The organism is Collinsella sp. AF11-11 (assembly GCF_003465485.1).
Classification (GTDB): domain Bacteria; phylum Actinomycetota; class Coriobacteriia; order Coriobacteriales; family Coriobacteriaceae; genus Collinsella.
In genome coordinates this window covers 1-57,671 of the sequence record NZ_QSAS01000010.1, presented here as the reverse complement: position 1 = coordinate 57,671, position 57,671 = coordinate 1, and the positions used below count along the sequence as shown (strand labels likewise).

At 60.5% G+C, this 57,671-nt stretch carries 50 protein-coding genes and 6 tRNA genes (1 of these 56 running past the window's edge); 51 read left to right on the top strand and 5 right to left on the bottom strand.

The features are described from left to right. Together DWV58_RS07200 and glmM are read left to right on the top strand one after the other, a co-directional pair. Nucleotides 1-1,489 carry the 3' portion of a DUF4012 domain-containing protein gene (locus DWV58_RS07200; RefSeq protein WP_117776661.1) on the top strand. Its footprint begins 842 nt before the window's first position, so the window shows 1,489 of its 2,331 coding nt (coding positions 843-2,331); its start codon lies beyond the left edge, outside the window; the stop codon is at nt 1,487-1,489. Nucleotides 1,490-1,492: 3 nt separating this feature from the next. Next, nucleotides 1,493-2,824, top strand: a complete 1,332-nt coding sequence (glmM, locus tag DWV58_RS07195; protein ID WP_117776660.1) for a phosphoglucosamine mutase — start codon at nt 1,493-1,495, stop codon at nt 2,822-2,824. Between the two features lie 98 nt (nt 2,825-2,922). On the opposite strand, the gene DWV58_RS07190 is transcribed toward glmM, so the two are convergent. Beyond that, on the bottom strand, nt 2,923-4,497 hold the full coding sequence (locus DWV58_RS07190; RefSeq protein ID WP_117776659.1) for a carboxypeptidase M32: 1,575 nt from the start codon (nt 4,495-4,497) through the stop codon (nt 2,923-2,925). Between the two features lie 504 nt (nt 4,498-5,001). On the opposite strand from DWV58_RS07190, the gene pheS reads away from it, so the two are divergent. From pheS to DWV58_RS07160, 6 genes are all read left to right on the top strand, one after another. Beyond that, entirely contained in the window at nt 5,002-6,078 is a 1,077-nt protein-coding gene (gene pheS / locus DWV58_RS07185; RefSeq protein ID WP_055250566.1) for a phenylalanine--tRNA ligase subunit alpha, read from the top strand. A gap of 180 nt (nt 6,079-6,258) precedes the next feature. Beyond that, a complete protein-coding gene (gene pheT / locus DWV58_RS07180) occupies nt 6,259-8,712 on the top strand; it encodes a phenylalanine--tRNA ligase subunit beta (RefSeq protein ID WP_117776658.1) in 2,454 nt (817 codons plus the stop codon). A gap of 247 nt (nt 8,713-8,959) precedes the next feature. Then, nucleotides 8,960-10,045 carry a cobalt transporter CbiM gene (cbiM, locus tag DWV58_RS07175; protein ID WP_117776657.1) on the top strand — a complete coding sequence of 362 codons (1,086 nt, stop codon included), beginning with the start codon at nt 8,960-8,962 and terminating at the stop codon, nt 10,043-10,045. Then, complete coding sequence (locus DWV58_RS07170; protein ID WP_117637396.1) at nt 10,023-10,859, top strand: energy-coupling factor transporter transmembrane protein EcfT; 837 nt, start codon at nt 10,023-10,025, stop codon at nt 10,857-10,859. Before cbiM ends, DWV58_RS07170 begins: the two co-directional genes overlap by 23 nt. Nucleotides 10,860-10,903: 44 nt before the next feature. Further along, nucleotides 10,904-11,674 (top strand): energy-coupling factor ABC transporter ATP-binding protein, encoded by a 771-nt coding sequence (locus DWV58_RS07165; RefSeq protein WP_147345869.1) that lies wholly within the window; start codon nt 10,904-10,906, stop codon nt 11,672-11,674. Between the two features lie 79 nt (nt 11,675-11,753). Beyond that, the gene (locus DWV58_RS07160; protein WP_117776655.1) at nt 11,754-12,602 is read left to right on the top strand and encodes a hypothetical protein; all 849 of its coding nucleotides are present in this window, start codon (nt 11,754-11,756) and stop codon (nt 12,600-12,602) included. Here DWV58_RS07160 and DWV58_RS07155 read toward each other — a convergent pair. Then, entirely contained in the window at nt 12,599-13,672 is a 1,074-nt protein-coding gene (locus DWV58_RS07155) for a hypothetical protein (RefSeq protein WP_147345868.1), read from the bottom strand. The genes DWV58_RS07160 and DWV58_RS07155 overlap by 4 nt on opposite strands. A 421-nt stretch (nt 13,673-14,093) precedes the next feature. Next, nucleotides 14,094-15,554, bottom strand: a complete 1,461-nt coding sequence (gene pyk / locus DWV58_RS07150) for a pyruvate kinase (protein WP_117634311.1) — start codon at nt 15,552-15,554, stop codon at nt 14,094-14,096. Between the two features lie 74 nt (nt 15,555-15,628). Between pyk and DWV58_RS09870 the strand changes: the two genes are divergently transcribed. The 26 genes from DWV58_RS09870 (at nt 15,629) to proC (ending at nt 39,041) form a co-directional block, all read left to right on the top strand. Further along, nucleotides 15,629-15,856 carry a hypothetical protein gene (locus tag DWV58_RS09870; RefSeq protein WP_147344707.1) on the top strand — a complete coding sequence of 76 codons (228 nt, stop codon included), beginning with the start codon at nt 15,629-15,631 and terminating at the stop codon, nt 15,854-15,856. A gap of 140 nt (nt 15,857-15,996) precedes the next feature. Continuing rightward, a complete protein-coding gene (locus DWV58_RS07145) occupies nt 15,997-18,678 on the top strand; it encodes a cation-translocating P-type ATPase (RefSeq protein ID WP_117776653.1) in 2,682 nt (893 codons plus the stop codon). A gap of 480 nt (nt 18,679-19,158) precedes the next feature. Continuing rightward, the gene (gene rsgA, locus DWV58_RS07140; RefSeq protein WP_199411487.1) at nt 19,159-20,112 is read left to right on the top strand and encodes a ribosome small subunit-dependent GTPase A; all 954 of its coding nucleotides are present in this window, start codon (nt 19,159-19,161) and stop codon (nt 20,110-20,112) included. Nucleotides 20,113-20,364: 252 nt separating this feature from the next. Continuing rightward, nucleotides 20,365-21,024: a Flp pilus assembly protein CpaB gene (gene cpaB / locus DWV58_RS07135; protein ID WP_233503148.1), complete on the top strand. Its 660-nt coding sequence runs from the start codon at nt 20,365-20,367 to the stop codon at nt 21,022-21,024. Beyond that, nucleotides 21,024-22,673 (top strand): P-loop NTPase, encoded by a 1,650-nt coding sequence (locus DWV58_RS07130; protein ID WP_117776652.1) that lies wholly within the window; start codon nt 21,024-21,026, stop codon nt 22,671-22,673. The genes cpaB and DWV58_RS07130 overlap by 1 nt, the downstream gene beginning before the upstream one ends. Beyond that, a complete protein-coding gene (locus DWV58_RS07125) occupies nt 22,670-23,998 on the top strand; it encodes a CpaF family protein (protein WP_006235095.1) in 1,329 nt (442 codons plus the stop codon). Before DWV58_RS07130 ends, DWV58_RS07125 begins: the two co-directional genes overlap by 4 nt. After that, nucleotides 23,971-24,897 carry a type II secretion system F family protein gene (locus DWV58_RS07120; protein WP_117776651.1) on the top strand — a complete coding sequence of 309 codons (927 nt, stop codon included), beginning with the start codon at nt 23,971-23,973 and terminating at the stop codon, nt 24,895-24,897. Before DWV58_RS07125 ends, DWV58_RS07120 begins: the two co-directional genes overlap by 28 nt. Then, nucleotides 24,894-25,535 (top strand): type II secretion system F family protein, encoded by a 642-nt coding sequence (locus tag DWV58_RS07115; RefSeq protein ID WP_055250542.1) that lies wholly within the window; start codon nt 24,894-24,896, stop codon nt 25,533-25,535. Before DWV58_RS07120 ends, DWV58_RS07115 begins: the two co-directional genes overlap by 4 nt. A gap of 10 nt (nt 25,536-25,545) precedes the next feature. Then, a complete protein-coding gene (locus DWV58_RS07110) occupies nt 25,546-25,779 on the top strand; it encodes a hypothetical protein (RefSeq protein ID WP_117734713.1) in 234 nt (77 codons plus the stop codon). Next, entirely contained in the window at nt 25,743-26,306 is a 564-nt protein-coding gene (locus tag DWV58_RS07105) for a hypothetical protein (RefSeq protein ID WP_158564541.1), read from the top strand. The genes DWV58_RS07110 and DWV58_RS07105 overlap by 37 nt, the downstream gene beginning before the upstream one ends. 1 nt (nt 26,307) lies before the next feature. Continuing rightward, nucleotides 26,308-26,526, top strand: coding sequence for a hypothetical protein (locus DWV58_RS07100; RefSeq protein ID WP_117563704.1), 219 nt, complete (start codon nt 26,308-26,310; stop codon nt 26,524-26,526). Then, nucleotides 26,462-26,998, top strand: a complete 537-nt coding sequence (locus DWV58_RS07095) for a TadE/TadG family type IV pilus assembly protein (RefSeq protein ID WP_117563703.1) — start codon at nt 26,462-26,464, stop codon at nt 26,996-26,998. Before DWV58_RS07100 ends, DWV58_RS07095 begins: the two co-directional genes overlap by 65 nt. A 64-nt stretch (nt 26,999-27,062) precedes the next feature. Next, entirely contained in the window at nt 27,063-29,123 is a 2,061-nt protein-coding gene (locus DWV58_RS07090) for a hypothetical protein (RefSeq protein WP_117776649.1), read from the top strand. Beyond that, nucleotides 29,123-29,599 carry a TadE/TadG family type IV pilus assembly protein gene (locus DWV58_RS07085; RefSeq protein WP_117655490.1) on the top strand — a complete coding sequence of 159 codons (477 nt, stop codon included), beginning with the start codon at nt 29,123-29,125 and terminating at the stop codon, nt 29,597-29,599. Before DWV58_RS07090 ends, DWV58_RS07085 begins: the two co-directional genes overlap by 1 nt. Further along, complete coding sequence (locus tag DWV58_RS07080; RefSeq protein WP_117655491.1) at nt 29,575-29,955, top strand: DUF192 domain-containing protein; 381 nt, start codon at nt 29,575-29,577, stop codon at nt 29,953-29,955. The genes DWV58_RS07085 and DWV58_RS07080 overlap by 25 nt, the downstream gene beginning before the upstream one ends. Nucleotides 29,956-30,276: 321 nt before the next feature. After that, a complete protein-coding gene (locus DWV58_RS07070) occupies nt 30,277-30,564 on the top strand; it encodes a ribbon-helix-helix domain-containing protein (protein ID WP_199586032.1) in 288 nt (95 codons plus the stop codon). A 123-nt stretch (nt 30,565-30,687) separates the two neighbouring features. Continuing rightward, a tRNA-Phe gene (locus tag DWV58_RS07065) sits at nt 30,688-30,760 on the top strand. A 296-nt stretch (nt 30,761-31,056) separates the two neighbouring features. Further along, nucleotides 31,057-32,118: a glycoside hydrolase family 5 protein gene (locus DWV58_RS07060; protein ID WP_055309641.1), complete on the top strand. Its 1,062-nt coding sequence runs from the start codon at nt 31,057-31,059 to the stop codon at nt 32,116-32,118. A gap of 6 nt (nt 32,119-32,124) precedes the next feature. Further along, on the top strand, nt 32,125-33,003 hold the full coding sequence (gene rsmI, locus DWV58_RS07055; protein WP_055250527.1) for a 16S rRNA (cytidine(1402)-2'-O)-methyltransferase: 879 nt from the start codon (nt 32,125-32,127) through the stop codon (nt 33,001-33,003). A 69-nt stretch (nt 33,004-33,072) separates the two neighbouring features. Beyond that, on the top strand, nt 33,073-34,674 hold the full coding sequence (metG, locus tag DWV58_RS07050; protein WP_117640791.1) for a methionine--tRNA ligase: 1,602 nt from the start codon (nt 33,073-33,075) through the stop codon (nt 34,672-34,674). 110 nt (nt 34,675-34,784) lie between these two features. Beyond that, entirely contained in the window at nt 34,785-35,645 is an 861-nt protein-coding gene (gene rsmA / locus DWV58_RS07045; protein ID WP_117776647.1) for a 16S rRNA (adenine(1518)-N(6)/adenine(1519)-N(6))-dimethyltransferase RsmA, read from the top strand. Next, complete coding sequence (locus DWV58_RS07040) at nt 35,635-36,552, top strand: TatD family hydrolase (RefSeq protein WP_117776646.1); 918 nt, start codon at nt 35,635-35,637, stop codon at nt 36,550-36,552. Before rsmA ends, DWV58_RS07040 begins: the two co-directional genes overlap by 11 nt. 43 nt (nt 36,553-36,595) lie before the next feature. Then, nucleotides 36,596-36,682: transfer RNA gene (locus tag DWV58_RS07035), tRNA-Leu, on the top strand. Between the two features lie 99 nt (nt 36,683-36,781). Continuing rightward, nucleotides 36,782-37,720 carry an SPFH domain-containing protein gene (locus tag DWV58_RS07030; protein ID WP_055250521.1) on the top strand — a complete coding sequence of 313 codons (939 nt, stop codon included), beginning with the start codon at nt 36,782-36,784 and terminating at the stop codon, nt 37,718-37,720. 6 nt (nt 37,721-37,726) lie between these two features. Beyond that, on the top strand, nt 37,727-38,197 hold the full coding sequence (gene rlmH / locus DWV58_RS07025) for a 23S rRNA (pseudouridine(1915)-N(3))-methyltransferase RlmH (protein ID WP_117637379.1): 471 nt from the start codon (nt 37,727-37,729) through the stop codon (nt 38,195-38,197). Nucleotides 38,198-38,270: 73 nt separating this feature from the next. Next, complete coding sequence (gene proC / locus DWV58_RS07020) at nt 38,271-39,041, top strand: pyrroline-5-carboxylate reductase (protein WP_117776645.1); 771 nt, start codon at nt 38,271-38,273, stop codon at nt 39,039-39,041. Between the two features lie 158 nt (nt 39,042-39,199). On the opposite strand, the gene DWV58_RS09945 is transcribed toward proC, so the two are convergent. Beyond that, a complete protein-coding gene (locus tag DWV58_RS09945; protein WP_199586030.1) occupies nt 39,200-39,373 on the bottom strand; it encodes a DUF6724 family protein in 174 nt (57 codons plus the stop codon). 111 nt (nt 39,374-39,484) lie between these two features. On the opposite strand from DWV58_RS09945, the gene serS reads away from it, so the two are divergent. The 7 genes from serS to DWV58_RS06985 all read left to right on the top strand — a co-directional run bounded on the left by serS (nt 39,485) and on the right by DWV58_RS06985 (nt 45,322). Next, the gene (serS, locus tag DWV58_RS07015; protein ID WP_055285929.1) at nt 39,485-40,768 is read left to right on the top strand and encodes a serine--tRNA ligase; all 1,284 of its coding nucleotides are present in this window, start codon (nt 39,485-39,487) and stop codon (nt 40,766-40,768) included. 173 nt (nt 40,769-40,941) lie between these two features. Then, entirely contained in the window at nt 40,942-41,319 is a 378-nt protein-coding gene (locus tag DWV58_RS07010) for a hypothetical protein (protein WP_117645937.1), read from the top strand. Nucleotides 41,320-41,396: 77 nt separating this feature from the next. Further along, nucleotides 41,397-41,473, top strand: a tRNA-Arg gene (locus DWV58_RS07005). Between the two features lie 355 nt (nt 41,474-41,828). Beyond that, nucleotides 41,829-41,905, top strand: a tRNA-Arg gene (locus DWV58_RS07000). Between the two features lie 348 nt (nt 41,906-42,253). After that, nucleotides 42,254-42,330 (top strand) — tRNA-Arg (locus DWV58_RS06995). A 367-nt stretch (nt 42,331-42,697) separates the two neighbouring features. Beyond that, complete coding sequence (locus tag DWV58_RS06990; RefSeq protein WP_117776644.1) at nt 42,698-45,139, top strand: lipopolysaccharide assembly protein LapB; 2,442 nt, start codon at nt 42,698-42,700, stop codon at nt 45,137-45,139. A gap of 92 nt (nt 45,140-45,231) precedes the next feature. Then, a tRNA-Ser gene (locus DWV58_RS06985) sits at nt 45,232-45,322 on the top strand. Between the two features lie 321 nt (nt 45,323-45,643). Here DWV58_RS06985 and DWV58_RS06980 read toward each other — a convergent pair. Next, nucleotides 45,644-46,984 (bottom strand): D-alanyl-D-alanine carboxypeptidase family protein, encoded by a 1,341-nt coding sequence (locus DWV58_RS06980; protein ID WP_158564540.1) that lies wholly within the window; start codon nt 46,982-46,984, stop codon nt 45,644-45,646. Nucleotides 46,985-47,181: 197 nt separating this feature from the next. Between DWV58_RS06980 and DWV58_RS06975 the strand changes: the two genes are divergently transcribed. The 10 genes from DWV58_RS06975 to htpG all read left to right on the top strand — a co-directional run bounded on the left by DWV58_RS06975 (nt 47,182) and on the right by htpG (nt 57,368). Then, nucleotides 47,182-47,877 carry a response regulator transcription factor gene (locus tag DWV58_RS06975; RefSeq protein ID WP_117628978.1) on the top strand — a complete coding sequence of 232 codons (696 nt, stop codon included), beginning with the start codon at nt 47,182-47,184 and terminating at the stop codon, nt 47,875-47,877. Nucleotides 47,878-47,902: 25 nt separating this feature from the next. Further along, on the top strand, nt 47,903-49,141 hold the full coding sequence (locus tag DWV58_RS06970; protein WP_117776642.1) for a sensor histidine kinase KdpD: 1,239 nt from the start codon (nt 47,903-47,905) through the stop codon (nt 49,139-49,141). Between the two features lie 103 nt (nt 49,142-49,244). Then, complete coding sequence (gene pstB, locus DWV58_RS06965) at nt 49,245-50,120, top strand: phosphate ABC transporter ATP-binding protein PstB (RefSeq protein ID WP_192934545.1); 876 nt, start codon at nt 49,245-49,247, stop codon at nt 50,118-50,120. A gap of 64 nt (nt 50,121-50,184) precedes the next feature. Further along, nucleotides 50,185-50,913, top strand: a complete 729-nt coding sequence (locus DWV58_RS06960; RefSeq protein ID WP_089572665.1) for a response regulator transcription factor — start codon at nt 50,185-50,187, stop codon at nt 50,911-50,913. 3 nt (nt 50,914-50,916) lie between these two features. Continuing rightward, entirely contained in the window at nt 50,917-52,341 is a 1,425-nt protein-coding gene (locus DWV58_RS06955; protein ID WP_117776641.1) for a cell wall metabolism sensor histidine kinase WalK, read from the top strand. A 195-nt stretch (nt 52,342-52,536) separates the two neighbouring features. After that, nucleotides 52,537-53,193 (top strand): YveK family protein, encoded by a 657-nt coding sequence (locus tag DWV58_RS06950; protein ID WP_055250503.1) that lies wholly within the window; start codon nt 52,537-52,539, stop codon nt 53,191-53,193. Nucleotides 53,194-53,195: 2 nt separating this feature from the next. Next, nucleotides 53,196-53,933, top strand: coding sequence for a CpsD/CapB family tyrosine-protein kinase (locus DWV58_RS06945; RefSeq protein WP_117776640.1), 738 nt, complete (start codon nt 53,196-53,198; stop codon nt 53,931-53,933). A 17-nt stretch (nt 53,934-53,950) separates the two neighbouring features. Next, complete coding sequence (locus DWV58_RS06940) at nt 53,951-54,601, top strand: tyrosine-protein phosphatase (protein ID WP_117776639.1); 651 nt, start codon at nt 53,951-53,953, stop codon at nt 54,599-54,601. Nucleotides 54,602-54,640: 39 nt separating this feature from the next. Next, nucleotides 54,641-55,141, top strand: a complete 501-nt coding sequence (locus DWV58_RS06935) for a GNAT family N-acetyltransferase (RefSeq protein WP_117776638.1) — start codon at nt 54,641-54,643, stop codon at nt 55,139-55,141. A gap of 202 nt (nt 55,142-55,343) precedes the next feature. Further along, complete coding sequence (gene htpG, locus DWV58_RS06930; RefSeq protein WP_117776637.1) at nt 55,344-57,368, top strand: molecular chaperone HtpG; 2,025 nt, start codon at nt 55,344-55,346, stop codon at nt 57,366-57,368. Nucleotides 57,369-57,671 lie beyond the last annotated feature (303 nt).

Sequence of the window (57,671 nt, the reverse complement as noted above, 5' to 3'; positions counted from 1 at the left end):
CATCAATGCTGCACGCACCATGATCGACGCCCTGTCCGATGTCTCGAGCAATGCGCTGGTTCCCATGGCCGATAACCTTTCGCAGGCCACGCCCGGCAAGTTGTTCCAGGATGGGACTATCAACGTGTCCGCGCTGCAGGCGGTCGCCGATTCGCTCTCCGATAGCTCGAAGGTGTTCAAGAGCGCCAACGAGAAGATCCAGGGCATTGGCGATACTCATATTTCCCAGGTGACCGAGCTGGTCGATAAGGCCAAGGACGGCTTTGCCACCCTCAACGGCGCGGTTGACGCGGCGGAGAAGGTCGCCCCCGTCCTTCCGCAGATGCTCGGCGCCAACGGCCAGACGCGTCATTATCTTGTGCTCGCGATGAGCAATGTCGAGATCCGCGCCTGTGGCGGTTTTCCCGGTTCTCGCGGCGTGATGTCGGTGACTGATGGTAAGCTCGAACTGGGCGATTTTGTCAAAGTCGACATGATGAAAGAGCCTTTGAGCCCGCTTCCCATCACCGATGAAGAAGCAAACTTGTTCACGACCGGATGGGGCCTGACCGGATTCAACACGCTCGGATACACGATGGGTGACGTTACGATGACGCCCGATTATCCGCGTGCGGCTCAGCTTGCCAGCGATATGCAGAAGGCCATTGTCGGAGATGACATCGACGGCGTATTTGCAGTCGATCCGGTATTTTTGCAGTATATGCTCGGCATTGTAGGCGGCACACAGCTTCCTGACGGTACCGTCGTTGATGGAAGCAACGCTGCAAAGGTGCTGCTGCACGATATTTATTGGAATTACCCGGTAGAGGAACAGGACGCCATTTTTGCGGCGGTTGCCGGATCGGCTTTTAACAAGATCGTGGACGAACTGGGCTCCAGCGATATTGCTAAGATTGCTGGAGCCATCGAAAAGGGTGCTTCCGAGGGTCGCATCCTCATGTATTCGAGAAACGATGACGAGGAAAAGGCCGCGAAGGCCCTTGGAATATCGGGCGCCCTCCAAGCCGATACGTCGGAGGCTCCGATCTTGGGCGTCTATGTGAACAACTACAGTTATTCAAAGATGGATTGGTTCCTCGATAAGCGAGTCACCATCGATTCTTCGGTTGAAAATGCCGATGGCTCGACGACGTATCGAGTGACCACCTCGCTCAAGAACACGATGACCCCCCAGGAGAAGGCCGAGATGCCTGGTTATTTCCAGGGCCATAACGGCATTAGCCAGGATATTGATGATGAGGTACTGAGGCTTTATCTCTATGCTCCTGCGGGAGGCAGCATTTCGGACATTAAGACTTCGGGCTCCGGTTCTATCGAGATGAACGAAGCGACGCACGATGGCTTGAAGGTTGCATGGGGCGGTGTCCACATGCTTCTTGGACAAGACATAAAGGTTGAGTACACGGTCACGACTTCGAAGGACTCTGGGCACAAGGAGCTTAAGGTTCGTACCACGCCGACCGCTCAAACGTTCGAACAGGATAAGTAAGATATGAAGTACTTTGGCACCGACGGCTTTCGCGGTGAGGCCAACGTTGGGCTGACGGTAGAGCACGCTTATAAGATTGGCCGTTTTGTGGGCTGGTATTACGGCGCCAACCGCGAGCGCAAGGCGCGCGTCATCGTGGGCAAGGACACCCGTCGCTCGAGCTATATGTTCGAGGCGGCGCTGGTGAGTGGCTTGGTCGCGAGCGGTGCGGACGCCTATATGCTGCACGTGATCCCCACGCCGGGCGTAGCGCATCAGACCGTGGAAGGCTGCTTCGATTGCGGCATCATGATCAGCGCGAGCCACAACCCGTTTTGCGATAACGGCATTAAGCTCGTCAATAGCGACGGTTTTAAGATGGACGAGGACGTACTGGAGCTCATCGAGGACTACGTCGATGGCAAGAGCGAGGTGCCGCTGGCCACGGGCAACCACATCGGCGCCACGGTGGACTACATGCAGGGCCGCAACCGCTACATTGCCTCGCTCATCGCCAGCGCGAACTTTTCGCTGCAGGGCGTCAAGATCGGCATCGACTGCGCCAACGGCTCGGCGTCCTCGGTGGCCAAGCCGGTGTTCGACGCGCTGGGCGCCGACGTGCGCGTGATCAATGCCGCGCCCGATGGTTTTAACATCAACGTCGACTGCGGCTCCACGCATATGGAGCGTCTGCAGCGCCACGTGGTGGAGCAGGGCCTGGACGTGGGCTTTGCCTATGACGGCGATGCCGACCGCTGCCTGGCCGTGGACGAGCGCGGGCGCGTGGTCGATGGCGACCAGATCCTGTACGTGTGCGGCGTGTACCTGAACAAGCACGGTCGCCTTTCGGGCGGTACCGTGGTTCCGACGATTGCCAGCAACTTTGGCCTGATCAAGTCGTTGGAGCTTGCCGGCCTAAGTGCCGTGACCAGCGGTGTGGGCGACCGTCACGTGTATGCCAAGATGCGCGAGGGCGGTTACAGCCTAGGCGGCGAGCAGACGGGCCATACGATCTTTGGCGATATCGAGCGCACGGGCGACGGGATTATGACCTCGCTGCGCGTGATGGAAGTGATTCGTGCCGAGCGCGAGACGCTCTCGCAGCTCACGGCTCCGTGCAAGCTGCTGCCGCAGGCGCAGGTGGCCGTGCGCGTGGCGGACAAGGACGCCGCGCTCGAGAACATGGGCGTGCAGAACGCCATCGCCGAGGCCGAGGCTGCGCTGGCAGGCGAGGGCCGCGTGCTCGTACGCAAGAGTGGAACCGAGTCGGTGATCCGCGTTTTGGCCGAAGCCCCCGACCAAGCCGCCGCCGACGCCGCCATGAAGCGCATCGCAAGTGCTTTGGAAGCTCTGTAAGGCAGCCATTGGGGACGTTCTTAAACGACTAGGTGAAAAAGGGGCGCCGCGGGATAGATCCTGCGGCGCCCCCTTTGCGTTAACGTGCTGGTAGGGCTTTACAGCTCGTACAGGGTGGTGAACTTGTCCTGCAGGTAGCTGCAGTAGTAGCGGGCATCAAAGTCCATGCCGCAGGCGCCCTTGATGAGCTCCGGCGCGTCCTTGGCGCGGCCCCACTGCCAAATGTGCTCGCCCAGCCAGGCGCGGACGGGCGCTAGGTCGCCGCTCGCGCAGGCACCGTTAAGGTCCACGCCGTCGCGGCACATGGCCGGCACAAACATGGCATCGTAGGTGCTGCCCAGCGCATACGTGGGGAAGTAGCCAAACGAGCCGCCGCTCCAGTGCGTATCCTGCAGGCAGCCGCGCGTGTCGTCGGGAACGGAAACGCCCAGGTACTCGTCCATAAAGCGATTCCAAAGCGCGGGGATATCCTTGGCCGTGGCCTCGCCGGCAAACAGCATGCGCTCAATCTCGTAGCGCGCCATAATGTGCAGCGGATAGGTGAGCTCGTCTGCCTCGGTGCGGATCAGCGACGGCTGTGCGATGTTCACAGCATGGTAGAGCGTATCCTCGTCCACGCTGCCATAGACCTCGGGCGCGTGACGGCGCAGCACCTCAAGCAGCGGGCCCATAAAGGCGCGGCTGCGGCCCACGGTGTTCTCGAAAAAGCGGCTCTGGCTCTCGTGGATGCCCATGGAGGTTCCTCCCTCAAGACAGGTGCGCGCGTAAGCGGGGTTCACGCCCAGCTCGTACATGGTGTGCCCCGCCTCGTGGATGATGCTGTAGACGTTGGAGATGCAGTCGTCCTCGTAGATGTGCGTCGCGATGCGCGCATCACCCACGGCAAAGCCCTCGCTAAACGGATGCTCGGTAAAGGCAAGCGTGGTGTCGTCCAGGTCCAGGCCGACAAGCTTCATAAGGTCGAAGCTCATGGCACGCTGGGCGGCCTCTGGCACGTGGGCGTGCAAAAAGTCGGCAGCCGGCTGCTGGCCGCGCTCGCCGATGGCGTGCACGAGCGGCACGACCGTCGCCTTGACCTCATCGCAAAACGCGTCGAAGCTCTTGGCGGAAAGGCCGCGCTCGTACTGGTCGAGCCAAACATCGTATGGGTCGCGCTTGGGGTCCATGAGCTCGGCCTGATGCTTAAGTTGGGCGACGATTCTATCCACATAGGGCTCAAAGCTCGCCCAGTCATTGGCCGTCTTGGCCTTGTGCCACACGGCGTCGGCCTCGCAGGTGAGCCTGGTCCAGGCCTCGGCTTCCTCGGTGGGGATGACGCTTGCCTCGCGCTGGTCGCGGCCGAGTACGCGAATCTCGTTGAGCAGCTGCGGGTCGTCGATCTTGCCGCCCGCGACGGTCTCTCGTGCCAGCGAGCGCACAAGTTCGACAGACTTTTTGCTGGTCAGCAGCTTGTGATGCTCGCCAGCAAGGGTGCCCATAGCATCGGCGCGGGCCGCGGCGCCGTTGGCGGGAGCAATGGTCGCGCCGTCAAACTCGGCAATCTTGAGCAGGTACTCGCGAGTCCACAGCTTGCCCTCGAGCTTACGGAATTTTTTGACAGCCTTATCGACCTTCATGCCTTTGGGCGTCTTATCCGCTGCGGGCTTGGCCATCTTATCCTTGTTCTTTCCCATACCTATATCCTTGATCTCGCAGACCGGACGCCACGGGTGGGCGTACGGCCAGTTTGCACAGCTACCTACCTTGTACCCAGTGCGAACAAAACGGAACGCGGCGATATGCTCGCAGAATGTGTTATCCTATAGCCCAATGCGTTGACGGAGAGGGTTTTGCCCGCCGCGTCGCCGGCAAGAGAGGGAAGGTCATGGGCTGCAAGCCTTCCTGCGGTGGCAAGGGCCAAGCGTTCACTCCCGAGCAGCGACCTCAACGGGCGCGCGGCTAGCGGCGGCGAAGCCCCAGTAGGGAAGCCGTGAGCCTCGCGATAAGGGGTGCAGAGTGGGCACGGCGGGCCAGACATCCGCTGGGTCAAACAAGGTGGTACCGCGGAATTCAACCGTCCTTGGGCAATGCACATGCCCGAGGACGGTTTTTTGTTACCGAACCGGGCCGCGCATCCGCAGCATCGGGCGGCGTCAGCCGTCCCGGAGCGCGGATGCGCGAGAGACGAAAGGGAAGACATGAGTCTGATTGATGATCTGGTCAAACTCGAGGAAGAGGCCAAGGAGCTCGTCGCAGGCGCCGACGACGCAGCCAAGCTCGAGGCTGCGCGCGTTGAGCTGCTCGGCCGCAAGGGCCGCATCACCGGCCTGATGCGCATGATGGGCAAGCTCGCCCCCGAGGATCGTCCCGTGATGGGCAAGCGAGCCAACGAGATGCGCCAGCTGATTGAGGGCATGCTCGACGAGCGCAACACCGAGATGAAGGCCGCCGCCCTCAAGCGCGCACTGGAGCACGACGCCGTCGACATCACGCTGCCGGGCATCCGTCCGCAGATCGGCCACCAGCACCTGATCAAGCAGATTATCGAGGAGGCCGAGGACATCTTCTGCGGCATCGGCTACACCGTCGAGTCCGGCCCCATGGTCGACACCTCCTACTACAACTTCACCGCGCTCAACGCCCCCATGGATCACCCGAGCCGCTCGGCCCGCGATACCTTCTACGTGGTCGACAACAACCCCGGCAGCGTCGCGCACCCCGAGGCTCACGCCCACGGCGAGTCCGACGTGCTGCTGCGCACCCAGACTTCGGGCGTGCAGATCCACACTATGGAGTCGCAGAAGCCGCCCATCTACATGATCTGCCCGGGCACCGTCTACCGTCCCGACACGGCCGACGCCTGCCACCTGCCGCAGTTCAACCAGATCGAGGGCCTGGTCGTCGACGAGGGTATCACCTTTGGCGACCTGAAGGGCACGCTCGACTACTTTGTTAAGTGCATGTTTGGCGAGGATCGCAAGACGCGTTACCGCCCGCACTTCTTCCCCTTCACCGAGCCCAGCTGCGAGGTGGACGTGAGCTGCCACGTGTGCGGCGGCAAGGGCTGCAACTTCTGCAAGCACAGCGGCTGGATCGAGATCCTGGGCTGCGGCATGGTCGACCCCAACGTCCTGATCAACTGTGGCATCGATCCCGAGAAGTACACCGGCTTCGCCTTTGGTATTGGCGCCGAGCGCGTCGCGGCCCTGCGCTACGACCTGCCGGACCTCAGAACGCTCATGACGGGCGATATGCGCTTCCTGAACCAATTTTAAGTCGACCTGTCCCGGCGGCTTCCCGAGCCACCGCACCTTGCCTTTCAATCGTCGGTTGCGTACCTAAGTACGCGGCCCTCCTCTTTCAAGGCAATCTGCGGCACCTCGGAAACCCGTCTCCGTAGCTGGAGTTTTCCGACTGTTTATTGCAGGCGTTACAGATGAAAGGAGACCAGTTAGATGCGCGTTTCTTACGACTGGCTCAAGACCATGATCGATATTCCGGAGGATCCCAAGACTCTTTCGGACGAATATATCCGTACCGGCACCGAGGTCGAGGCGATCGACACCGTGGGCGAGTCCTTCGACCACGTGGTGACTGCCAAGGTACTCACCAAGACCCCGCACCCCGATAGCGACCACATGTATGTGTGCTCGGTCGACGTGGGCGACAAGAACCTCGACGCTGATGGCAACCCCGCTCCGCTGCAGATCGTCTGCGGCGCGCAGAACTTCGAGGCCGGCGACCACATCGTCACGGCCATGATCGGCGCAGTTCTGCCCGGCGACGTCAAGATCAAGAAGAGCAAGCTTCGCGGCGTCGTGTCCATGGGCATGAACTGCTCCGCACGCGAGCTCGGCCTGGGCGGCGACCACTCTGGCATTATGATCCTGCCCGAGGATACGCCCTGCGGCATGCCGTTTGCCGAGTATGTGGGCTCGAGTGATACTGTGCTCGACTGCGAGATCACGCCCAACCGCCCCGACTGCCTGTCCATGATCGGCATGGCCCGCGAGACCGGCGCCATTTTCGATCGCGATTTCCACGTTGAGCTGCCCGCCATCAAGGCGGAGACTGGCCGCGCGACCGACGACGAGCTTTCCGTCGAGATTGCCGACGAGGGCCTGTGCGACCGCTATGTCGTCCGCATCGTGCGCAACGTGAAGGTCGGCCCGTCGCCCGACTGGATGGTCAAGCGCCTTAACGCCCTGGGCGTGCGTCCGCACAACAACATCGTCGACATCACCAACTACGTGATGATGCTCACCGGTCAGCCGCTGCACGCCTTTGACCTGGACACCTTTGCCGAGCGCGATGGCAGGCGCCGCGTGGTGGTTCGCGCCGCCCAGCAGGATGAGAAGTTCACGACGCTCGATGGCGAGGAGCGCACGCTCGACGCCGGAATGGGCCTCATCACCGACGGCGAGCGCCCCGTGGCGCTGGCCGGCGTTATGGGCGGCATGGATTCCGAGATCGAGGACGACACCGTCGACGTGATGGTCGAGAGCGCCTGCTTTAACGCCGGTCGCACCTCGCATACCAGCCGCGACCTGTCGCTGATCTCCGATGCTTCCATTCGCTTTGAGCGCCAGGTCGACGAGACCGGCTGCGTGGACGTCGCCAACGTCACGTGCGCACTCATCGAGGAGATTGCCGGCGGCGAGGTTGCTCCCGGCTATGTCGACGTTTTTCCCGCGCCCAAGACCATCGACAGCATTAAGCTGCGCTTGGCCCGCGTGCACGCCATCTGCGGTGCCGACATCGAGCCCGACTTTATCGAGCGTTCGCTCACCCGTCTGGGCTGCACCGTCGAGCGCGACGGCGAGGACTTTATGGTCACTCCGCCGAGCTTCCGCCCCGACCTGCCGCGCGAGATCGATCTGATCGAGGAGGTCCTGCGTCTGTGGGGCATGGGCCGCGTGACGGCGACCATCCCGGCTGCCAAGAACCACATCGGCGGCCTGACCCGCGAGCAGAAGCTCACCCGCAAGGTCGGCGAGATCCTGCGCGCCTGCGGCCTCAACGAGACCACGACTTTTGGCTTTGCCGCCCCGGGCGACCTGGAGAAGATCGGCATGTCCACCGAGGGCCGCGGTTGCCCCGTGGTGCTCGTGAACCCGCTGGTAGCCGAGCAGACCGAGATGCGTCGTTCGCTGCTGCCGGGCCTGCTGCAGTCCGTGGCCTATAACGAGGCCCACGGCACGCCCAACGTGCACCTGTACGAGGTCGGCAGCCTGTTCCACGGCCGTGAGAACGCCAGCCTGCCCAAGGAGACCAAGTCCGTGGCGGCCGTGCTCTCGGGCCAGTGGAGCGAGCAGTCCTGGAACATGAAGTACCGCAAGCTACGCTTCTTCTTTGGCAAGGGCATTGTCGAGGAGCTGCTCGCCCAGCTGCGCATCGAGAAGGTTCGCTTCCGTCCTGTCGAGGGCGAGGGCTACGCTTTCTTGCAGCCGGGTCGTGCGGCCGAGGTGCTCTCGGGCGGTACCGTGCTGGGCTGGGTTGGCGAGATCCACCCCGAGGCACGCGAGGCTATGGGCATTGACGAGGTCGTCGTTGCCTTTGAGCTCGATCTGGACAAGCTGATCAAGGGCGCCCGCAACCAGGAGAACTACCGTGAGTTCTCGCAGTACCCGGCCGTTGAGCACGACCTCGCTATCGTGGTCGACAACACTGTGACCTGCGAGGATCTTGAGCGTCGTATTACGAGTGCCGGAGGCAAGCTGCTCGAGGGCGTGCGCCTGTTCGACGTCTACCGCGATCCCATCCGCATCGGTGCGGGCAAGAAGTCCATGGCCTTCGCGCTTACGTATCGCTCCGACGACCACACGCTCACCAGCGAAGAGGTCGAGAAGGCGCACCAGAAGATCGTCACCAAGGTGTGCAAGGGTGTGAACGGCGAGGTCCGCGGCTAGGACTTGCGCTGGGAGCGTAGGGCCTGATGGCGGTTGCTGTGGGCTCTGCGTGACCGCGGTGTTCGGAAAAGGCATCGCTGAGCCTGCATATATGACACACGCATTACATAACGGCGTGCTGCTTTGTCGGCAGCGCGCCGTTTTGCTATGATAGCCCGCGGCGTGTTACGAATCTGGCAATGCGTAACACTGGCAAGGTGATTCAAGCGGCGTTGCAATTCTGTGCGCCGACAACCGGGAGGCGTATATGCACATTCCAGACAACTACCTGTCCCCGCAGACCGATGCCGTCATGGCGGTGGCGATGGTGCCCGTATGGGTCCACTGCATCAAAAAGGTGCGCGCCACGCTCGATCGCGAGCATATGGCGTTCTTGGGCATTTGCGCCGCGTTCTCCTTCTTGCTCATGATGTTCAACGTGCCGCTGCCCGGTGGCACCACTGGTCACGCTGTTGGCGGCGCGCTCATCGCGTTGCTGCTGGGCCCCGAGGCTGCGGCTATCGCTGTCTCGGTCGCGCTGGCGCTGCAGGCGCTGCTGTTTGGAGACGGCGGCGTTCTGTCGTTTGGCGCCAACTGCTTTAACATGGCCTTTGTGCTGTCGTTTGTCGCTGCTATCGTGTTCCGTGCGCTCAACAGCCGTCTGCACGACAAGAGCTGGGGCACCTCAGTTTCTGCCATCGTAAGCGGCTGGGTCGGCCTGTGCCTGGCGGCCCTGTGCGCGGCAATCGAGTTTGGTATTCAGCCGATGCTCTTTACCAATGCTTCGGGCGCGCCGCTGTACTGCCCCTTCCCGCTGTCCGTGGCTATTCCGGCCATGTTGATCCCGCATATGCTGGTTGCCGGCGTGATCGAGGGCGTGGCGACGGCCGCGATCTACGGTTTCATTAAGAAGACGGCGCCGAGCATCATTGTCGGGCCCGAGGCCGTCGATGGCCAACTTGCTGCCGAGGGCGTTGCCGCCAAGAAGACCTCGCTGGTCCCCACGCTCATCCTGGTTGCCGTGCTTGTCGTAGCAACACCGCTGGGCCTGCTGGCCACGGGTGACGCCTGGGGTGAGTGGGACGCCGAGGGCGCCGCGACCGCCGTTCAAGAGGCTGGCGATGACAGCCTGCAGGCTTCGGTCGGTCTCGATACCCCGACCTTTGCCGATGCCCTGCCCACGGGCGATTATCTGCAGGCCTATTCCGAGGAGCAAGGCCTTGGCTTTGCCGGCCAGGCTACCATGTATATCCTTTCGGGCGTGATTGGCGTGGCGGTGCTCACCATCGCATTCCGTCTGATCTCGCTGACGGTCAAGGAAAGCGGTGCTCATGGCAATAGCCGAGCTGCCTAGCTGGCTTGCGGTCGAGCAGCGTTACGAGCCCGCGGGGGCTCGGCATCGTGTGATGCAAAAGAACGTCCTGCACCTGGCGAGCCTGCTTGAGCGGGTTCGCCTGGGTGGAGGCGCGCACGAGGGCGGGTCGATGGTCGACCGCGCCCTTTCTTGCGTTTCGGCTCCGGTGCGCCTGGTGGGGATGTTCGTCTGCGTCCTGTGCGTGTGTCTGACGCAGAGCCCGCTGTACCTGATGCTGATGGCGGCTATCGCGCTGGTGTTGGTCGCGGTGCGCCCCGCTCGCGGGCTGCGTGCGACCTTTGTACCGGCGCTCGGCGCCACGGGGCTTGCGGTGGTTCTGGCACTGCCTGCCCTGCTGCTGGGCGCGTCTGCCGCGGGCGCCATGCTCAAGATCGCGCTCAAGACGTTCATTAATGTGTCGCTGGTGCTGGGTGTTTCGTGGACGCTTACCTGGAGCCGCATGTCGGCGGCGCTCAAAATGCTGCACCTGCCCGACGAGGTCATCTTTACGTTTGATATGGCGCTCAAGCATATTGAGGTGCTGGGACGCACAGCGCACGATCTGTGCGAATCGGTCATGCTGCGTAGCGTCGGTTCCGCGCCTGCGGGTTTTTCGCGCACCGACTCGCTGGCGGGTATCATGGGCATGACGTTTATCAAGGCGATGGAATGCAGCCGCGCGATGGACGAGGCCATGCTGTGCCGCGGCTTCGCCGGCGTGTATCCGGCGCCTGCACTGAGCGGCTTTGGCTGGCGCGATGCGGTTTATGCGGCCGTTGTGGCGTTGTTCGCCGTGTTGTGCGCGGTGTTGTAGTGCGGACGGTCGAACCGTCGATGTGAGTAGGGAAGGGCAACGTTTTGGCAAACGATACGAATAACGCGATGGTTGCGAGCGGTGCTGCCGGCGTTGAGACCACGCCGCTCATCGAGTTTCGCGACGTGGCGTTTTCCTATGCGGGCCATACGGTGGTCGACGGCGTTTCGCTGCAGGTGAACCGTGGGGAGCTCGTTGCCCTGCTAGGTCCCAACGGCTGCGGCAAGACGACAACCATGCGTCTTATTAACGGCCTTGAGCTTGCGGACGCGGGTGCGTACCTGTTCGACGGGCATACGGTCGATTCGGCATATCTCAAGGATTCCGCGACGGCCCAGCGGTTCCATCAGCGCGTGGGCTTTGTGTTCCAAAACGCCGATGCGCAGCTCTTTTGCGCTACGGTGGGCGAGGAAGTCGCGTTTGGCCCGGCTCAAATGGGGCTGCCGACAGACGAGCTCGAGCGCCGCGTCCGCGATGCCATGAAGCTGTTCCAGGTTGCCGATCTGGTCGATGCCTCGCCCTATCAGCTCTCGGGCGGGCAAAAGAAGCGCGTTGCGCTGGCTGCGGTGGTGTCGATGAACCCGGATATCCTGGTTCTCGACGAGCCTACCAATGGGCTCGACGAGGATTCATGCGACATCGTGGTTAACTTCTTGCTGGCTTACGTCGCGGCGGGCAAGACGGTCTTGATGAGCACACATCACCAGGATTTGGTGCGACGCCTGGGTGCCCGTGCAATCTATATCGATCGATATCACCATGTGGTCGAGGCGCCTTCGCCGTCGTATGGGACCGAAAGCGGTGCTACGGACTAGTTGCTGCGTAGAGCGTGCGTAGCCGCCCGCGCGGCTTTGCCGTGATGGTATAGTTATCCAGGTTTTTATGGGGGTGGCTATGCCAAGCTGGAACATTCATATCGCTCAGACGGAGCGTTTGCTGGAGCGCACCGGTGCGCTTGCCAATAGCGTGCGCGACCGCAATGCCTTTTTGTTTGGCTGCGTGGTTCCGGATATCTTCGTGGGCTATATGGTCCCTGGCATCGCCGATCCCATCCCGTACCGCATTACGCACTTTGCAAAGCCCGAGCCTATCCCTAAGCCGCGCGAGCACGAGTTCTGGGATACCTATGTGGCGCCGCTGCTCAAAGGGGCGCCTGTTGGTACGCCGGCTGCCGCGACCTCGATCGCCGAGGAGCGCGAGCGACTCAATCGGGTGCATTATCCCCAGCGCTACAAGGATGCCGAGCCGGTTGCCGGTCCCAGCGCCTGTGAGTTCTCGCTTGCGTCCGAAGATGTGGCGCAGTCACTGCTCGATTTAACGCTGGGCGTCTGGTCGCATCTGGTGGCCGACACGGTATGGAACACGCGTGTGAACCAGTATCTGGAAGCACACGGCGGCAAGCCGTGCGAGGAGTTCCGCATTAAAAAGCAAGGCGACTTTGACTGGTTTGGCAAGACGCTGGGCATTGTTTCCATCCCGCGTGCGACCGATCGCCTGTATACCGCTGCGACGCGTTTTGGGCAGTATCCCATCCATAAGGAGTATGTGCTCAAGACCATCGGCGTCATGCACGAGATTGTACGCGAAAACCCCGGCGAGCCCGATCATCCGCCGTATCGCCTGCTAACTGAGGAGTTTTTCGATGCAACGTTTACCGAGGTCATCGAGCTGACCGAGGTGGGCTTTGCGACTCGCGTTGCCTCTTCTGACGTTCCCGCAGTCCCCCTGATCGCTAGCTGCTAGCCGGCCGGCTTGACGGCGAACAGCTCATCCCAATCGACCAATAGCTCCCGCCGCAGGGCATCTTCGGTGGTGCGTTCCTGATCGGTCTTTGGGATGTAGGGGAGCCCTGCCTTTTTATGGATGAGTTCGGCGATGTTGTTAAAGCTCTTCGTGTCTTTGATTTGCTCATAGGTTATCTGGATAACGTCATAGCCCATGCTTGTGAGGGCGGTGGTGCGCTCGGCATCGGAGAGACTTGCGGCTTCGCCATCGTGGGCGGAGCGGCCTTGGCATTCCAGGATGACGCCCATGCTGTCGGTGTTGCTCTCGATGAGGATATCGGCGTAGCAGCAGGTTTTGTCATACAGTGAGCGCGCGGCGTCGCTGAGTGGGATGCGCACGTTGTTTGCGATGTTGATACCCATGCCGCCCTCGTTGCGGGGGAGCGAGACAAGTATGGAGGTCTGTACTTCGAAGGGCGAGGCGGTCTGCCCCGTCATGTGCTCGGCCGCCCAGCGCAGTTGTTTAACGCCGCGCAGGCCTGCAGCCTGCTTGGCGAACGCGGCGATATCCGCCGCGCTGAGGAGCGGCGGGCGCTTCCACAAATTGGTGTCATTGCCCTTGGTGTCGACAACACGCTCCCAACCGCAGTTGGGTGGAATGAGCTTAAGCGAAATGGCTTCATCGAGTTGTTGTTGCGTTCGCTCGCAGGGCTTAAACACTGCAAAGGAGCCGCACATCTCGTGGCAAGCCATGAGTAACTGGTTGCGTGAGACCTGCGTAGCAAGGCTGAGCAGCGTAAACTCGGGCGACGTGACATCAAATCCATGTTCAGTTTGCCTAAACGACCCGGGAGGCGGCTCTTGGGTCAGGAGGTGCGATTTAAACAGGCTTCGCGACCCGGATTGTGCTCGAGTGAATACAAACCTGTGAAGCGGTGCGTGAAGTAGGTCTTTTACAACTGCATGACTTCCGAGGCCGCAACATCTGCGATCCATATTGCCAAGGCTAATGGCGGGGTAAAGCCCTAATACCTGCGGCGGGATACAGTGATAGTAAAAAGCGGATTGACCGCATAGCGTCAGGTCCATGATATCCTCCTGGTCGAAATGTGCTTTTGGACCGTGCGATGCCAGCGTCAATTCGGAAGTATGCGGCAAAATCTGAACCCTGTGAGCAGACCTGGCTTTTGAGGCCAGTTTATCAGGCATTTTGTTGCGAAAAAACGGGGTGTGCTCGGAGGTCTCAGAATTTGCCGCATACTTCCGAAAACGCGGTCGATCTGGCTCTTGCTAAAACGATTTAGCAGCGTCGGGTAAGGTGTGGTTTCGCCATCGGGCGAACACTTTTAGCGCTTGGGACTTTATTTTTGGGCCTCGAAAGGTGGATTTCGCGCTTTTGGTAAAGAAATGGGTGCGTGTTTTGCCGTGTGCCGGCATTGACACAGAAAAAGGGCCCGAAAGGCGAAGCCTTCCGGGCCCTTTGCAATGCAAACATGCTTGCAAGTACGACTTAACGCACCTGAGCGACGTAAGCGACGTTGGTCGAGGAGACCTTGTCCTCGAGCTGGACGCTCATGCGGGGATCGCCGGCGGTAGCGACGGTCAAATCGCCAGCCTCGACGTAGCCGAGCTCCTTAGCGGTCTCGATCGCCTTGACGATCGTGCCGTTGACGGTGCCCTGGGTAATCTCGGCCTGGTGCGGGATAACGCCCCAGTACATGATCATCTGCTGGACGGCCCACTCGTGGCGGGAGAACGCGCAGATCGGCATGTTGGGACGGAAGTGCGAGATCAGGCGAGCGGTACGACCGGTGGTCGTCGGCACGGTGATGCACTTGGCGCCAACGGTGGTAGCCATGTTCACAGCGGACATACCCACAACGTTGTTGACAACGCGGGTGCCGTGAGCATCGGCCGGAACCTCGAGCGGAGCGTGGGCCGGGAGGTACTTCTCGGTCTCGAGAGCAATGCTGGCCTGCATCTTAACGGCCTCGACCGGGTACTTACCGGCAGCGGACTCGCCGGACAGCATGACGGCGTCGGTGCCGTCATAAATGGCGTTAGCAACGTCGGCAACCTCGGCGCGCGTCGGGCGCGGGTTCTGCTGCATGGAGTCGAGCATCTGCGTAGCGGTGATGACGGGCTTGTAGGCCGCGTTGCACTTGGCGATGATCTCCTTCTGGATGTGCGGAACGAGCTCGGGCTTGATCTCGATGCCCAGGTCGCCACGGGCGACCATGATGCCGTCAGAAGCCTCGAGAATCTCGTCGAAGTTCTCGACGCCCAAGGCGCACTCGATCTTCGGGAAGATCGTCACGTGCTCGCCGCCGTTCTCGCGGCAAAGCTCGCGGATGCCGCGGACGGACTCGCCGTCACGGATGAAGGAAGCGGCGATGTAGTCGATGTTCTCGGTCAGGCCAAAGAGGATGTCCTGACGATCGCGCTCGGTGATGGCGGGCAGCGAGATGTTGACGTTGGGCATGTTGACGCCCTTGCGCTCGCCGATCAGGCCGTCGTTCTTAACGACGCAGGTCATGTCCTGGCCACTGACGGACTCGACCTCGAGGGCAACCAGGCCGTCATCGATCAGGATGAGGGAGCCCTTCTCGACCTCGGAGGGCAGAGCCAGGTAGTCGAGGGAGATGTGCTCAGCGGTGCCGTGGAAATCCTCGGACGTGGGCTGAGCGGTGACGACGATCTTATCGCCGGTCTTGACGGCAACCTTCTTGCCGTCGACCAGAAGGCCGGTGCGGACCTCGGGGCCCTTGGTGTCGAGCAGGATGCCGACAGGCAGACCGAGCTCCTTGGAAATACGGCGGACGCGCTCGATGCGACCGTGGTGCTCGTCGTAGGAGCCGTGCGAGAAGTTAAAACGGGCGACGTTCATGCCCGCCTTGATCATCTCGCGGATGGTCTCGTCGCTATCGCAGGCGGGACCCATGGTGCATACAATCTTAGTGCGCTTGTACATTCAGACCTCCATCTGACATCGTCTTGCGCTGATAGATAAACCATAAGAAATAAAACCGAGATGATTATAACGAAATGCCGACCGAATACCCCAAAAAATCGACCGTATGCCGAAATGGAAGTTCATTTTTTGCGGGAAAAACGGTATATGAAAAATCTTTACCAACCACTCCAACCGCTGCTATCTGGGCGATATGTCAGTTTGGCGATGTGCCGAAGAAAAAACGTTTTACCAATGTTGAGCATCACACGGTCTGCACCGTTGCGTGCGGACCATATTTCCAAACCGATTGTTTTGGCTAGACGCGTCGCTTTGGGGTACCATAGCCCCACTATCAACTGCCGCTCAGCACGGCAGCCTTGATGAGCCCTTGCCCTTCTCCTGGGAATTATGATCGGGCATCAATCTGCTGAGTGGCCCGAATCCCAGGAGGGGACTCTATATGCAAAAGGAATACCTGTCCGCCGCGGCGGAGGTGCTCAGCGACCAAGGTGTCGATGAGAACCTCGGCCTGAGCAACGACGAGGCGTCTTCGCGCCTCGCCAAGACAGGCCCTAACAAGCTCGAGGAAGCTGAGAAGACGCCGCTGTGGAAGCGTTTCTTTGAACAGATGGCTGACCCTATGGTCATCATGCTGATCGTTGCCGCCGTCATCAGTGCGCTCACGGGCATGGTCAAGGGCGAGCCCGACTTTGCCGATGTTGCCATCATCATGTTCGTCGTTATCGTCAACTCGGTGCTGGGCGTGGTCCAGGAAGCCAAGAGCGAGGAGGCCCTCGAGGCCCTGCAGGAGATGAGTGCGGCGCAGTCCAAGGTGCTACGCGACGGCAAGCTCGTGCACCTGCCGAGCGCCGAGCTCGTGCCCGGTGACGTGATCATGCTCGAGGCGGGCGACTCCGTCCCGGCCGACTGCCGCGTGCTCGAGAGCGCCACGATGAAGATCGAGGAGGCCGCCCTTACCGGCGAGTCCGTGCCCGTCGAGAAGCATGCCAACGTGATCGAGCTCGCCGCCGGTACCGACGACGTGCCGCTCGGCGACCGCAAGAACATGTGCTACATGGGTTCCACCGTGGTATACGGCCGCGGCCGCGCCGTCGTGGTCGGCACCGGCATGAACACCGAGATGGGTAAGATCGCCGGCGCCCTGGCCGAGGCCAAGGAAGAGCTCACGCCGCTGCAGGTGAAGCTTGCCGAGCTCAGCCGCATCCTCACCATCATGGTTATCGTCATTTGCGTCGTCATTTTTGGCGTCGACATCATCCGCCACGGCGTGGGCAACGTTCTCACCGATCCGACCGCGCTGCTCGACACCTTTATGGTCGCTGTCTCGCTTGCCGTCGCCGCCATCCCCGAGGGCCTGGTTGCCGTCGTGACTATCGTGCTTTCGCTCGGCGTGACCAAAATGGCCAAGCGCCAAGCGATTATCCGTAAGCTTTCCGCCGTCGAGACCCTTGGCTGCACACAGACCATCTGCTCCGACAAGACCGGTACCCTCACCCAGAACAAGATGACCGTCGTCAAGCACGAGCTCGCTGCGCCTAAGGAGAAGTTCCTGGCAGGTATGGCGCTGTGCTCCGATGCTCAGTGGGACGAGGAGCTGGGCGAGGCCGTGGGCGAGCCGACCGAGTGCGCGCTCGTCAACGATGCCGGCAAGGCTGGTCTTACTGGCCTGACCGCCGAGCACCCGCGTGTGGGCGAGGCCCCGTTCGACTCCGGCCGCAAGATGATGTCCGTGGTCGTCGAGACCCTTGACGGCGAGTACGAGCAGTACACCAAGGGCGCGCCCGACGTGGTGATCGGCCTGTGTACCCATATCTACGAGGGCGATAAGGTTGTCCCCCTGACCGAGGGGCGTCGTGCCGAGCTCGTGGCCGCCAACAAGGCCATGGCCGACGAGGCCCTGCGCGTGCTGGCGCTGGCAAGCCGCACCTACACCGAGGTCCCGGCCGACTGCAGCCCCGCCGCGCTCGAGCACGACCTGGTCTTCTGCGGCCTGTCCGGCATGATTGACCCGGTCCGCCCCGAGGTCGCCGACGCCATCCGCGAGGCGCACGACGCCGGTATCCGCACCGTCATGATCACGGGCGACCACATCGACACCGCCGTGGCCATCGCCAAGCAGCTGGGCATCGTCGCCGATCGCAGCCAGGCCATCACCGGTGCCGACCTCGATCGCATGAGCGACGAGGAGCTCGACGCGCACATCGAGGATTACGGCGTGTACGCCCGCGTCCAGCCCGAGCACAAGACCCGCATCGTCGAGGCTTGGAAGTCGCGCGACCAGATCGTGGCCATGACGGGCGACGGCGTCAACGACGCTCCGTCCATCAAGCGCGCCGACATCGGCGTGGGCATGGGCATCACCGGTACCGATGTCACCAAGAACGTCGCCGACATGGTACTTGCCGATGACAACTTCGCTACCATCATCGGCGCCTGCGAAGAGGGTCGTCGCATCTACGACAACATCCGCAAGGTCATCCAGTTCCTGCTTTCGGCCAACCTTGCCGAGGTGTTCTCGGTGTTTACCGCCACGCTCATCGGCTTTACCATCTTCCAGCCGGTGCAGCTGCTGTGGGTGAACCTGGTCACTGACTGCTTCCCCGCGCTCGCGCTGGGCATGGAGGATGCCGAGGGCGACATCATGAAGCGTAAGCCACGCAACGCCAAGGACGGTGTCTTTGCCGGACATATGGGTCTGGACTGCGTGGTCCAGGGCCTAATCATCACCGCGCTGGTGCTGGCGAGCTTCTTTGTGGGCGTGTACTTTGACATGGGCTACATCCACATCGCCGATATGATCGCCGGCAATGCCGACGAGGAAGGCGTGATGATGGCGTTCATCACGCTCAACATGGTCGAAATTTTCCACTGCTTCAATATGCGCAGCCGTCGTGCGTCGCTGTTCACCATGAAGAAGCAAAACAAGTGGCTGTGGGCTTCCGCCGCGCTGGCGCTGGTGCTGACGGTGATCGTAACCGTGCAGCCGACGCTTGCCGAGATGTTCTTTGGCCCCGTGACGCTTGAGCTCAAGGGCGTTGTTGCTGCCCTGGGCCTGGCCTTCCTGATCATCCCGCTGATGGAGATCTACAAGGCGATCATGCGCGCGGTGGAGAAAGAGTAACGTACCTGTCCGGGCCCGCCCGCCTGCGGGGTTTCCACGGGTACGTCCTCGCCGCGTTGCGGCTGCGGGATGTGCCCTTTGGAAACCCCTCTCGGCGGGCGGGCCCTGCGGTGACGTTGCTGACTTTTCTCCCGTGTGGATGATAAAGGCTGAGGGAAAGTGTGTGAGTCGGTCGAGCATTTGCTCGGCCGACTCTTTTTTGTGGGAAAATACCTGCTCAGTTTTGATTTATGGTGCTGGGAGGCGCTTGTGGGCAAGGCTAAGGCTAAAGCGAAGAAAAAGACGACGGGGGCGCGGGCTAAGCGCGATCGTCGTCGGAAGCTCGCGACCGAGGCTCCCGCGTCTGCCGAGGAGCTGCTGGCGAGCGTGCCGGGACTCGACGCGCTGCAGGACGTTCCGGCGTTCGATGACCTGCCGGTCGATGAAGCTCAGCAGGCTGCCTTTGATGATTTCTGCGCACATGCCGAGGAGCCCGAGCAGATGCAGCTTGGCGCCGTGGTGCGCTTGGATCGTGGGTTTCCGCTGGTGGCGACTGCCGACGATACCTTCCGCGCCGAGCATGCCGTGGGATTTGCCAAGTCGCGCGGTGGGGACGAGGTCCTGCTGCCTGCCGTGGGCGATCGTGTGGCGGTGCGCCGCGCTCCCGGGCACGATATGGGCGTGATTGAATGCGTACTGCCGCGCCGTACGAGCTTTGAGCGTTGGCGCGGCCGTGCCCGCGGAGAGCGCCAGGTGCTCTGCTCCAACGTGGATAGCGTGCTAATCGTGCAGGCGCTCGGTGCCGGCGAGGTGCTGCTCGACCGTGTGGCGCGCTCGCTGGTGTTGGCGCTCGACTGCGATGCCGAGCCGGTGGTGGTGCTCACCAAGGCTGACCGCTGCGATGCCGGGGAGCTCGAGCGCGATCTGGACCGCGTGCGCCGTCTGGTGGGTCCGGACGTGTGCGTGATCTTGACGTCTTCTGCCGAGGGCCGCGGTCTGGACGAGGTCCGTGCCTGCGTGCCTGCCGGGAGCTGCGCCATGATTCTGGGCGAGTCGGGTGCCGGCAAGTCGACGCTGCTCAATGCACTGCTGGGCCACGATACGTTGGCGACCGGCGGTGTGCGCGAACGCGACGACCAGGGCCGTCACACTACCGTCGCGCGCGTGATGGTGGCGCTGCCGGGCGACGCCGGCGTGATCGCCGATGCCCCGGGTCTGCGCAGTTTGCCGCTCGTGGGTCACGAGCGGGGTCTGGCACGCGCCTTCCCCGAGATTGTCGAGGCATCGCGTGCGTGCCGGTTTGGCGACTGCACGCATACCCACGAACCGGGTTGCGCCGTTCGCGAGGCCGAGGACGCCGGGCAGATCGACAGCCTGCGTCTGGAAACTTTCCAAAATCTGGCGTCATCCATGCGCGTGAGCGCTCAAATGCTCGATCCCGATGTCCATCTGTAATTGATTTTTCCTATGACAGCCGTCTCCCAACTGTTCGGGAGACGGCTTTTTTGCTGCGGAAAAGCCTCGAAACATGCAGTTTGCTGACGTGCTGACCAAAACCTTGCCACGAGCTTGACGGGCTGGTCAGCTTTTGGTCAGCGATTGGTTTGACATCGAAAACCAAGATTGCGATTGCGCCGCTTTGCACTCTGGCCGCCCAGACAATGGTGGTACGGGCATTCGCCCGGCACTGCCATGAGAGGAGCGGCCGTGAACAAGAGCAAGCGCATCGCCATCAGTCTGGTCGCGGGCGTGCTCGCTGCTCTGCTCTGCATGGTTTACGGCTCGTCGATCCGCTCGCAAGCCGAACAGGTCCAGGCTGAGACCTTGGCCAAGTACGGTGGCGATCGCGTCGAGGTATGCGTCGCGGCGCGCGATATCGATGTGGGTGAGACCCTCGATGAGACCAATGTCATAACCCAGGAATGGCTGACGAGTCTGCTGCCGCGTGACGCGGCGACCGAGCTGCGCCAGGTGCGCGGCGACGTGACGACTTCGCGTATTCCCAAAAACGCCGTGATCTGCAATGTCTACACCAAGGCCGAGAGCCGCAAGCTCGAGGTGCCTAAGGGCAAGGTTGCCGTTTCGGTGGCGGTCGATGCCGAGCACTCGGTCGGCGGTGCCACGGGCGTGGGCAGCTACGTGGACGTGTACGTGCAAAAGGACGGCGTGACCGATCGGCTGTGCGGCGCGCACGTGATCGATACCAGTGAGGATTCCGGTGCCACGCGCGAGGGCAAGATCGAATGGGTGACGCTGGCGGCTGACCCCGAAGACGTCAAGGAACTGCTGGGAGCCTCGGGCAAGGGAACGGTCAGCTTGACGATTCCCGCCACGGCGCGCGGCAAAAAGAGCGGAGGCGACGAGTGATGAAGGCGATCTGGCTTGCGTGCTGCGCGTGCGGCGATTACGGGCTGTTGCAGCGGGAAGTCGAGGGCCGTGATGCGGGTGCACAGGTGCTTCGCGTGGGTGACCTGGACGGGCTGGTTTCCATGGCGCGGGCGTTTCCGTCGCGCCGCGGGGCTGCCATCATCGCGGCGTCTCTGTTTGATACCAAAGATGTGCGCAAGACTGTTGCGCGCCTGACGGCCGAAGGCCGCGTGAGTCGCGTGGTCGTGTTGATAGAAGCGCTCGATCCGTCGGATATCGAGGGGCTGTTTCGCGCGGGGGCGACCGAGGTCATCGCTGCACACAGTATATGCGGCAACGGGCGCGCGGGCGAGGGAGCGGTTGATTCCGATCGGCGCATGACGATTGAGCCCGATGCTTTTGTTGATAGGGAACCCGGGGCGCCTCGCGCTACAAGAGGCCCGCGTGTTGATGATTATGGAAAAGCGGAAGCCGAGCATGGTCGGCGCCCCCGGAACCCCCTTGTATGCGATGACGCTGGAGGGCCGGCGCAGCATGCTGGCGACTCCCCGGCTGTAGATATGGGATACGTGCACGGCGTGAATCTGGTGGATGAACTCGACGAAGTTGAGGGCTTTGCCGGGTGCGGCGAGTTGTCGCTAATGCAGCATGAGCAGATTGCGCAGAACGAGCCTGCCTCGCAGACCGAACAAGCTGCCATGCCGGCTTGGACGCAGCGTGTGGTTGCGGCGGGGGAGACGGGGGCGCTGCCACCGACGCCCGCCCCGCCGCCTCCGATGCCGCCGGCAGACGCTGCCGCTCCGCCGCATCGAGCTCCGGTCATCTGCGCTATTTCGGGTTCGGGCGGTTGCGGCAAGTCGACGATCGTTGCCACCATGGCACACACATCGTCGCTGTTGGGCTTGCGTGCCGCCGTGCTCGACCTGGACCTGATGTTTGGAAACCTTTACGACTTGTTAGGCGTCGATGCTCCGCGCGATATGGCGGCACTTATCGAGCCGTCGGCGGCGGGCACGCTCACCGAGCCGGATATCGTAGCCACATCGATGCGCGTGGCGCCGGGCGTTACGCTCTGGGGTCCCGTCGCGGCGCCCGAGCAAGCTGAGCTCATGGCGCGTCCGGTGGAGCTACTGCTTGATGTTCTGCGTCGCGAATCCGACGTGGTCTTTATCGATACCTCGGTCTTTTGGGGCGACGCCGTGGCGGCTGCGGTGGCGGCGAGCGACCGTTGCCTGGTCGTTGGCGATGCGGCGGTGTCGTCCGCGACATCGGCGTCGCGCGTCATCGAACTGGCAAGTCGAGTAGGTGTGCCGCGCACGCGCATGAGCGCCGTGTTCAACCGGTTCGGTGCGCGCGGGGCAGACGAGGACGTCGCCATGCGCTTTGAGATTGCCTGTGCGTTGAGCTCCAAGATTCGTATCGCCGATGGCGGGCAGGATCTCGCCGCGCTCATGGCGTTTGGACGCGCTGACGAGGCGGTGGGGCAGACCAGTGCTTTTGCGACTAGCATGCGCGAGGCCACGCGCGAGATGCTCGTGGAACTGGGGTGCGCCGTCGGCCCTTGGGGCGATATGGTCGCCGACCGTGCAACGCGTACCGAACGCCCGCGTATCCGCCTTCCCTGGTTGCGCGAGGGTGATCAGCGATGAGCCTGCAAACGAGGATTAAGGCTGCCGGCGCTGCAGCGGCGGCAGCGCCTGTAGATGCGGGGCGTCGCCGCGCGGTGAAACGACGCACCAAGCGCGCCGTGATGGACCGCATGGGTTACGACGAAGTGGCGCGTATCAGCGCCTATATCGACCCGGCACTTGCCCGCTCGGAATTGCGTCCTGCGGTGGAGGCGGCGCTCAATGTTGAGGAGCCGACCGATCTCGCGACGCCCGAGCGCGAAACCATCATCGACGAGATTTTGGATGACGTGGTGGGCTTGGGGCCGTTGCAGCCGCTCATCGAGGACGACACCGTTACCGAGATCATGATCAACGGCTGCCGCTCGGCTTTCTTTGAACGCGGCGGCGTCTTGTACCCCATCGAGCATGCGTTTGAGGATGATGAACAGATCCGTGTGCTTATCGACCGCATCATCTCGCCACTTGGCCGCCGTATCGACGAGCGCAGCCCCATCGTCAACGCCCGCCTCAAAACGGGCTATCGCGTCAACGCGGTGATTCCGCCTGTGGCGATTGACGGACCGATTCTCACCATCCGAAAGTTCTCGGACCGTATCTGCTCGCTGGACGAGCTTGTGGGGCTGGGGTCGCTGCCGCTTTGGTATGCGCAGCTGCTGTCGTGCGCGGTGTCGCTGCGACAGGACCTGGCGGTTGCGGGAGGCACGGGATCTGGTAAGACCACCCTGCTCAACGCGTTGTCATGTGAGATTTCCACCGGCGAGCGCATCGTGACGATCGAGGACTCTGCCGAGCTCAAGTTTGCGCATCATCCGCACGTGGTGCGCCTAGAGGCGCGCGAGGCTTCAATTGAGGGTGAAGGCGCGGTGACGATCCGCGACCTGGTAACTAATGCCCTGCGCATGCGCCCCGACCGCATCGTGGTGGGCGAGGTGCGCGGTGCCGAGTGCTGCGACATGTTGCAGGCCATGAACACGGGCCACGACGGGTCGCTCACCACACTTCATGCGGGTTCAGAACAGGAGACCGTGGTGCGTCTGACGTTGCTTGCACGTTATGGCATCGACCTGCCGAGTGAGCTCATCGAGGAGCAGATTGCCATGGCGCTCGACGGTATCGTGATGTCCGAGCGCCACGCCGATGGCAGGCGCTTCGTCTCCTCGTATTCGGGGGTGCGACGCGCCGCATCGGGCGGCGTAGAGCTCGAGCGCTATGTGACGTTCGATGCCGCCGAGCGCACCTGGACGCTTGACCGCGAGCCGCCGTTTATCGCAGAAGGCCTGCGGTCGGGGACGCTCACACAAGAGGAGGTGGACGAATGGAGATCGCTGTGCCCCTCGTCGTAGGGGGCTTGGCAGGGCTTTCTGTCGCGACGGCGTGCGGGGCGGAACCTCGTGTGCCGCAGGTACCGCCGGCGGAGCTGGCACGTCAGGCGCTCGAGACGGTGGCAGAGAAGCTGCCGCGTGAGCTGGTGAAAAACGATCTGCTGAAAAAGATCGCCCGTTCGTGGGCATCGCTGGCTCCGGCGCATCGCCTTGGCCTCGTGATCGAGGATGCTTCGGGATGTTTGGCGTTTCTGCTGCTATCGAGCGGTGTCTGCTGCGTTTTACTAACGATGGTGTCGTTATCGCCCCTCGGATTTGCCTTGGGACTTGTTGCTCCGTTTGCCGTTGGTGCCGCTCGGGATGGCTTTGAGAGCCGGCGCGAGCAACACGATGCAGAAGAGGCAATGCCCGAGGCGTTTACCGCACTTTCCATGTCGCTTGCCTCGGGACATTCGCTGGCCCAGGGCATGCGCTTTGTGGGCGCTCATGCGCAAGAGCCAGTGCATAACGAGTTTTTGCGGGTGGCGGCGGCGATCGATTGCGGCATCTCGGCGACCGACGCGCTCGATGACTTGCTCGTGCGTATCGACGCCCCCGGTCTTTCGCTTGTGACCTTGGCGCTTAAGGTGTCTCAGCGCACCGGCGCTCCGCTTGCCGACTTACTGTCCGAGGCGTCGAGCATGGTGGGGGAGCGCATTGAGCTCAAGCGCCGCCTGGATGTTAAGACGTCGCAGGCTCGCATGTCTGCGCATATGGTCGCGGCGATGCCGGCGGGCATGTGCGCGGTGTTGGCGCTGCTTTCGGCAGATTTTCGTCGCGGTCTTGCGACGCCTGCCGGCGCGGGCGCTGTGGTGCTGGGTCTTGCCCTCAACGCCGTTGCCCTGGTGGTTATCCGGCGCATTATGCGGGTGGAGCTATGAGCGCCCCGGTTGCAGTTGCGGCTTGCCTGTGCGCCCTGAGTGTATTTGTCGCGACGGGTTTGGATCGGGCGGATGCACGCAAGATCGCAGGGGCCTGCAAGCGCGAGGCGGTGCTGGTCGCTGCCGCGGGTCGCTCGGTGGTCGATGCTCTGACCGCGCGAGTGAAGGGCGCGGTTGGAGCGGGCGGCCCGGCGCGAGTGTCGCTCGGCGAAGTGTCCGAGATGATCGATGTTGTGCGCTTGGGTCTTTCGGCCGGTCTTTCGTTTGATGCGGCGCTTGAGATTTTCTGCGCCAACCGCCGGTCAGTGCTGGCTCTTCGCCTTGAGCGCGCCTGCATGGCGTGGCAGGTGGGCGTGGGCACGCGTGAGGACGAGTTGTTGGCCGCCGCGCGCGACCTGGACGTGCGAGCGCTCGAGACCTTTGCCATCACGGTGGGGCAGGCGCTCGCCCTGGGTGCCCCACTTGCCGAGACGCTGGCCGCTCAAAGTCGCGAGATCCGTGCGGCTCATCGCGCCGCGGTCGAGCGCGAGATCGAGCGTGCACCCGTCAAGCTGCTGATTCCCACCGGCACGCTCATCTTGCCGGCGTTGCTTCTGTCCATATTGGGCCCGCTGCTGGGAGCAGGCGGGATGATGTAGGGAGGAATACATGAACACGATGGTCGAAGTTGCTGACAAGGCTTGGAACTGGGCTTTTTGCCGGGCGATCCGCGCTCGCCAGCATGCCAAGGAGCTGTTGCAGGAGGAGAGCGCGCAGGGTACCACCGAGTACGCCATTTTAGTGGGCGTACTTGTGGTGATCGCGATTATTGCCATCGTTGCATTTAAAGGCAAGGTTAAAGAGCTATGGGATGCGATCAGCGAGGGCATCAACAGCCTGTAGAGGGCGAGCGCCCCATCGGGATGCTGCTGGTGTTTGCTTGCCTGACCGTGGCGATAGCGGCGGTGCTTTGGGGGCTTAACGCCCCGCGGCAGCAGCGTCCTGGGACCGCCTCCGATTTGGGCTCAGATTCGGCGGTGGCGTCTCAAAAAGATGAGATGCGAGATGCGGACGATTCGGATGTCGCTGTCACGGCGCAAACCTTTCTGCGGGCGCTCGACAAGCGGTCTGGCACTGCGACGGATTCGCCTGAGGGCAACGCGATTGCGGTCCGGCTTGCATGGTCCGAGGACCGACCGATGACCGAAGCGGCGGCGGATATGCTGCGTGCCTATCGCGAGGTACCCACGGCGCAACTTGCTCTGAGCGGCTATCTCGACATCAAGGGAAACGTGTGGGGCGCCATCGTGCGCGACGGACGCGGCTGGGTCGATATGGTGACAATTGCCGCGGATGCTGGCGATGCTTCGTGTCGTCTGCGCGCCGTGCGCCTGAGCCCGCAGGCAACGGACTCAAAGGAGGGATCGTGAAATGCATGATGTCCTGCGTGAGGAATCTGCCCAGGCGACGGTCGAATACGCCATCGTCACGGTGGCGCTGTTATCGATCGTGCTGGCGATCGCGGGACTTTGGCGTGCCGGCACCGATGGGCGCTTGGCGGCGCTGGTTGAGCGGGCGGCATCCCATGGCGTTGCCTCGACGTCGGTTATCGACGCCGCTGCGGCCGCTAAGGACATCGCGTTGTATTGATGCCGCGCGCGAGGATCGGGCGCAGTCTACGGTCGAGGCCGCTTTTTTGCTGCCGACGTTTCTGACACTCATCCTTCTCGCGCTGCAACCGGTGTGCCTGCTCTATACGCGCGCGGTCATGGAGTCTGCCGCCGCCGAGACCGCGCGGCTCATGACCACGACGACGGCGGAGGACGACGATCTTAAGGAGTTCACCCGCCGCCGACTTGCCGCAGTGCCCAACGTTTCGATCTTTCATGCCGGCGGGCCGTTGTCGTGGGATATCGAGCTTGGCCGGGCCGGTGCGGGTGGCGTCTCGTCCGTGTCCGTTTCCGGCGAGGTCAAGCCGTTGCCTGTAATCGGTGCGTTTGCGCAGGCTATGGGTGGTACCGCCGAGGGCGGCTACGTTGAGCTCAAGGTCGATGTCTCGTATCAATCGCGTCCCGAATGGCTGGAGGGAGATTATGATTCGTGGATTGCTGCATGGGATTAAGTGTTTCTGGTCTAGACGCGTTTTGACGCACCGTCCGAGCTGCCATCGCAAGCGAGGCGGCTTTATGGGTCGAGCCGGTGTCGATCTGTTTATCGAAGACGGCGCCTATACCACGCTTTCTTCTGCCGTGGTCATCCTAGTGGTGCTCACATTGTTGTTTTCGTCGACCGCGGCAATATGGAGCATGTCGCGTGCCGGGGATACCCAGGTGGCGGCTGATAGCGGCGCGCTGGCGGGTGCCAACGTAGTGTCGTCCTATCACACGGCTGCCACGGTGGTTGATGCGAGCATCTTGAGTCTGGGGCTGGCGGGGTTTGCCACGATCGGGACAGGCCTGGTCGCCATCCTCATCCCGGGTGCCGAGCCGGTTGCCGGCAATATGGTCGACACCGGGATTGAGATCATTAAAACGCGCAACAAGTTTGCCAAAAGCGCATCGGAAGGCTTACAGAAAATCGAGACGGCTCTGCCGTATCTGATCGCCGCGCGTGCCACGCAGGCGGTGTCGGCGCAGGATACCGATAGTGTGACCTATACCGGTACGGCGCTTGCCGTGCCCAGGACATCCGAGTCTGACTTCGCTGCGCTCGAGGGGTCCGAGATCTCGACCGATGCCATTAAAGACACATCAGATGATTTAGAGTGTGCGGCCGAGGAGCTGCGGAAGGCTTCTGAGGACACGGCGAAGGCTAAAGAGCGTGCTTGGCTGGCGGATTGTGGTGGGTCTGACAAGGGCTCGGTCGGCAGCTGTTCTTGCATGTGGGAGCGTGCGAAAAGCCTAACGGATCTCTCCGGTGTTCAAAATCCGCATTACTCATCGAGTGTTACGTGGGAGCCCCAAGTTGCCCTTGATCGCGCGAAGGACTACTACCATTGGCGTCTGACAAATGAGAAGCCCCGCGGCTCGAGTGTCGAGATGAAGGCAGAGTCTGCGGCGCGTAAGGCGTTTTATACCTATGCGAGCGCGGAGGTCGATCGGGCACATATAACCGAGAACGGAGACAGGGTTTCCTCCTATATTCCGCTGCTGCCGCGCAACTCTGATGAGGTTCGGGCGACGGAACTCTATACCGATGCGGTGTGGCCGACTAGCGTGAACGATGACAAGGCGTATCTGCATTACGGGACGACCTGCCCTAACTATAAGAAAGGGACGTCGAGCGGATTTGCTTCGGTTGCCGATTACGATGGACAGGATAAATGCAGCAAATGCCATTTTGGCGTTTTGTCGCTTGGTGCTGTTGCGGCGCCTTCAACCTCTATCGAAAACGGCTTCGAGTATCACTTTGACAAGTTTAAAGACGCCCTGGAGGACTACGTCGACTGTCGCAACAAGGAGCTCGAGCTCGAGCGTCAGACCGAGGACGAAGCCGACCGTGCGGGCAATGCGTTTGACCAGGCCATTAAAGCGCTTTCGGGCGAGCGTCCGCGTATCGCTCCGCCCGGTCGCAACGGCGTGGTTGCCTTTGCGGTTTCGGGTGCCATCTCGAGCCCCGATGAGCTCAACTCTTCGTTTAACACGGCAGTCAGGCTTGGCGATCGCGGTGCCATCTCTGCCGCGGTGCTGGCGCCCGATGAGGCGACGGCGCAAAACAACGTGCTTTCGCGATTTTTCTCGACATTGAAGGAACGCTCGGGCGGCGTTGCCGGCGTGCTCGACGGCGTCATGGATGTTTGGGGACGGCTGCTCGTAGGATACGGTGATATCCAAGGTTCGGCCGACGAACTTATGGACGAGATGATTGAAGGCCTAGGAGGGGGCAGCGGCGCGTTGGGCTCCATTGCATCGTGGCTCGGCGATACCGTTTCGGCATCCGTGGCGGCGCTGGGTTTGGAACCGTGCGACTTGCGCCTGCGAAAGCCGGTGCTGACCGATTCCGCCAACGTCATTAAGAGTCCGGGGTCTGACATTGCTGGTCTCTCTCAAGCGCAAGACAAGCTGCGAGGTATTCCGTTGGGCGTGACCGATCCCAAGGCGCTTTGCGAGGCGTTGGAATATCAAGTCGAACGCACCATTAGCGGTACGGTGTTCACGCTTGCGGAGATTCCTCTGCCCGGCGGCGGCTCCATCCCGCTCACCGTCGATGTCGCCACGCTGGTTGGCGCTCTGGGCGGTGGGTCGTAATGAGTATCCGCATGCGTCTGCGCGAGGAGCGCGCCCAAGCGACGGTGGAGATGGCAGTGGTTACGCCCGTTTTGCTGGTGCTGGCACTCATCGTGTACAACGTCATGATCTTTGCCAGCGCTGTCGCGCGCTTCGACCGCGTGGTGCCCGACATCGTGTTGGCGCACGCCGTGGCGTCGGAGGGGGAGGGCGACGAAAGCTCTGTCGATGCCTCGGCGACGGTCCAGACTCAAATTCTGAATGCCATGGAAGGCTATGACTTGCAGATCGAAGTGTCGAGCGAGCAAGGCGCGGAGGCATCGGATGGTGGTCTGCTCTCCCTATCCGGTACGTTTAGGACCTACACCTGCACCATGCACTATGAGCCGTGGCCGACTTCTCTCAGCATCGCTGGCGTTCCGCTGGGGGCGCCGACAACGTTGTCGCACGAGCGCGCGGTGACGGTCGATCCATGGCGTCCGGGGGTGGTCATGTGACCGCGGTCTCGTCCTACATCGCCTACGCGCGGGCACTCAACAGGCTGGGTTGGACGCCGGCCGAGTTTGCGGTGGCGGAGTCGTTTGTCGTGCGCCTGCGCGGCATGCTGGGACGGTGTCCGGTTGCCGCCAACGGCCTGCCGCTTGTCATGGCGTTTCCACGCTGCTCTTCGGTCCATACGTGTTTTATGGCCTATCCCATCGACATCGCCTTCATCGATCGCGACGGCAATATCCTCGCGCGCTACGAAAACGTATGTCCCTGGCGTATGTGCTCCTGCCCCGGCGCCTGGGCCGCACTAGAGCGCTCTTCAATCATTGTTTCGACCCCTGCTCTCCAACGCGTGCCGGCTTAAGAATTGGCGACAGCGGACTTTCGTCATACGAAATTGGGTAAGATGGAGGAGAAGATGCATGGATGTTGAGATCCATCCCAACGCTAAAAAGCACCTGACAGAAAAGCAGGTGCTTAGCGTTTGGCTTGCGGTTACTGAGTGCATTCGTCGCGAGTCGAAGGACGAGCCGCCGAGATGGCTTGCGATTGGATGGCTCCCAGACGGACGAAGCGTGGAGCTTGTCGCGGTCGAGCTTGTCCGTGGGTGGCTTATCATTCATGCCTTGTCTCCAGTCCAGAAGAAATTTTGGCAGGAGATTGAACGGGCTCGGCAAAGGGGTCGATGATGGGCAAGACGTATACGGCCGCTAATGGTCAGGTTGTAACGGATGAAACGATTGACGCGTGGTGCGAGTCGTACGAGCGCGGAGAGTTTCCGGATGGCGAACACACCGTTGGTGGGATCGTGCATGGACGGCCCCCACTCTCAGGTGAGGGGACGGCAACGCTGTCGGTCAAGATTCCTCTGGGAATGAAGGAGGCCATTCGTCGACGGGCGGCTGCCGAGGGGATGACGCCAAGTGAGTTTGCCCGTGCGGCTCTGAGCGAAAAACTTCTTGCTGCCGGCTGATGCCTCTGACGTGCCGATTTATAGAACCGAGGCTGTGCTCAAAAACTTTTTTGAAATTCTCGGTTGACCGGAACGCGTCCTTGGTTATACTAATCAAGCCTTGAAACAAGGCACACCTCAAATGGCTGGGTAGCTCAGTTGGTAGAGCAGAGGACTGAAAATCCTCGTGTCAGGGGTTCGATTCCCTTCCCCGCCACCTTGAATTGACTAGGACCTCTGCAAAGGGGTCCTTTTCTTTTATGTAGGGTTCTGCGGAAACTGCGTCCCAGAATAAGGGCTCAGAACGGGACACACTTTCCGGTGCCTGCCTCCGGCGCGCGTACACACCTCGTCGCACCATTCCGAGCCCGCCCGCCCCAGACATTCCTCCCACTTTCGCGTCACTTTACAGACCGTTCGGTCGCCTGTCCGCACACGCGGGTATACTCAAAACGATACTTATCCTATGCAATACGATGCGGGTTCGACCTGCATGATCCGAAGGGGGCAGTGATGGAGAGGATACTCGGCGTTAATCTCTCTGGCTGGTTTATTCCCGAGCCTTGGGTGACCCCGTCGCTGTACGCGGCGACCGGTGCATCCAACGCGGCCGAGCTACAGGAGGCCATGGGTACCGCCGCCTATAACGAGCGCATGCGCCGCCATTACGAGACGTTTGTGAGCGAGGACGATTTTCGTCGCATGGCGCAGATCGGTCTCAATGCCGTGCGTCTGCCGGTGCCTTGGTATGCCTTTGGCTCACAGGAGTCCGATGCCTCCTACATATCGGTTGTCGATTACATCGACCGCGCGATTGAGTGGGCTGCCAAGTACGACATCCGCGTGCTGCTCGATCTGGCAACTGTGCCCGGTGGCCAGGGCGATTCCAACGATTCGCCCACCACGCCGGAGGCTGTTGCCGAGTGGCATTCGTCCACTAACGGCCGCCATGTCGCACTCGACGTGCTCGAGCGCTTGGCCGATCGCTATGGCGAGGCCGAGAGCCTGCTGGGCATTGAGCTGCTGGACACGCCGCAGATGAGCGTTCGCAAGAGCCTCTTCACCATGACGGATGGCATTCCCGCTCACTACCTGCGCAATTTCTATCGCGATGCCTACGAGCTCGTCCGTTCGTATATGCCCGAGGATAAGATCGTCGTCTTCTCGTCGTCGGGGCATCCCAGCGAGTGGAAGCATTTTATGCGCGGCGCCAAGTACAAGAACGTCTACATGGACCTTCACCTGTACCATTACCGCGACGAGTATGCGCTCGACATCACGAGCCCTCGCGGGCTGACGACGGCGATTTCGCGTAACAAGCGCGAGCTTAAAGAAGCGATTTCGACTGGGTTCCCCGTGCTGGTGGGCGAATGGTCGGGCGCGGCGATCTTTGCCAACTCGTCGGTTACGCCCGAGGGCCGCAATGCCTACGAGCGCGTGTTTATCGCCAACCAGCTGGCTTCGTTTGCGCCGGCTGCCGGTTGGTTCTTTCAAACGTGGAAGACCGAGAAGCGCATTGCAGCATGGGACGCCCGCGCGGCGCTCGGTACGCTCGAGCGCGGCATGATTGAATAGGTTGATATGACGCAAAACAGCGCCCATACGGGCAAACTCTATGTGGTCGGCACGCCCATCGGCAACCTGGGTGACCTGTCCCCGCGCGTTGGCGAGGCCTTTGCCGCTGCCGATGTCATCTGCTGCGAAGACACGCGTGTGACGTCAAAGCTGCTGATGCACCTGGGCATTTCCAAGCCGCTTGTCCGTTGCGACGAGAATGTGATCGCTAGCCGCGCTGCCGGCCTGGTCGACCGTCTGCTGGCGGGGGAGACCCTCGCCTTTGCCTCGGACGCCGGCATGCCGAGCGTGTCCGATCCCGGCCAGGCGCTGGTCGAGGCGGCGCGTGAGGCCGATTTGCCCGTCGAAGTTATTCCCGGGCCCTCTGCTTGCGTCACGGCGCTTGTTTCGTCCGGCATTCCCTGCGAGCATTTTTTCTTCGAGGGCTTTTTGGGCCGAAAGCACGGCGACCGTGTGCGCCGTTTGCAGCGCCTTGCCGTGGTGCCCGGCGCACTCATCTTCTACGAGTCTCCACATCGCATCGTGGCGACGCTCGAGGCCGTGGCGGAGGTCTTTCCCCAGCGTGAGGTTGCCGTCTGCCGCGAACTCACCAAGCTGCACGAGGAGGTCTTGCGCGGGCCCGCTGACCAGCTTGCCGAGGAGCTGCGTGCTCGCGGCGAGGTAAAGGGCGAGATTGCGCTGGTCATCGCGCCGCCGAGCGAGGATGAGGAGGCCGGCATCGCGCCGGTTGGCGCTGCGGTAGCGGATCCCGACGAGGCCCTGCGCGAGGATATCCGCGCCGCGCTCGAGGAGGGGGAGCCCGCGTCTGCGGTGGCCAAGCGCCTGTCTCAGAAGTATTCGCGCCGCAAGCGCGATGTCTATGCCATGGTGCTCGATATGCAATAGATGGAGGATATCCAGCCCTTGCGCTAGAATCATCCTCTGTATGCAACGTTTTTCTGGAGGACAAACCCCATGGATCAAAGCAAGCCTTCGTTCTTTATCACGACGCCCATCTACTACGTCAACGCCGATCCGCACCTGGGCACGGCTTATTCCACCATCATCGCCGACGTTCAGGCTCGCTATCGCCGTTCCGCCGGCTATAACGTCAAGTTCCTGACCGGCATGGACGAGCACGGCGAGAAGGTCGCCGAGGCCGCAGCCAAGCATGGCATGACGCCGCAGGAGTGGACCGATAGCCAGGCCCCGCACTTCAAGGAGCTTTGGAGCAAGCTCGAGATTTCCAACGACGACTTCATCCGCACCACCGAGCCGCGCCAGCATCATGCCGTGCAGTATCTGTGGGAGCGCATGAAGGAGTCCGGTTACCTGTATAAGGGCAGCTACGACGGTTGGTATTGCGTGCCTGACGAGACCTACTTCACCGATACGCAGGTCCAGAAGGGCGACGAGGAGTACGGCAGCGTCGGCCAGCATCTATGCCCCGACTGCCACCGTCCGCTTGAGCGCGTGCAGGAGGAGTCCTACTTCTTTAAGCTTTCCGCCTTCCAGGACAAGCTTCTCAAGCTCTATGACGAGCACCCCGACTTTGTCGAGCCTGCGTTCCGCATGAACGAGGTACGTAGCTTTGTCGAGGGCGGCCTTAACGACCTTTCCGTGAGCCGTACGAGCTTTGACTGGGGCATTCAGGTCCCGTTTGACGAGGGTCACGTGACCTACGTGTGGTTCGATGCGCTGCTCAACTATATGACTGCCGTCGGCTACGGTGTCGACACCGACGAGGCCCGTGCCGAGCTGGCCTATCGCTGGCCCGCGCAGTTCCATATTGTGGGTAAGGACATCATTCGCTTCCACTGCGTCATTTGGCCCGCCATGCTCATGGCCATCGGCGAGGCCCTGCCCGAGCACGTCTTTGCCCACGGCTTCCTGACCGTGCGCAATGCCGAGACCGGCAAGGCCGAGAAGATGTCCAAGAGCCGCGGCAACGCCATCGCTCCGCAGGATGTTATCGACATGCTGGGCGTCGAGGGCTACCGCTATTACTTTATGACCGACGTGGTCCCCGGCACCGACGGCGCCATCAGTTTCGATCGCATGGAGCAGGTCTACAACGCCGATCTGGCCAACAGCTGGGGCAACCTCATTTCGCGCTCGCTCAACATGAGCGCAAAGTACTTTGACGGCTGCGCCCCGGCTAAACCGGCGTCTGCCGACGCGTTCGATAACCCGCTGGCAAAGATTGCCGATGGCCTGGTCGACCGCTACATGGCCAAGATGGACGTGCTCGATTACGGCGGAGCCAAGGATGAGGTCATGGAGCTCATCCACGCCGCCAACCACTACATCGAGGACTCCGAGCCCTGGGCGCTTGCCAAGGACGAGGCCAAGGCTGACGAGCTGGCATTTGTGATCTACAACCTGCTCGAGGCCATCCGCATCGCCGCCCACCTGCTGATGCCGCTCATGCCCCAGACTTCTGCCGAGGCTCTGCGCCGCCTGTCCTGTGAGGGCGAGGCCGCGAGCGACGACCTCAAGGGCATTTGCACTTGGGGCCTGCTTGCTGGTGGTCAGCCCGTCGAGAAGGGCGATCCGCTGTTCCCGCGTCTGGCGTAGAGACCGCGCGAGCGCCATATCGGCAATTTGATGTTTAGATGTAAGGGCATGGCCGCAACGGTCCATGCCCTTTCGTTTCAAGACGCCGCCATCATGCTAAGGAGGCAACTATGACAACTTCGCCTTTGGCAAACCCCACGGCAACAAGGGAGCTGCTGGAGGAGTTTGGCCTTGCGACCAAGCACCGCCTGGGCCAAAACTTCCTGATCGACAACCATGTGATCGAACGCATCTGTGAGCTCGCTGAGCTTGCAGGTGACGAGCGCGTACTCGAGGTGGGTCCGGGTTGCGGTACGTTGACACTTGCGTTGCTGCAGGAGGCGGCGTGCGTCACGTCGATCGAGGCAGATCCCGAGCTCGAGCCGGTGCTCGATGCTCACGCCGCCGACTATGCCAACTTCCGCTTTATCATGGGCGACGCGCTCAAGGTGACGCCGGAGCAGATTGAGCAGGCTGCGGGCGGTGAGCCGACGGTATTTGTCGCGAACTTGCCCTATAACGTGGCGGCGACGATCATTTTGCAATTTTTCCAGACGATGCCGGCGCTCAAGCGCGCCGTCGTCATGGTGCAAAAGGAGGTTGCCGATCGCATTGCCGCAGTGCCGGGCAACAAGACCTATGGCGGCTATACGGCAAAGCTCGGCCTGTATGCGCAGGTGACGGGTCGCTTTGAGGTGCCGCCGCGTTGCTTTATGCCGGCGCCGCACGTGGACTCGGCTGTCGTGCGTATCGACCGTGTTGACGGCGTGGTGCCCGAAGGGCTCGATCGCGAATTTGTGGCCCGCGTGATTGATGCTGCATTTGCCCAGCGTCGCAAGACCATCCGCAATTCCATGAGCGCCAACGGCTTTGCCAAGGACGTGCTCGATGCCGCCTTTGAGGCTTGCGGTATCGCACCCACCACGCGCGCCGAGACGCTCGGCGTCGCCGACTTTGTGTGCCTGGCTCGGGAGCTTTCCCATGACGCTTAATGCCGAACGCGTGACGTTTACCAAGAAAAAGAAGACGGTTGCTTGTCCCGTGCCCTTGGCACCGCTTGCCGACACACATGCGCATCTGCTTTCGTTCTGGGGCAAGGATGTGCCCGAGACAATCGTGCGTGCCAAGGCGGCAGGCATCGACCTGTTGGTGACGGTCTTCGACCCCATCGCCGACAAGCGCAGCGTGACGGACTATAGCGACTGGCTCGTGCGCGAAATTCTGCCGATGCAGGATATCCCGCAGATCAAGTATCTTGCCGGCGTGCATCCGTATGGCGCGCCGGACTATACCGACGACATTCACGCGCAGGTTGTTGCTGCGCTTGATGACCCTTTGTGTGCCGGTATTGGCGAAATCGGTCTGGACTACCACATGGATTACGACGACGACATCACGCCGGCGCCCCACAGCGTGCAGATTGATTGCATGGCGCGCCAGCTCGAGCTTGCCGTGTGTCGTAACGTGCCGGTGGAGCTGCATCTGCGTCACGAGGACATGGACCAGGAGCGTACCTCGCACGTGGACGCCTACAACGTGCTTCGTGAGGTGGGCGTGCCCCAGGCCGGTTGTGTGCTGCACTGTTTTGGCGAGGACCGCGCCACGATGGAGCGCTTTGTGGAGCTGGGCTGCTATATCGCCTATGGTGGTGCGGCCACCTTTAAGCGCAACGACGACGTGCGCGAGGCATTTGCGGCAACCCCACTCGATCGAATTTTGTTCGAGACGGATTGCCCGTATATGGCTCCGGAGCCCATCCGCGGTCTTGAATGCGAGCCCGCAATGATCTCCATTACGGCAAACGCGCTGGTTAACGACCGTGTCGATCGCACTGGTGAGGACGCCGAAACAATCGCGCATGCCGCTTGGGAAAATGCCTGCAAACTTTTTCAAAAATAGTTCTTGCGTTCGCGGTGGCGCTCCGTTATTCTAATTCCTGCACGCGGGCGTGGCGGAATTGGCAGACGCGTACGGTTCAGGTCCGTATGGGGGCAACCCCATGAAGGTTCAAGTCCTTTCGCCCGCACCATTAAATGAAAGAGCTCCCAGCAATGGGAGCTTTTTTGTTATGCACGATCTCCTTGGACGGGTATCCTAATGCCAACGTGTGCCTATCAGAGGAGAGACCATGCTGTTTTCCGGTATCATCGCCGCCCTTACCAGCCTTTTGATTCCCATCATCATTTTGTTGCTCCTGCTCCCCAACGCCTGTTATGTCGTTGAGCAGCAGCACGCCGTAATCATCGAGCGCTTGGGTAAGTTCAACCGTATCGTCAACGCGGGCTTCCACGTGAAGGTGCCCGTGATCGACCGCAAGGCCGCCACGGTGAGCCTGCGCACCATGAAAAACGGTTTTGGCATCGACGTTAAGACCCAGGACAACGTGACCATCGGTCTTGAGGTCTCCGCTCAGTACCACGTGAGCTACGACATGGGCGCCGGCCCGGCAGATTCGGGCATCTACAAGAGCTACTACATGCTGCAGGAGCCCGTCGACCAGATGCGCGACTTCATCACCGACGCCCTGCGCTCCTCCATCCCCGTCTACACACTCGATGAGGTCTTTGCCAAGAAGGATGACATCGCCAAGGATGTCAACGCTACCGTTTCTGAGCAGATGGCCGCCTACGGCTTCACCCTCGTGTCGACGCTCATCACCAAAATCGCACTGCCGACCGAGGTTGAGAACTCCATGAACGACATCAACGCTGCCCAGCGCAAGCGCGCTGCCGCGCAGGAGCTCGCCGAGGCCGACCGCATCAAGCGCGTCACCGAGGCGACCGCCGAGGCCGAGGCTATGGAAAAGGCGGGCGAGGGCATCGCCAACCAGCGCAAGGCCATCGCGCTGGGTATCAAAGATTCGCTCGAGATCATCCAAGAGACGGGTGTCGGCAATGACGAGGCCAACCAACTGTTCATGTTTACGCAGTGGTCCGAGATGATGACGGAGTTCGCTCGCACGGGTAAAACCTCGACGGTCGTGCTGCCGAGCGACTTTTCGCAGTCGGCCTCGATGTTCGAGCAGATGCTGGCCGCCGGCAAAGTTCAAAACGATTCGAAGGAGTAGACGCGCGTGAAATACACCGTCGTTTGCGTCGGTAAGCTCAAGGAGCGCTTTTGGAAGGACGCGTGCGCTGAGTACACCAAGCGCCTAGGTGCCTATGCCAAGGTGGATATCCGCGAGGTGGCCGATATCGACCCGGCTAAGGCGGGCGGCGTGGATGCCGCGCGCGACAAGGAGGGGGCGGCGATTCTTGCCGCCTTGCCATCTCGAGCGCATGTGATCCTGCTGGCTATCGAGGGCAAGGAGCGCTCGAGCGAGGAGTTTTCGGCGAGGCTCGACGATCTTATGCTGCGAGGCGGCAGCGACATTGCCTTTGTAATCGGCGGTTCGGACGGCGTGAGCGATGACGTGCGCGCACGAGCCGACGAGATGCTCAGCTTTGGACGCATTACCTTGCCGCATAACCTGGCGCGTGTGGTGCTGCTAGAGCAGATTTACCGTGCCTGTAAGATCAGTCGTGGCGAGCCGTATCACAAATAGGTCGGCAATACGAAACAATGGCGTGGGACAATACCTTTCGTTTTGAGGAATGTGTCTGAAAGGACTATGCGATATGAAGATTGGATTTGTCGGTTTTGGCAATATGGCGAGCGCTATGGCCGATGGCTGGATCGCTGCCGGTGTAGCTGCGAGCGACATGTGCGCCTGCGCGGGTCGCTACGACGCACTGGTTGAGCGCTGCGAGGCGCGCGGCATGGTCGCCTGCCACGATGCCGCCGAGGTTGTCGCCGCATCCGATATCGTGGTCGCTGCGGTCAAACCGTACATGATCGAGAAGGTATTCGCCCCGCTCAAGGATGCTTTTGCCAAAAAGGTCGTTCTGTCGGTTGCCTGGACCTGGGACAGTGCCAAGTGGGAGCAGGTCCTGCCGGGCGTCGCGCATATCTCGACGGTGCCCAACACGCCGGTTTCGGTGGGCGAGGGCGTCATCGCCTGCGAGAAGGCTTCGACGCTTAACGACGAGCAGCGTGCTGTGGTGCTCGACCTGCTCGGTAAGCTTGGCGCTGTCGTCGAGCTCGACACAAGCCTGCTGTTTGTGGGCGGCACGGTGGGTGGTTGCGCTCCGGCGTTTGTCGCCATGGCAATCGAGGCCCTGGGCGATGCGGCGGTCAAGCACGGTATCCCGCGTGCGGATGCTTATCGCATTGTGAGCCAGATGGTGCTGGGTACGGCAAAGCTGCAGCTTGCAACTGGCCAGCATCCTGCGGCGATGAAGGATGCCGTATGCTCGCCCGGTGGTGCCACCATCAAGGGCATCGTTGCGCTCGAGGACGCCGGCATGCGCAGCGCCCTGGTCAAGGCAATCGACGCAACCCTCCAGTAAAACCGACCAAAAAAGGGACAGGTTTATGTTGGCAGGTTTTTCCTGCGGTTTTGTCCTTTTAGCGAAAAGTGCCCCGCAACTGGCTCAATTCCAGTTGCGGGGCACTTGCGTTTGCCCAGATAAAACCGACCAAAATAAACCTGTCCCTTTTTGGCAGGTTAGTCCCAGAAGCTGTTTTCTTCGTCCTCGGACTTGGGGCCGCGGTCGACATACATCTTATGGGTGCGCTTCTCCATTACAAAGGCAATAATCGCAAACAGCAGGATGCCGCCGGCGAAAAGGATGGCAAAACCGGTGCGGGTGCCAAACAAAAAGGAAAAAACTGCGTCCATTGGGTGCCTTCTTGCGTAGTTGAGTTGGGTCGTAAACGCTCATAAGTATATACTTGCCCATACATGTACAAGGTTGCAACCTAAATGGAATGTATATCGCCGGAGGATCTAATGCTTGATATCAAGTTTGTTCGCGAGAACCCCGATGCCATCGATGTCGCCATGGCTAACCGCCAGACGTCTTGGGATCGAGAGAAGTTCTTTGAGCTCGACGACGAGCGTCGTGCCGTCATCACCGAGGTTGAGGAACTTCAAGCCACGCGCAATGCCGAGTCCAAGAAGATCGGCGCCCTGATGAAGGAGGGCAAGAAGGACGAGGCCGAGGCCGCCAAGGAGGCCGTGCGCGCCGTCAACGAGAAGATTGACGGTCTGGCCGAGCGCCGCACCGCCCTCGAGCAGGAGCAGTACGACTTCATGGCTCACCTGCCCAACATTCCTTGCGAGGCCACGCCGTACGGCAAGGACGAGGACGAGAACATCGAGCGCCGTCGTTGGGGCACCCCGCGCGAGTTCGACTTCGACTTTAAGCCGCACTGGGATCTGGGCACCGACCTCGACATCCTTGACTTCGAGCGCGGCAACAAGCTCTCCGGCAGCCGCTTCACCGTTCTCGGTGGCGCCGGCGCCCGTCTTGAGCGCGCCCTCATCAACTTCTTCCTCGATACGCACACCAGCCGTGGTTTTAAGGAGTGGTGGCCGCCCATCGTCGTCAAGCGTCAGACCATGTTCGGCACGGGCCAGCTGCCCAAGTTCGAGGACGACGCCTATCACGTCTCGGGCGACAACTTCCTGATCCCCACCGCCGAGGTCGTGCTCACCAACCTGCACGCCGGTGAGGTCCTCGACGCCGACACCCTGCCGCGCCGCTACACCGCCTTCACCCCCTGCTTCCGCGAGGAGGCCGGTTCCGCCGGTCGCGATACCCGTGGCATCATCCGTCAGCACGAGTTCGACAAGGTCGAGATGGTCAAGTTCGCTAAGCCGGAGGAGTCCGACGAGGAGCTCGAGAGCATGACCGCCGAGGCCGAGTACCTGCTGCAGCAGCTGGGCCTTCCGTATCGCGTGATTAGCCTGTGCACCGGCGACTTGGGCTTCTCTGCCCGTCAGACCTACGACATCGAGGTCTGGCTGCCGAGCTACAACGCCTACAAGGAGATCAGCTCCTGCTCCAACTGCGGTGACTTCCAGGCCCGTCGCGCCAACATCAAGTATCGCGACCCCGAGAACTTCAAGGGTTCGCGCTACCTGCACACCCTTAACGGTTCCGGCCTGCCGGCTGGCCGTACCATGGCCGCCATTTTGGAGAACTACCAGAACGCCGACGGCACCATCACGATCCCCGAGGTCCTGCGTCCCTACATGGGCGGCCTCGAGAAGATCGAGCCGGTCGCGTAACTTGGCTGCATAGGCGATATGCAAGGGCGCTCCTTCGGGGGCGCCCTATTTCGTGCGCAGGTCCATACCATGCCGTGCGGACAGCTCAATAGAAAACACACGAACAACTGTTCTGTATACAGCCATCTACCTGCTATGCTTTTGCTAAATAAGAGCGAGAGAAAGGGGACGCGATGGAGCTGTTTGATGATCGGGTGGTTTTGTTTGAGAGCGACGAGGGCGGGGAGTACCTGCTTGTGACGTGTGAGCCGTCTGGCATGGGTGGCCTGGTGGTTCGACAGACGAGCGAGGGGCCGTTGACGCAATGGTGCTACGAGGAGTCGCCTCATGTGGTTGAGACGTTTGTGGCGCACGAGGGGCTTGTGGCCCTAGAGCATTTCTATGGGGTCCAGACATCTAATCAGGTTGCTCGCATGTTGAGCATCTCGTTTGCCGATTATGATTGTGCCCAGCGGGTGAGATCGCTCCTGAGGGAACTTGATGCTAAGTTTGACGTGATCGAAAAGCCAATCGATCGTACGGGGAATGGCGGTATATGCGGAGCAGCATGACAGGACTGCGTTCCACAAAAAAGTCTGAAATTGTGCTTGACTCCAATAAGCTAAAGTGGTTTTATATGTCTTGCGCTGCGGCGTTACCTCAGCTGGATAGAGGGTCTGACTACGAATCAGAACGTCATAGGTTCGAATCCTATACGCCGCACCAATTGAAATTGAAAGCCTCCGGCAACGGGGGCTTTTCTTTTAGGCGGACGCCGCATGGATTCGAACCTCGGTCGAGGCGCGGGCGTCAAGAAAACGCGGAGCGTTTTTAGCCCGCGGGCGAGTCCGCCGGCAGGCGGGCGAAGCCGGTGCGGATCCGCGAAGCGGATGCGCGGAATCCTATACGCCGCACCAATTGAAATTGAAAGCCTCCGGCAACGGGGGCTTTTCTTTTATGGCAACACCGCATGGATTCGAACCTCGGTCGAGGCACGAACAACTTAATTATCACTCCGTAAAATTTTTTCTAATTGTCGCTTGACCCATCGGGGGCTCGCGTGCATAATAATCCGTGCGTTGCGGCGTTACCTCAGCTGGATAGAGGGTCTGACTACGAATCAGAACGTCATAGGTTCGAATCCTATACGCCGCACCAACTGAACTTTAAAGCCTCCGGTAACGGAGGCTTTTCCTTTACGGGGGCATTGCGGAGATTCGAACCTCGTTCGAGGCGCGAGCGTCAAGAAAACGCGGAGCGTTTTTAGCGAGCGGACGAGTCCGCCGGCAGGCGGGCGAAGCCGGTGCGGATCCGCGCAGCGGATGCGCGGAATCCTATACGCCGCACCAATTGACTTTAAAGCTCCCGGCAACGGGGGCTTTTCTTATATCGCGATGTATAGAAGATCGTGCCAAGCCCTCAAATGAGTAAAAATCAAATTCAATAACTTTTTTTGAAAAAATGCTTGACCATTATTCAGTCTATGTGCATAATAATCAACAAGTCGCGGCGTTACCTCAGCTGGATAGAGGGTCTGACTACGAATCAGAACGTCATAGGTTCGAATCCTATACGCCGCACCAATTGAAGTTGAAAGCCTCCGGCAACGGGGGCTTTTCTTTTAAGGAAACCGAGCAAGGATTCGAATCTCGGTCGAGGCGCGAGCGTCAAGAAAACGCGGAGCGTTTTCAGCGAGCGGGCGAGGACGCCGGCAGGCGGCCGAAGCCGGGGCGGATCCGCGCAAGCGGATGCGCGGAATCCTATACGCCGCACCATTTGAGATTGAAAGCCTCCGGCAACGGGGGCTTTTCTTTTGCACCGCGCTCGACTGGAATCGCGTGCTTCTGCCCAAGGGACCTATTTCTCACTAGGTCGTGTAAGATTCCGAGTAGGTATCGCGGCCCATCCGCGGCCACTCCTTCTCCAAACTACCGATCAGGGTGATATTTCGTGGCAGAGCGTCCGACATACAAGCTCAGGTTTCTCGATCCCAAGAAGCGCTTTCCGGCGATGCCCGAGCAGCCAGCGGGACGCTCGTATGGCGTGGTCTGGAAACTCTTTGGCGAGGATCAGCATGAATCTTGTTATGTCGTCGAATTCGTTGGCAAAAGTCGTGTGTCGCTTTTGGGCTACGTAAGCGTTTCGGGTGAGGTGTACAAGGTGGACCGTCCCGTTAGCGAGGCTCCGCTGCCCAACGATCCCGACATGGAACTGGTCCTTGACGAGTCGGATTCCAGTATTGGTGAGATTATGGTAAGGGAAGCCAACGGTGCAATGCACGCGTGCGCACAAACTTCTGGCTCTCCCGAAGGCCCCATGCGCGAGCAGTCCGACCGCGCGACATGGAATTCGACCCGCGCCCTTCCTTACGGCGAGTTCATGGCCTCGATGTTCTTGCGCTACGTGATATTTGCCAACTCCGAAAGCGCTATTGCGAACACGGCGGGCGTCGACGGTCTCGATGCGGACATGCAAAACGTTGTCGACAAGATCAAGCTCGTAAAGTTACCCGAGCCGGTCGAGGTGTTTTTGGGCTTTAACACGGCACCGCTCCCCGATGCTATCGAGACGCTGCTTTACCGCGTTGACCATGCCGAGAATCCGAGCGGTATCGAGCGTTATGCCGCCGCCCTTATGAGCGAGGTCGACTTGCCCCATCTACGCACCATTGCCGCCAAGTCCGAAATGAGCCTAGCGCGCATCGACCGGTCAAAGCTGTTCTATCTCAATTTTGATCGCAGCTTGCTGGACCAGGACGAGATTGACATGCTGCTTGCCATCGAGTGTCGTCTCAACCGCCTCTCCGGCATCCTTGAGCGCATCGGGGCCGGATTGGTCCCCGCGGCATCCTCGCCGAGCCTTGAGGGCTGCGCGCTCTTTGATGCGTGGCATATCGCCAAGACGACCAACGATGTTCCCCGACTGCTCGATACGGCCTCAAGCGATAACCCGTGGGGCAAACCGGGGACGGTGGCGTGTCAGCCGGGCGGTGAGTGGGACGTGCGCACCCGCTTCGCGCGTATTGTCGAGGCACTTAACGTGGTCACGCGGCTCGACTATACCTATCGGGCAAACGTTGCCGAGGGGATCATGCTCGTTCGGTTTGGGCAGTCTGTCGTTGATGCTATGCCACAACGTGAATACGACGCTCAAGATGACGCCTGGCGCGAGTTGGACGAGGACACGCGCGCGATCTGGGCTGCGGAGCACGATGCGCGCGTGGCGCTCACGCTTGCGGCAGCGTGTTTTGCCGCGGGCACCTGCATCACGCGCTGCTATGTGCAGATTGCTGCTCCCGACAGTGAGCAGGGCGAGTGCGTTGTCGCAACGTATTTCTTTGGGCGCGCGGCCTATCTGGCCGATTGCGTGCCTGTCGCCAAGGATCTTGAGAGCATGGACATGGACGATATGCCGTGCAAGCGTGTGCTTGAGGCATATGAGTCAACCGCTCCGGAGACGATTGAACCTGCGGAGGTTCATGCTCGTCCGCGTGATGACCATCGCATGCTGCCGCCGGCGCTGCGCGATCTACTGCTTGCCGATACGGCTGACGAGCTGGAGGTCATGGAAGAGGACGACGACCCATACGTGGCCCGTGTTGTTGAATTGCGCGAGCAGGCAAAAGTCGACCGTACAGGTGCTTTTGAAGGCTTTTCCCGTCTTGTTGAGGAGTTGGAGGCTAAGTGCGCCGTCGCCGAGCTTTTGGCGACAGGTCCGGTTCAAACGCAGTTTTGCGATAACCAGCTGGTGCGCATGGTGCTACCGGTGTTGGAAGAAGACCGCTCTGTGCGAATCCTTCGTGCGCCCGATGCGCTGTACTTTGCCCAGCACGAGATCTGCAGCTTTTACGCCGAGCAAGAGGACTTTGAACGAGCGCTGCCCGAGGTGCGCCATCTTTACGATCTGGCGCGCTCGTCCATGCAGTCGCACTTTGCGCTCATCAACGTGCTTGCGCGTCTGGAGCGCTTTGACGAGATTATCGAGGTGGCGCGCCACGGCCTACGTATTGCCAGCGATCGTTCTGCAATCGGCTACCTGTTCTATCGCTTGGCGTTTGCCTATTGGAATTGCGATCAGCTCGACCTGGCGCTGGCTTGTTACCGTCTGGTGCCGCGCGGCGAGGAGTCGGGCAGCAGCGCGCTGGAAGAAATGCAGGGTCTTATGAACGAGATGGGCGTCAGCGAGCCTCCGACGTTCGAGGAAGCGGTCGAGACCATCCGCAAGGCTGGACTCGAGCTGCCGCCGGTGTCCGCCGTGACGAATCAGCTTGCCGATGCCGCTGTGCAACTGGTCGACAACGGCTTCTTTTTCCTGGCACGCGGTTGCATCTTCCAAATGTGGCGCACCATGGGCAACGACGAGCTCGGCTCTCTCAACCGCTCGCTGGGGTAGGCGAAGCTTTCAAGGAGGAAAGGCTGCTAGGCAATTAGAAAATTTCCTCTTGCTCATCCTTGGCTGTTTGGTTACTATAGAACGGCTGTTACGGAGAGCTGACCGAGAGGCCGAAGGTGCTCGCCTGCTAAGCGAGTATGCCCCAAAAGGGCATCTGGGGTTCGAATCCCCAGCTCTCCGCCAGTACGAATTTGAAGAAGGGTCCCATTTGGGGCCCTTTTTATTATCAAGAATGGCGGCTGGGGATTCGAACCCGAGAGGGCACGGGCGTTAAGCAAACGCGAAAGCGTTTGTAGCCCGTGGGCGAAAAGCCGCCAGGCTTTGAAGCCGGAGGGCATGCGCAGCATGCCCGGACATCCCCAGCTCTCCGCCAGTACGAATTTGAAGAAGGGTCCCATTTGGGGCCCTTTTTATTATCAAGAATGGCGGCTGGGGATTCGAACCCTCAAAAAAGGAGGCATCCTTTCGGACGCCTCCTTTCAGCGAGTGTATTGTTCTTCGACCTTACACCTCGGGCGCCTTGGCGACGGTCTCGCTCTCGGCTGTGAGTGGGCGGTTGTCGATACGACGGCCCAAGCGATCGAGTTTCACGAGTAGCCACTCAATGGGATTCGGCCCCGAGCCTTCCTCGTCGGCAACCAAATCCATGACGGCGATCTTGGTGCCGTCCTGCTTGAGTGTAATGCTGCCCACCTTGTCGCCCACATGCACCGTGCCCGAAAGATCGTCGTAGCTAACCTTTTCGGTCACCTCGCCGGCAAGGGAAAACACGGTCGCTTGCGCCGTGGGATCGGCGAGTGTGGCGTCGATCGTCTTATCCGTCCAGTCGGTTTGGCCAATGCGCGCCATAAGTGGGTTGCCGTTGGCGGTCTTTTCCTGCGTGTTGGCAATCGCGACCGTCACCTTGTGACCGTAGTACCAATTGGCAAGGGTTGCGGTATTGGTAAAGCGCTGGTCGGTGGTGGTGGAGTTCAAAACGACGGTGTAGACCTCGTCGCCATCGCGGTTGTAGGCACCCGTAAAGCAATAGCCTGCATCGTCGGTAGTGCCGGTCTTGCCACCGATGTTGCCATCTTGGCCCAGCAAATAGTTATGCGTGTCCATGGAATGCGAATGGTCGGTGCCGTCGGCGCCCGTGACCTCGATCCAGGAATCCTCGCTCGCTACGACCTCGCGGATCGTGTCGTTTTTCATGGCCTCCTGCATCATCAGCGCTACGTCGTGTGCGGTTGAGTGCATATCGCCAGCCCACTCATCAAAGTCCAGACCATGCGGGTTTTCAAAAAGCGTACCGGTGCAGCCGAGCTTCTTAGCGCGCTCGTTCATGGCCTTCACAAATGTGGCCTCGGCGTCTTTGGTCTTAGGGTCGATCTTCTTGCCCACATATTCGGCGAGCACGATGGCGGCGTCGTTGCCCGAGGGAATCATCAGGCCGCGCAGTGCCTGCTCCACGGTAAGCTCGTCGCCTTCGAGCAAGCCGGCGGTCGAATTACCCACGGTGGCCGCGGTGTTGCTTACCGTGACCTTCTCGTCCATCTTGCAATTCTCGACGGTTAGGATTGCGGTCATGACCTTGGTGATCGAGGCGATTTTGACCTGCTCATCGGCGCCGCGCCCATAGTAGACGGTGCCGTCTTTGCCCATGACGAGGGCATTGGTCGCATCGATATCGGGCAGGTTTTCGGCCGTGATGCCGCGCGCATCGGCGGTTTTGCCGCAAACATTGTCGGTCGTGAGCACTTGGGCGCCGGCGACGGTGGGCACGCCAGCGGCAAGGGCGATAGCGCAGACAAAGCCGGCGGCAAGCTGGGCTGAGCGCTTTGCAAAAGAGATGAGGGACTTCACAGATTTCGCTTTCGACGGGATGGTCTCTTCTGGAACTAGAGTATATCGTTTGCCGGTGTCGGCGATCATCGCGTGCGTGCGTGGCCCACATCCGCGCCCGAACGGGCACAAGGGTGCTTAAGGCCGACTTAATCACCCACGCTTGTTGTGTGTGGCATGCGCCCCCTCGGGCATAATGGAGCGCGAGAGGAGCACGCATGAACGAGCGCATTTTGGTAGTTGATGACGAAAAGGCCATCGCCGACTTGGTTGGTATCTACCTTACAAAAGAAGGCTTTGACGTACAGGTCGCCTATAGCGGGGCCGATGCTGCCAAGGCAATCTTGGAGCAGGAGTTCGATCTGGCGCTGCTGGATGTCATGCTGCCCGATATCGATGGCTTTGAGCTGCTACGTACGATCCGTTCCAGCCATACCTATCCCGTGATCATGCTGACGGCGCGCGATGCCCAGCAAGACAAGATCGAGGGCCTTTCGCTTGGCGCGGACGATTATGTGGTCAAGCCGTTCCGTCCGCTTGAGCTCATCGCACGCGTGCACGCTCAGCTTCGTCGCTACACCAGCTACGGTAGCCGCGCGCAGGCGGCCGAGTCGCCGACCATCCAGCTCGACGGCCTTGAGATCAACCGCGATGCTCGTTCCGTGACAGTGGACGGTTCACCGGTTCGCCTCACGCCCATCGAGTATTCCATCTTGCTGTATCTGGTCGAGCATCGCGGCAGCGTGGTAGCCGTGGAGGATCTGTTCCGCGCGGTGTGGAACGAGGATTTTATGCCCGGCTCCAACAATACGGTGATGGTGCACATTCGCCACCTGCGCGAAAAGATTGGCGACGACGCTCAAAAGCCGCGCTTTATCAAAAACGTCTGGGGCGTCGGCTACATAATCGAATAGCGCCTTTGATGGTGGGGAAGTGGATATGACAAAAGACGATAGGCAGGCATTCGAGGTGCCCGATCGACTCTTTGAATACGTACGGGCAGTCGTCGACAACCGCGCGCTTGCGACGGTGCTGCTCTTTTTGCTGAGCCTGCTGCTGATTGGCATCGACAACATCGCCGGAGTCTTAGCGGTGCTGCTTGTCGGCTTTTTGCTGATCGATCGATTCGAAATCGTGCGCCGTTGCGTGGTGATTGGCGGTGCCGCGTGGGCCATGACGTTGGCGATTGGCGCCATGGCGCTCGGCGGCATCGAAGGGCCAGTGCTGTTCGATGCCGGCTTTGTATTCAACATGCTTGGCTTTGTGCTGGCGCTTGCCGTGTGCGTGCTGTTCTTTTGCGGCCGCGCCCTGTACTACCATGGCTACGAGCAGGGCGAGCAGCATGCCGATTGTGTGCTGGCCGCTCGTATTCAAGATCGCCTGATCGATCACCCCGACACCTGGGATAACATCGACGGCGACTTCTTGGAGGTCGAGGGCGCCCTTAACCGCGTGCGTGACCGTGAGCGCAAGGTGCAGCAAGCTCTGCGTGACGAGTCGCATCGCAAGGACGATTTGGTCACGTACTTGGCACATGACCTACGCACCCCGCTTGCCAGTGTGGTGGGCTATCTTTCGCTGCTGCAAGAGGCTCCTGAGCTGCCGGTTGAGCAACGTGCGCGCTTTACGGGCGTGGCACTCGACAAGGCGCACCGGCTCGATGCGCTCATCGAGGAGTTCTTCGATATCACGCGCTTTGACTTCCACGATATCGTGCTCACGCGCGGCTATGTTGATCTGGGGTTGCTGCTGGCTCAGGTGGCTGACGAGTTCTATCCCATCCTCAACGAGCAGCATAAGGAAGCCCAAGTTGATATTCGCGAGGACCTGACGGTGCTCGTGGATGGCGACAAGATGGCCCGCGTGTTCAACAACATCATGAAAAACGCCGTCGCCTATAGCTACGAGGGCTCGACCATCACGATTGAGGCCAGGCGCCAAGACGATGGTGGCGTGCGCGTGCGCTTTATCAATCAGGGCGATCCTATCCCTGCGGCTAAGCTCAAGGTAATCTTTGAGAAGTTCTATCGCCTGGATGCGGCGCGTGCGACCAATCGCGGTGGTGCCGGTCTGGGCCTTGCTATTGCCAAGGAGATCATCGCGGCACACGGCGGTACCGTTGCATGTGAATCGACGCCCGAACACACGATATTCACCATCGAGCTGCCCGCCGCATAGCCAGCGTGCCCTTACAAACACTTGACAATGTGCTCACGTGCGTATGAGCCGCGATTCCTACTATCGATACTGCTGAATTGATATCGATATGGAGGTATGCGGTATGACGGCTGCTGCGGCTGTGGAGCCCACGGAGCTTGAAGAACTCATGGAAGCGCAGGCCGAGGCCGCGCATGAGCGCGAGGTTGGGGATGCGACTCGCCCCACGGCAGAGGATCTTGCCGCCTCGCCGACGCGCATCGATGTCGAGGGCCTCGACCTGTTCTATGGCGATCACCATGCGCTCAAGGACGTGAATATCAAGATCCGCGACAAGCAGATCACTTCGTTCATCGGGCCTTCGGGCTGCGGAAAGTCCACGTTGCTGCGCTGCTTTAACCGCATGAACGACGGCATCAAGGATTGCCGCATCGAGGGCAAGATTGCGCTCGATGGTCAAGATATCCTGGGCGATTGCGACATCTGCCGTTTGCGCCAGCGCGTGGGCATGGTGTTCCAACGCCCCAACCCATTTCCCATGAGCATCTACGACAACGTCGCCTACGGTCCTCGCGGTATGGGTGTGCGCGACCGCGCCGTGCTCGATGAGCTGGTCGAGGACTCCCTGCGTCGCGCTGCCCTGTGGGACGAGGTCAAGGACAAGCTCAAAGAGTCAGGCCTGGGTCTTTCGGGTGGACAGCAGCAGCGCCTGTGCATCGCCCGCGCACTTGCCGTGCAGCCCGACATTCTGCTGATGGACGAGCCGACCTCGGCACTCGACCCTGTGTCGACGTTGGTGGTGGAGCAGCTGGCCTGCGAGCTCAAGGAGACCTGCACGCTGGTGGTCGTGACGCACAACATGCAGCAGGCCGCGCGTATTTCCGATTCGGTTGCGTTCTTTTTGCTGGGTGAGCTGGTGGAGCACGCGCCCACCGCGCAACTCTTCAAGAATCCGTCCGATCCGCGCACCGCGGATTATTTGACGGGGCGTTTTGGCTGACGCTGTCTTTTACAGGTGCCTTTAGGGTTAAGATGCGGTCATATCGGCCGCAAAGGGGTTCAACATGATCTATTACGTCGAGGACGATGACAACATCAGGGATTTGACAGTCTACGCGCTGCGCAAGCAGGGAATCGAGGCCGAGGGCTTTTCGTGTGATGGCGAGTTTAAAGCTGCCGTGGCACGACGGGTGCCCGATGCTGTGCTGCTCGATATCATGCTGCCCGACACCGATGGCTTGGCGATTATGCGTCGCCTGCGTGCCGATCGCCTGACGGCGACGGTGCCCATCATGATGCTTACCGCCAAGGACACCGAACTCGACAAGGTGATGGCGCTCGATGGCGGTGCCGACGATTACCTGACTAAGCCGTTTTCGCTCATGGAGCTTGCGAGCCGCTGCCGCGCACTGCTGCGTCGCGGCGGCATGGTCAAGCAGGCGAGCGATGTGCTCAGCGTGGGCGACATCGTGCTCTCGCCCAGCCATCGCGAGGTGACCGTTGCCGGCGAGCCGCTTAAGCTCACCCTGCGCGAGTTCGACCTGCTCGAGTACCTCATGCGCAAGCCCGGCGTGGTCTTTACCCGCGAGTCGTTGCTGCAGAGCGTGTGGGGCTGGGACTTCGACGGCGGTTCGCGCACCGTTGACGTGCACGTGCAGACGCTTCGCCAAAAACTGGGCGAGCATGCCAGCGCCATCGAGACCGTGCGCGGCGTGGGTTATCGCCTGGCCGAGCCTTCTGCCGGTGATGGTGCCGAAGGCGACGACACCGCGGCCACCGCATCGGAGGAGTAACCCGTGGTCTTCGCCCCCCAGGGAAAACATACGCTGTCGCACCGCGTTTTTGTGACGATCTTTGTCTGCGCCATGGCGGTTATCGTGGCGTTTACGGTGCTGGGTGCGTTCTTTGTGCAAAACACTTTGGCGGATGCCACGAGTGCCAATCTGGCGCAGGAAACTGAGCTCATTGCTGCCGCCCTCGACGAGCAGCAGGAGCCCATTCCGTTCTTGCGAAGCCTCGATCGCGAGGATCTTCGTATCACGCTGATCAATAAGGACGGATCTGTTGCCTACGACAACGAGGCGTCGCCTTCCACACTGCCCAACCATGGCGATCGCCCCGAGGTCATCGAGGCCTTTGAGAGTGGTTTGGGTTCCGCGGAGCGCGCAAGCTCTACACTCGACGAGATTATGCTGTATCGCGCCGTCACCCTTGATAACGGCCAGGTCGTTCGCTTGGCGCAGGCCCAGCCTGGCGTTGCGGCGATTTTGCTGTCGATGCTGGCGCCGATGCTGCTTATCGCAGCAGCGGGTGCAGTACTCTCGTTTTTTATGGCGCGCCGTGAGTCCCGTGCCATCATCGCGCCGTTGCAAGAGGTGGATTTGGATCACCCACGCCGTAGCTATGAGCACGCCTATGCCGAGATGGTCCCCATGCTTGAGCGTATCGAGTCGCAGCGCCAGGAACTCAAGCGCCAAATGGCGGTGCTAGCGGACAACGACCGTATGCGCCGTGAGTTCACGGCGAATATCACCCATGAGCTCAAGACGCCGCTTACGGCGATTTCGGGCTATGCCGAGCTCATCGCAAACGGCATGGTCGAGGGCGAGGACGACCTGCGCAACTTTGGCGGTCGCATCTATCGCGAGGCGGGCCGCTTGGCAGCGCTTGTCAACGACATCCTTACGCTGTCTAACTTGGACGAGGCCGAACGTGCAACTGAAGGCGAGGCGGTGCCCATTGGGTCCACGGAACCTATTGAGCTCTCGCGTGCGATCTACGCGGTTGAGCAGCGTCTTGAACAGGTCGCCCGTCAAGCGAATGTGACGATAAGTCATGAGACCAAGCCTGTGGTCATCGAAGGCGTGTCGCGCTTGATCGACGAGCTCATCTATAATCTGGCAAGCAACGCCATCCGCTACAATCGACCCGGCGGTACGGTTACGTTGCAGTGCGGCACCAACGACGAAGGCCATCCGTTTCTCGCTGTCGCCGACACGGGAATCGGTATCGCGCCTGAAGAACAAGGCAAGGTATTTGAGCGGTTCTATCGCGTGGACAAGAGTAGGTCCAAGGCACGCGGCGGAACCGGCCTGGGGCTTGCCATTGTCAAGCATGCGGCCCTGTATCATCACGCCACGCTCGATCTGTCGAGTGAGTTGGGCGTGGGAACCACCATTACGGTGACGTTTCCCATACAGCAGGACGAGCCATTCGCATAGCGATACAACATAGATATTGATGTAGACGCCGCATTTGACTTTCGGGTGCGGCGTTGTTGTGCAATTTTACGATTGCTTCCGACATTTTTACAGGAGAGCCTGTTTCTTATGTATAGAGTTTGGTCTCGGTAAAAAGATGCGATAACATACGGACAGTTTTGTCAATCCGAACTGGGGAAATGAAAGGCAAGCTGCATGACCCTTCTCGAACTGTTCCAGCTGCTGAAGAAGCACCTCAAGCTGGTCATCACCCTTCCGGTGGTCTGCGCGATCGCCATGGGCATCGTGTCCTTCGTTGCGATGGACAACACCTATACCGCGACGACGAGCATGTACATTCTCGCCAAGACCGACGATAGCGGTCAGATGAGCTACAACGATCTCTCGGCGAGCCAGATGCTTTCCAACGATATCGCCACGCTGCTGGATAGCGATAGCGTTAAGAGCGGCGCCGCCAAAGAACTGGGCCTCACCGATCTGGATGACTACAAGGTGTCTGTTTCCTCCGAGACCACCACGCGTGTCATTACGCTTTCGGTTACCGGCACCGATGCCAAGGAGACGGCTGAGGTCGCAAAGGCCATTGCCAGCTCGGTGAGTACGGTCGCTCAGAACGTCGGCGCTGCCCAGAGCATCAACGTTATCGACGAGGCTAAGACCCCCGAAGCCCCCAGCGGCCCCAAGCGCACGCTGTATATTGCCGTCGCGTTCCTCGCCGGTATCTTTATCGCAGTTGCCTATGTCGTTTTGGCAGACATGCTCAATACCCGCATCCGCGGTGCCGAAGAGGCAGAAGAGCTCCTGGGTATTCCCGTTGTTGGCCGAATTCCGGCTATGAAAGGTGGTAAATAGGCATGGCTAAGGCAAAGAACACCGATAAGCTCGTTGTGCAGAATGCCGCCAAGACCCTTCTGGCCAACATCCGCTTTGCGAGCGTGGACGACCCCATTCGCACCATCACCGTTACCTCCTCGATTCCCAACGAGGGCAAGTCTACGGTTTCCATTAATCTTGCTCAGGCAATCGCTACGAGCGGCAAGAGTGTCCTGCTGGTCGAGGCTGATATGCGTCGCAGGTCCCTTGCCGATATGCTCGGCGTCCGCTCCCGCGGCGGACTCTATGCAGTCCTGTCCGAGCAGGTTTCTATCGACCAGGCGATTGTCGAGACAGGTCAGAAGAATTTCTACTTCCTCGATGCCGAGCCGCATATTCCCAATCCTGCCGACATCATCGTCTCTCATCGCTTTGCCAAGCTGGTCAAGGCACTGTCTGCCAAGTTCCAGTACGTCATCTTCGATGCTCCTCCGGTCGGCACCTTCATCGATGCTGCCGAGATTGCCAGCCTGACCGACGGCGCGCTGTTCGTGGTGCGCGAGGACTTTACCAAGCGCGAAGAGGCGCTCAACGCTATCGCCCAGCTTAAGAAGTCCGAGAAGGTCAAGCTCATCGGTACCGTCATGAATTACTGTGAGACCGAGACTAGCGAGTACTACTATTCTTACTACACCAAGGACGGTAAGAAGGTTAAGAAGGGCTCCGACGATCAGGGCACTTCCAAAAAGGGCATCTTCACCAGCCGAGCAAACGTTTAGTTGATTAAGGCTGACCTATGCGTGACATTCATTGCCATATCTTGCCGGGTGTAGACGACGGCGCCGCCGATCTCGAAGAGAGCTTGGCGATGCTCGAGGCTGCCAAGCGGGCCGGTGTAACCAGAATCGTTTGCACTCCTCACTGCCGTGATCCCTATTTTGATTACGACAAGATGTGGGATGCCTTTGAGCTGCTGCGCGATAACGCTGACGGTTTTCCGCTCCAGATGGGCTTCGAGGTCAACCATCGAAAGCTCGTTGAGCTTGGTATCGATGCCGCGGATCACTTGCATTTCGATGGGACCAACGAGTTTCTGCTCGAGCTTTCGACGCATGCCGATGCGTATGCGTTTAGAGAGTACGAGAACACGATTTACGATTTGCAGTGCCGTGGCTACCAGGTGATCATCGCTCATCCTGAGCGCTGTCGTGCGGTTCAAAAGGATGTAAGCGTGGCGGAGCGCCTGGTCGATATGGGCTGCAAGCTGCAGGCTTCGGCGGACTTTATTGCCGGCGGTCGCTTTGGTCGCGAGAAAAAGCCGGCACAGCGCCTGTTCGATCAGAACCTGTACAGCTTCATCGCGAGCGATGCCCATAACGTGGGTCATTACGACTGTCTGGCGAAGGCTCGCGCGAAGTTTAGCGTGCGCGGAGCTCATTTTCGCTAAAATCTGTCCCTAACGTTCGCGTTGAATGAAAGGGCAGCTATGGATATCCAACTTAAGACGGGATGCTTTGACGACGCGGCGTTGGTGCGCCGCGTCGTTTTTATGGACGAGCAGGGCTACGAGAATGAGTTCGACGCTATCGACGAGGATCCGAACTGCATTCATGTGACACTCTATGTAGACGGCGAGCTTGCCGGCTGCTCGCGCGTGTTTCCCGAGGAACTGGAGTACGCGGCAGATGCCGAAGCCCCAGTTTTGCCGGCGTGCGACTTGGACGAAGGCGTCGCGGCGGGGGAGACCTACATTATGGGGCGCGTGGCCGTGCTGCCGAGCATGCGCCGTCGCGGTTTGGCGAGCAAGATTGTCGAGGCCAGTGATACGTGCGCGCGTGATGCCGGCGCCAAGCTCATTAAGCTGCATGCGCAGGAATACGTGCTACCACTCTATGCCAAGGCGGGTTACACGCAGATTGCCCCGGTGGACTACGAAGACGAGGGCCAGCCCCATGTTTGGATGGCCAAGCGCGTAGATGGCAGATAGGGACGTTCCTTTCCTGCCGGCAGTCGGGGACACTCCTTGGCAATTGGCGCATCAGAGCGTTTGGACATACAGTTTTTCGATTCCGTATGTATATATGCGCGCTAATGGGTTATAAAATCTAAGTCTGAACATAGCAGGTCTGCAATGCGGCTCGGGCAACCGGGCCGTTTTTGCGGACGGGGGTAGCGCGAAAGGACTGCACATGCGTCAATTTAAGACCGAGAGCAAAAAACTGCTCGACCTCATGATCAACTCCATCTACACCAATAAGGAAATCTTCCTGCGCGAGCTTATCTCTAACGCGAGCGACGCCGTCGACAAGCTCAACTTTAAGAGCCTGCAGGACCCGAGTGTCAAGCTCGACCAGGGCGACCTGGCTATTCGCGTCTCTTTTGATAAAGACGCCCGCACCATTACCATCTCGGATAACGGCATTGGCATGACCGCCGAGGAGCTCGAGCGCAATCTGGGCACCATCGCCCATTCCGGCTCCGAGGAGTTTAAGACCGAGAACGCCGAGCAACAGGGCTCCGATGTCGACATCATCGGCCAGTTTGGCGTGGGCTTCTACTCTGCCTTTATGGTTGCCAGCCACGTAAAGGTTGTCAGCCGCGCCTATGGCGAGGACACCGCTCACGTGTGGGAGTCTGATGGTCTTGAGGGTTACACCATCGAAGACGGCGAGCGCGCCGAGCACGGCACCGATGTCATCCTGACGCTGCGCGAGAACGAGAAGCTCGACGCCGACGGCGAGGCCGAGACCTACGATCGCTTCCTGACCGAGTGGGGCCTCAAGAGCCTGATTCGGCAGTACAGCAACTATGTGCGTTACCCGATCCAGATGATGGTGAGCAAGAGCCGCCAGAAACCCAAGCCCGAGGACGCCGGCGACGACTACAAGCCCGAGTACGAGGACTACCAGGAGCTCGAGACCATCAACTCCATGACGCCGATTTGGAAAAAGCGCAGCTCCGACGTTGAGCAGAAGGATTACAACGAGTTCTACAAGTCCACGTTCCACGACTTTGACGATCCCGCGCGCACTATCAGCTTCCATGCCGAGGGTACGCTTGAGTACGATGCGCTGCTGTTTGTGCCGGGCCGCGCGCCGTTCGATCTGTACAGCAAGGACTACGAGAAGGGCCTGGCGCTCTACAGCTCCAACGTTCTGATTATGGAGAAGTGCGACGACCTGCTGCCCGACTACTACAACTTTGTCCGCGGCGTCGTGGATTCTGCCGACGTGTCGCTCAACATCTCGCGTGAGACGCTGCAGCAGAACCGTCAGCTCAAGGCCATCGCCAAGCGCGTGGAGAAGAAGATTACCGCCGATCTTGAGGATATGCGCGACAACGACCGCGAGGCCTATGAGAAGTTCTTTGAGAACTTTGGCCGCGGCCTTAAGTACGGCATCTACTCGAGCTATGGCATGAAGGCCGATGAGCTCGCCGACCTGCTACTGTTCTGGTCTGCCAAGGAGCAGAAGATGATTACCCTGGCCGAGTATGCCAAGGGCATGCCCGAGGATCAGAAGGCCATCTACTACGCCGCCGGCGACTCGCGTGAGCGCTTGGCCAAGATGCCCGTGGTAAAGGGCGTGCTCGAGCGCGGCTATGACGTGCTGTTGCTGACGCAGGATGTGGATGAGTTCACGTTCCAGGCTATGCGTGAGTACGTTGCCGCCGATATGCCTAAGATCTATGAAGACGACGCCGCCCGCGAGGCTGCCGAGAAGGCCGTTGCCGACGGTGCCGAGCCCGAGGTCGAGGATCGTCACCTGGAGCTCAAGAACGTCGCGACTGGCGATCTTGATCTGGCGACCGAGGACGAGAAGAAGGAGGCCGAGGACGCCACCAAGGAAAACGAGGACCTCTTTAACGCCATGAAGGAGGCGCTCGGCGACAAGGTCGAGAAGGTCGCCGTCTCTGCGCGTCTGACTGACGCTCCCGCCTGCATCACCACCGAGGGTCCGCTTTCGCTCGAGATGGAGAAGGTGCTCCAGAAGGGGCCCGAGGGCGCGCCCGACGGCATGCCCAAGAGCCAGCGCGTGCTCGAGCTCAACGCCAAACACCCGGTCTTTGACAAGCTTGTCGCTGCCCAGAAGGCAGGCGACGCCGATAAGATCAAGCAGTACTCCGGCTTGCTCTACGATCAGGCCCTGCTGGTCGAGGGCATCCTCCCCGAGGACCCCGTAGCCTTCGCGGCGGCTGTCTGCGAGCTGATGTAACTAGGGTGTTACGCGGTTCTACGAACCGCGTAACCACTCGACGCTGCGCCTTTGGTTCCGCCGTTCTAACGAACGGCGGACCGGTCGACGCTGCGCGGGCGCCAGAGTGACAACTTGTCATTCAAAGAGGACGGCATGACCAGAAGGTCTATGCCGTCCTCTTTTCATGCCAATTTGTTCGCTCTGGTGACCGCTCGCTGGCATTACCAAAACATCGACGGTCCAATAATGATCCCTTGGGGACGGAGAAAAAGTGGTCGTTGGGTGTTCCTATAGTTTTGTCAACCTTCGACGCTACTCCCG

Bases quoted from the DNA above. Each gene is read 5' to 3' on its own strand.
- DWV58_RS07010 (WP_117645937.1), top strand. From the start codon at position 40,942: ATGGAGCTGTTTGATGATCGGGTGGTTTTGTTTGAGAGCGACGAGGGC.
- DWV58_RS06975 (WP_117628978.1), top strand. From the start codon at position 47,182: ATGAACGAGCGCATTTTGGTAGTTGATGACGAAAAGGCCATCGCCGAC.
- DWV58_RS07060 (WP_055309641.1), top strand. From the start codon at position 31,057: ATGGAGAGGATACTCGGCGTTAATCTCTCTGGCTGGTTTATTCCCGAG.
- DWV58_RS06940 (WP_117776639.1), top strand. From the start codon at position 53,951: ATGCGTGACATTCATTGCCATATCTTGCCGGGTGTAGACGACGGCGCC.
- DWV58_RS07160 (WP_117776655.1), top strand. From the start codon at position 11,754: ATGCCAAGCTGGAACATTCATATCGCTCAGACGGAGCGTTTGCTGGAG.
- DWV58_RS07120 (WP_117776651.1), top strand. From the start codon at position 23,971: ATGGAGATCGCTGTGCCCCTCGTCGTAGGGGGCTTGGCAGGGCTTTCT.
- rsgA (WP_199411487.1), top strand. From the start codon at position 19,159: ATGCAGCTTGGCGCCGTGGTGCGCTTGGATCGTGGGTTTCCGCTGGTG.
- DWV58_RS07085 (WP_117655490.1), top strand. From the start codon at position 29,123: ATGAGTATCCGCATGCGTCTGCGCGAGGAGCGCGCCCAAGCGACGGTG.
- serS (WP_055285929.1), top strand. From the start codon at position 39,485: ATGCTTGATATCAAGTTTGTTCGCGAGAACCCCGATGCCATCGATGTC.
- htpG (WP_117776637.1), top strand. From the start codon at position 55,344: ATGCGTCAATTTAAGACCGAGAGCAAAAAACTGCTCGACCTCATGATC.
- DWV58_RS06945 (WP_117776640.1), top strand. From the start codon at position 53,196: ATGGCTAAGGCAAAGAACACCGATAAGCTCGTTGTGCAGAATGCCGCC.
- DWV58_RS06935 (WP_117776638.1), top strand. From the start codon at position 54,641: ATGGATATCCAACTTAAGACGGGATGCTTTGACGACGCGGCGTTGGTG.
- DWV58_RS06970 (WP_117776642.1), top strand. From the start codon at position 47,903: ATGACAAAAGACGATAGGCAGGCATTCGAGGTGCCCGATCGACTCTTT.
- pstB (WP_192934545.1), top strand. From the start codon at position 49,245: ATGACGGCTGCTGCGGCTGTGGAGCCCACGGAGCTTGAAGAACTCATG.
- DWV58_RS07110 (WP_117734713.1), top strand. From the start codon at position 25,546: ATGAACACGATGGTCGAAGTTGCTGACAAGGCTTGGAACTGGGCTTTT.
- DWV58_RS07105 (WP_158564541.1), top strand. From the start codon at position 25,743: ATGGGATGCGATCAGCGAGGGCATCAACAGCCTGTAGAGGGCGAGCGC.
- DWV58_RS07030 (WP_055250521.1), top strand. From the start codon at position 36,782: ATGCTGTTTTCCGGTATCATCGCCGCCCTTACCAGCCTTTTGATTCCC.
- pyk (WP_117634311.1), bottom strand. From the start codon at position 15,554: ATGTACAAGCGCACTAAGATTGTATGCACCATGGGTCCCGCCTGCGAT.
- DWV58_RS06950 (WP_055250503.1), top strand. From the start codon at position 52,537: ATGACCCTTCTCGAACTGTTCCAGCTGCTGAAGAAGCACCTCAAGCTG.
- DWV58_RS09870 (WP_147344707.1), top strand. From the start codon at position 15,629: ATGCCGACCGAATACCCCAAAAAATCGACCGTATGCCGAAATGGAAGT.
- rsmI (WP_055250527.1), top strand. From the start codon at position 32,125: ATGACGCAAAACAGCGCCCATACGGGCAAACTCTATGTGGTCGGCACG.
- DWV58_RS09945 (WP_199586030.1), bottom strand. From the start codon at position 39,373: ATGGACGCAGTTTTTTCCTTTTTGTTTGGCACCCGCACCGGTTTTGCC.
- DWV58_RS07190 (WP_117776659.1), bottom strand. From the start codon at position 4,497: ATGGGAAAGAACAAGGATAAGATGGCCAAGCCCGCAGCGGATAAGACG.
- pheT (WP_117776658.1), top strand. From the start codon at position 6,259: ATGCGCGTTTCTTACGACTGGCTCAAGACCATGATCGATATTCCGGAG.
- proC (WP_117776645.1), top strand. From the start codon at position 38,271: ATGAAGATTGGATTTGTCGGTTTTGGCAATATGGCGAGCGCTATGGCC.
- metG (WP_117640791.1), top strand. From the start codon at position 33,073: ATGGATCAAAGCAAGCCTTCGTTCTTTATCACGACGCCCATCTACTAC.
- DWV58_RS07115 (WP_055250542.1), top strand. From the start codon at position 24,894: ATGAGCGCCCCGGTTGCAGTTGCGGCTTGCCTGTGCGCCCTGAGTGTA.
- rsmA (WP_117776647.1), top strand. From the start codon at position 34,785: ATGACAACTTCGCCTTTGGCAAACCCCACGGCAACAAGGGAGCTGCTG.
- DWV58_RS07095 (WP_117563703.1), top strand. From the start codon at position 26,462: ATGGCGTTGCCTCGACGTCGGTTATCGACGCCGCTGCGGCCGCTAAGG.
- DWV58_RS07070 (WP_199586032.1), top strand. From the start codon at position 30,277: ATGATGGGCAAGACGTATACGGCCGCTAATGGTCAGGTTGTAACGGAT.
- DWV58_RS07100 (WP_117563704.1), top strand. From the start codon at position 26,308: ATGCATGATGTCCTGCGTGAGGAATCTGCCCAGGCGACGGTCGAATAC.
- cbiM (WP_117776657.1), top strand. From the start codon at position 8,960: ATGCACATTCCAGACAACTACCTGTCCCCGCAGACCGATGCCGTCATG.
- DWV58_RS07155 (WP_147345868.1), bottom strand. From the start codon at position 13,672: ATGGACCTGACGCTATGCGGTCAATCCGCTTTTTACTATCACTGTATC.
- DWV58_RS07090 (WP_117776649.1), top strand. From the start codon at position 27,063: ATGGGTCGAGCCGGTGTCGATCTGTTTATCGAAGACGGCGCCTATACC.
- DWV58_RS07145 (WP_117776653.1), top strand. From the start codon at position 15,997: ATGCAAAAGGAATACCTGTCCGCCGCGGCGGAGGTGCTCAGCGACCAA.
- DWV58_RS07080 (WP_117655491.1), top strand. From the start codon at position 29,575: ATGGCGTCCGGGGGTGGTCATGTGACCGCGGTCTCGTCCTACATCGCC.
- glmM (WP_117776660.1), top strand. From the start codon at position 1,493: ATGAAGTACTTTGGCACCGACGGCTTTCGCGGTGAGGCCAACGTTGGG.
- DWV58_RS07040 (WP_117776646.1), top strand. From the start codon at position 35,635: ATGACGCTTAATGCCGAACGCGTGACGTTTACCAAGAAAAAGAAGACG.
- DWV58_RS06960 (WP_089572665.1), top strand. From the start codon at position 50,185: ATGATCTATTACGTCGAGGACGATGACAACATCAGGGATTTGACAGTC.
- DWV58_RS07125 (WP_006235095.1), top strand. From the start codon at position 22,670: ATGAGCCTGCAAACGAGGATTAAGGCTGCCGGCGCTGCAGCGGCGGCA.
- pheS (WP_055250566.1), top strand. From the start codon at position 5,002: ATGAGTCTGATTGATGATCTGGTCAAACTCGAGGAAGAGGCCAAGGAG.
- DWV58_RS07130 (WP_117776652.1), top strand. From the start codon at position 21,024: ATGAAGGCGATCTGGCTTGCGTGCTGCGCGTGCGGCGATTACGGGCTG.
- DWV58_RS07170 (WP_117637396.1), top strand. From the start codon at position 10,023: ATGGCAATAGCCGAGCTGCCTAGCTGGCTTGCGGTCGAGCAGCGTTAC.